30 protein-coding genes and 1 pseudogene (2 of these 31 only partly in view) are annotated in these 57671 nt (G+C 63.4%); 18 read left to right on the forward strand and 13 right to left on the reverse strand.

What is annotated here, in order from left to right; all coding sequences use genetic code 11:
• The 12 genes from BFQ00_RS21180 to BFQ00_RS21235 all read left to right on the forward strand — a co-directional run.
• A protein-coding gene (locus BFQ00_RS21180; RefSeq protein ID WP_065887452.1) for a DUF1543 domain-containing protein crosses the window boundary here: on the forward strand, positions 1-132 show its 3' end. The gene continues 363 nt to the left of window position 1, outside the view; 132 of the gene's 495 nt are visible here — the last part of the coding sequence; its start codon lies beyond the left edge, outside the window; it ends in the stop codon at positions 130-132.
• A gap of 114 nt (positions 133-246) precedes the next feature.
• Positions 247-528 (forward strand): peptidylprolyl isomerase, encoded by a 282-nt coding sequence (locus BFQ00_RS21185; RefSeq protein ID WP_065887453.1) that lies wholly within the window; start codon positions 247-249, stop codon positions 526-528.
• Between the two features lie 128 nt (positions 529-656).
• A complete protein-coding gene (locus tag BFQ00_RS21190; protein WP_065934643.1) occupies positions 657-2516 on the forward strand; it encodes an extracellular solute-binding protein in 1860 nt (619 codons plus the stop codon).
• Positions 2516-3574, forward strand: a complete 1059-nt coding sequence (locus tag BFQ00_RS21195) for a microcin C ABC transporter permease YejB (protein ID WP_065887455.1) — start codon at positions 2516-2518, stop codon at positions 3572-3574. The genes BFQ00_RS21190 and BFQ00_RS21195 overlap by 1 nt, the downstream gene beginning before the upstream one ends.
• Positions 3574-4596: an ABC transporter permease gene (locus tag BFQ00_RS21200; RefSeq protein ID WP_065934644.1), complete on the forward strand. Its 1023-nt coding sequence runs from the start codon at positions 3574-3576 to the stop codon at positions 4594-4596. Before BFQ00_RS21195 ends, BFQ00_RS21200 begins: the two co-directional genes overlap by 1 nt.
• Positions 4597-4606: 10 nt before the next feature.
• Complete coding sequence (locus tag BFQ00_RS21205) at positions 4607-6178, forward strand: ABC transporter ATP-binding protein (RefSeq protein WP_065934645.1); 1572 nt, start codon at positions 4607-4609, stop codon at positions 6176-6178.
• 108 nt (positions 6179-6286) lie between these two features.
• Positions 6287-7687 (forward strand): sigma-54 interaction domain-containing protein, encoded by a 1401-nt coding sequence (locus BFQ00_RS21210; protein WP_065934646.1) that lies wholly within the window; start codon positions 6287-6289, stop codon positions 7685-7687.
• Positions 7688-7961: 274 nt separating this feature from the next.
• Positions 7962-9353, forward strand: coding sequence for a GntP family permease (locus tag BFQ00_RS21215; protein ID WP_065934647.1), 1392 nt, complete (start codon positions 7962-7964; stop codon positions 9351-9353).
• Positions 9354-9360: 7 nt separating this feature from the next.
• Positions 9361-10134 carry a 3-hydroxybutyrate dehydrogenase gene (locus BFQ00_RS21220; RefSeq protein WP_065934648.1) on the forward strand — a complete coding sequence of 258 codons (774 nt, stop codon included), beginning with the start codon at positions 9361-9363 and terminating at the stop codon, positions 10132-10134.
• A 159-nt stretch (positions 10135-10293) separates the two neighbouring features.
• A complete protein-coding gene (locus tag BFQ00_RS21225; RefSeq protein WP_065934649.1) occupies positions 10294-12249 on the forward strand; it encodes an acetoacetate--CoA ligase in 1956 nt (651 codons plus the stop codon).
• A gap of 138 nt (positions 12250-12387) precedes the next feature.
• Positions 12388-14925 carry a PAS domain-containing protein gene (locus BFQ00_RS21230; protein WP_065934650.1) on the forward strand — a complete coding sequence of 846 codons (2538 nt, stop codon included), beginning with the start codon at positions 12388-12390 and terminating at the stop codon, positions 14923-14925.
• Positions 14926-14968: 43 nt separating this feature from the next.
• Positions 14969-15244, forward strand: coding sequence for a peptidylprolyl isomerase (locus BFQ00_RS21235; protein WP_003174397.1), 276 nt, complete (start codon positions 14969-14971; stop codon positions 15242-15244).
• Positions 15245-15365: 121 nt separating this feature from the next.
• On the opposite strand, the gene BFQ00_RS21240 is transcribed toward BFQ00_RS21235, so the two are convergent.
• The 8 genes from BFQ00_RS21240 to BFQ00_RS21275 form a co-directional block, all read right to left on the reverse strand.
• Positions 15366-16271 carry a sugar kinase gene (locus BFQ00_RS21240; protein WP_065934651.1) on the reverse strand — a complete coding sequence of 302 codons (906 nt, stop codon included), beginning with the start codon at positions 16269-16271 and terminating at the stop codon, positions 15366-15368.
• A 108-nt stretch (positions 16272-16379) separates the two neighbouring features.
• Positions 16380-17588, reverse strand: coding sequence for an amino acid deaminase (locus BFQ00_RS21245; RefSeq protein ID WP_065934652.1), 1209 nt, complete (start codon positions 17586-17588; stop codon positions 16380-16382).
• 9 nt (positions 17589-17597) lie between these two features.
• Positions 17598-18362 (reverse strand): IclR family transcriptional regulator, encoded by a 765-nt coding sequence (locus tag BFQ00_RS21250; protein WP_065934653.1) that lies wholly within the window; start codon positions 18360-18362, stop codon positions 17598-17600.
• 168 nt (positions 18363-18530) lie between these two features.
• The gene (locus BFQ00_RS21255) at positions 18531-18920 is read right to left on the reverse strand and encodes a RidA family protein (protein ID WP_010210958.1); all 390 of its coding nucleotides are present in this window, start codon (positions 18918-18920) and stop codon (positions 18531-18533) included.
• A 15-nt stretch (positions 18921-18935) separates the two neighbouring features.
• On the reverse strand, positions 18936-19718 hold the full coding sequence (locus BFQ00_RS21260; protein WP_065934654.1) for an amino acid ABC transporter ATP-binding protein: 783 nt from the start codon (positions 19716-19718) through the stop codon (positions 18936-18938).
• Positions 19715-20377, reverse strand: coding sequence for an amino acid ABC transporter permease (locus BFQ00_RS21265; protein WP_065934655.1), 663 nt, complete (start codon positions 20375-20377; stop codon positions 19715-19717). The genes BFQ00_RS21260 and BFQ00_RS21265 overlap by 4 nt, the downstream gene beginning before the upstream one ends.
• An 11-nt stretch (positions 20378-20388) precedes the next feature.
• Positions 20389-21051 carry an amino acid ABC transporter permease gene (locus BFQ00_RS21270; RefSeq protein ID WP_017737242.1) on the reverse strand — a complete coding sequence of 221 codons (663 nt, stop codon included), beginning with the start codon at positions 21049-21051 and terminating at the stop codon, positions 20389-20391.
• Positions 21052-21103: 52 nt separating this feature from the next.
• Positions 21104-21952: a transporter substrate-binding domain-containing protein gene (locus BFQ00_RS21275; protein WP_065887468.1), complete on the reverse strand. Its 849-nt coding sequence runs from the start codon at positions 21950-21952 to the stop codon at positions 21104-21106.
• A 278-nt stretch (positions 21953-22230) separates the two neighbouring features.
• On the opposite strand from BFQ00_RS21275, the gene BFQ00_RS21280 reads away from it, so the two are divergent.
• The gene (locus BFQ00_RS21280) at positions 22231-22479 is read left to right on the forward strand and encodes a hypothetical protein (protein WP_065893099.1); all 249 of its coding nucleotides are present in this window, start codon (positions 22231-22233) and stop codon (positions 22477-22479) included.
• 70 nt (positions 22480-22549) lie between these two features.
• A pseudogene (locus tag BFQ00_RS30500) lies at positions 22550-22819 on the forward strand (thioredoxin family protein); the annotation flags it as partial.
• A gap of 40 nt (positions 22820-22859) precedes the next feature.
• Here the strand turns inward: BFQ00_RS30500 and BFQ00_RS21285 are convergent.
• Positions 22860-24428 (reverse strand): TerC family protein, encoded by a 1569-nt coding sequence (locus tag BFQ00_RS21285; RefSeq protein WP_065887470.1) that lies wholly within the window; start codon positions 24426-24428, stop codon positions 22860-22862.
• A 388-nt stretch (positions 24429-24816) separates the two neighbouring features.
• Positions 24817-25644, reverse strand: a complete 828-nt coding sequence (locus BFQ00_RS21290; RefSeq protein ID WP_065934656.1) for a N(5)-hydroxyornithine transformylase PvdF — start codon at positions 25642-25644, stop codon at positions 24817-24819.
• Positions 25645-25842: 198 nt separating this feature from the next.
• Here BFQ00_RS21290 and BFQ00_RS21295 point away from each other — a divergent pair, with 198 nt between their 5' ends.
• Positions 25843-27495 carry a cyclic peptide export ABC transporter gene (locus BFQ00_RS21295; RefSeq protein WP_065887472.1) on the forward strand — a complete coding sequence of 551 codons (1653 nt, stop codon included), beginning with the start codon at positions 25843-25845 and terminating at the stop codon, positions 27493-27495.
• Between the two features lie 108 nt (positions 27496-27603).
• Complete coding sequence (locus BFQ00_RS21300) at positions 27604-30045, forward strand: TonB-dependent siderophore receptor (RefSeq protein WP_083227403.1); 2442 nt, start codon at positions 27604-27606, stop codon at positions 30043-30045.
• A 148-nt stretch (positions 30046-30193) separates the two neighbouring features.
• On the opposite strand, the gene BFQ00_RS21305 is transcribed toward BFQ00_RS21300, so the two are convergent.
• Both BFQ00_RS21305 and BFQ00_RS21310 read right to left on the reverse strand, forming a co-directional pair.
• Positions 30194-42061, reverse strand: a complete 11868-nt coding sequence (locus tag BFQ00_RS21305) for a non-ribosomal peptide synthetase (protein WP_065934658.1) — start codon at positions 42059-42061, stop codon at positions 30194-30196.
• Between the two features lie 3 nt (positions 42062-42064).
• The gene (locus tag BFQ00_RS21310) at positions 42065-56101 is read right to left on the reverse strand and encodes a non-ribosomal peptide synthase/polyketide synthase (protein WP_065934659.1); all 14037 of its coding nucleotides are present in this window, start codon (positions 56099-56101) and stop codon (positions 42065-42067) included.
• A gap of 208 nt (positions 56102-56309) precedes the next feature.
• Between BFQ00_RS21310 and BFQ00_RS21315 the strand changes: the two genes are divergently transcribed.
• Both BFQ00_RS21315 and BFQ00_RS21320 read left to right on the forward strand, forming a co-directional pair.
• The gene (locus tag BFQ00_RS21315; protein ID WP_065894295.1) at positions 56310-56561 is read left to right on the forward strand and encodes a type II toxin-antitoxin system HicA family toxin; all 252 of its coding nucleotides are present in this window, start codon (positions 56310-56312) and stop codon (positions 56559-56561) included.
• On the forward strand, positions 56558-56911 hold the full coding sequence (locus tag BFQ00_RS21320) for a type II toxin-antitoxin system HicB family antitoxin (RefSeq protein ID WP_065894293.1): 354 nt from the start codon (positions 56558-56560) through the stop codon (positions 56909-56911). The genes BFQ00_RS21315 and BFQ00_RS21320 overlap by 4 nt, the downstream gene beginning before the upstream one ends.
• Here BFQ00_RS21320 and BFQ00_RS21325 read toward each other — a convergent pair.
• Positions 56890-57671 carry the 3' portion of an MFS transporter gene (locus BFQ00_RS21325; protein ID WP_065934660.1) on the reverse strand. The gene runs 412 nt beyond the window's last position, so 782 of the gene's 1194 nt are visible here — the last part of the coding sequence; its start codon lies off the right edge, out of view; it ends in the stop codon at positions 56890-56892. The genes BFQ00_RS21320 and BFQ00_RS21325 overlap by 22 nt on opposite strands.

A 57671-nucleotide genomic window follows, 5' to 3' on the forward strand; every position in this document is an offset into this window, starting at 1 on the left:
GCCCACACCGACGCGGTCATGGATATCGACGATTGTCTGCCCATCGACCTGGTGGACGGCCGCTATATCCATCTGGTCAAGGGCCCGCACGCCCCCATCGTCCAGCAGAACGACTACATCGTTTTAGCCTGAAACCCGCAGGCCAGGCCGTTCTTCAGCCGGTCAGGCACGCCGGTGGAACTTTGCCGGGAAATAACCGCCTGAATCCGGTAGGCTCACCGTTTTTCACTTAAGGAGTTATTTTCCATGGCCAAAGCCACCGCCCGCCACATCCTCGTTTCCACTGAAGACAAGTGCAACGAACTCAAGGCCCAGATCGAAGGCGGCGCTGATTTCGCCGAAGTCGCCAAAGCCAACTCCAGCTGCCCGTCCAGCCGTCAAGGCGGTGACCTGGGTTCGTTCGGCCCAGGCCAGATGGTCAAGGAATTCGACAGCGTCGTCTTCAGCGCCCCGGTCAATACCGTACAAGGTCCGGTGAAAACCCAGTTCGGTTATCACCTGCTGGAAGTCACCAGCCGCCAGGACTGATCGGTCCGTGCTGATGCTGTAAACAACGGCCCGCCATTTGGTGGGCCGTTGTGCATGTGATGACTGACGACGCTTAAGCCGTTAACGTACCGCTCTCCCTTTATGTTCATCCGCGCTCAAGGCTGATAATGCGATTGGCTTTTCCAAAACTGTTCAGCATCACCCTGGTCCTGTTCATGACAGGCACCGCCGTGATCGCGGCGCCACAAACGTCCCTCACGGTGTACGGCGAGCCGGCCAAATATCTCGACGGCTTCAGCCATTTCGACTATGCCAACCCGGATGCGCCCAAGGGCGGGACCCTGCGCCGCTCGGCCATCGAGATCGGGCGCTTCGACCATGTGTTGCCGTATATCGACAAAGGCATCGGCGTTTCCCAGGTTGACGGCTGGCTGTACTCACCACTGGCCCAGCGCTCACTGGATGAGCCCTACACGGTCTACGGCCTGGTGGCCGAAAAAATGGAGCGCGCCGACGACGGTCTGTCGCTGCGTTTCTACCTCAACCCCAAGGCGCGTTTTGCCGATGGCACACCGATCAGCGCCGAAGACGTGCGTTACAGCTTCGATTTATTGATGACCCAAGGCAGCCTGCGTTTTCGCACGCTGTTTGCCGACGTCAAGCATGTCGAAGTCGAAGGCGAGCGCCAGGTACGTTTCGACTTTGCCAGCAATGAAAACCGCACCCTGCCCCTGGATATCGCCACCCTGCCGGTGTTTCCCGAGCATTGGTGGAAGACCCGCGACTTCGCCAATGGCGGCGGCTATGAAGCGCCCCTGGGCAGTGGCCCGTACAAGGTCAGCAAGATCGACTCCGGCAGCACCATCACCTTTACCCGCGATCCCGATTGGTGGGGCAAGGACCTGCCGGTCAGCCGTGGCCTGTACAACTTCGATCACCTGAGCCTGGAGTATTTCGGCGACACCGAAGTGGCGCGCCAGGTGCTGCGCGGCGGCGCCTACGATTTCAACCGAGAGTTTTCCGCCACCGGCTACTCCATCGGCTACAACGGCCCGGCCCTGGATGATGGCCGCCTGCAGCGTGCGCACCTGGCCAAGGAGATGCCGCAACCGGCCCAGGGCTATGTGTTCAATGTGCAAAAGCCGATGTTCAAGGACCGCCGCGTACGCCAGGCCCTGGCAATGCTATGGGATTTCGAATGGGCCAACCGGCAGATGATGCGCAACCTGTACATCCGCCAGCAGAGCTTTTTCTCCAATAGCCCGCTTGCCGCTAACCAGTTACCCAGCCGGGAAGAACTGGCGATCCTTGAACCCCTGCGCGGGCAGATTCCCGACGAAGTGTTTACCCAGGTGTTCAAGGCGCCTGTCACCGATGGCAGCGGCGTGATCCGCGACAAACAGCTGCAGGCCCTGGCCCTGCTGGAGCAGGCAGGCTGGAAGCCAGACGGCGACAGGCTGGTCAATGCCAAGGGCGAGCCGCTGGAATTTACCTTCCTCAATGCCCAGGCGGGTGTGGAACGTCTGCTGCTGCCGTACAAGCGCAACCTGGCGCAAATCGGTATTACCTTGAATATCCGCCGCATCGACTCCTCCCAATACGTCAACCGCCTGATGGCACGGGATTACGACATGATTGTCACCGGCTTTCCGGTCACGGCCTCGCCGGGCATGGAGCTGTACAACTTCTTCGGTTCCGCCGCCGCGTTCGATCCGGGCGCCAACAACTACATGGTGCTGCAGGACCCGGCCGTCGACAGCCTGGTCAAAGGCCTGGTCAAGGCCGACACCCAGGCGCAGATGCTCACCTACGCCCATGCGCTGGACCGGGTGCTGCAATGGAACTACCTGTGGATTCCCAACTACTACCCGCCCGGCACCTCTGCCGCATGGTGGAACCGCTTCGGCCGCCCGGCCATCGAGGCGAAAAACGATGAAGCCCTGGAAACCTGGTGGGAAGTCAGCCCAACGCCGCTGACAAACGAGCAGATGCGCGCCAAGCTGGAAAAACGCGGGGGCGCGCGCTGATGTTTGCCTATATCGTGCGGCGCCTGCTGCTGATCATCCCGACCCTGGTGATCATCCTGCTGGTGAATTTCGTGATCGTGCAGGCCGCGCCGGGCGGGCCGGTCGAACAAGCCATTGCCCACCTGCAAGGCATCGGCGGGGGCGGTGTCGCAGGCGCTGCCGGGGAAGGCATCAGCGGCTCGCGAGCCAGCCGCGGCCTGGACCCGAAGCTGATCAAGGACATCGAAAGGCAGTACGGCTTCGACAAGCCTGCGCCGGAACGTCTGTGGCTGATGCTCAAGAGCTACGCCCGACTGGATTTCGGCAACAGCTTCTTTCGCGGCGCAACGGTGATCGACCTGATCCTGGAAAAGATGCCCGTGACTATTTCCCTCGGCCTGTGGGCCACCTTGATTACTTACCTGGTGTCGATCCCCCTGGGGATACGCAAGGCGGTGCGCCATGGCAGCAGCTTTGATGTATGGAGCAGCACCGCCATCGTGATCGGCTATGCCATGCCGGCGTTCCTGTTCGCGATGTTCCTGATCGTGGTGTTTGCCGGCGGCACTTCGCTGAACTGGTTCCCGGTGCGCGGCCTGGTGTCGGAGAATTTCGAAGAACTGAGCACCGTGGGCAAGATCGCCGACTATTTCTGGCACCTGGTATTGCCGGTCACGGCGCTGGTGATCGGCGGGTTCGCCACCCTGACCATCCTCACCAAGAACTCGTTCCTCAACGAAATCACCCGGCAGTACGTGGTGACCGCGCGCGCCAAGGGTTTGAGCGAACGTCGCGTGCTCTACGGCCATGTGTTTCGCAACGCAATGCTGTTGGTGATTTCCGGGATTCCCCAGGCGTTCATCAGCGTGTTCTTCGCCGGCTCGCTGCTGATCGAGGTGATCTTTTCCCTCGATGGCCTGGGCCGCATGAGCTATGAGGCAGCGGTGTCGCGGGATTACCCGGTGGTGTTTGGTTCGCTGTTTATCTTTACCCTGTTCGGCCTCTTGATAAAACTCATCGGCGACCTCTGCTACACCCTGGTGGACCCGCGTATCGACTTCGCCGCGAGGAACGCCTGATGCTCAATCTGTCTCCCGTGGCGCGCCGGCGTTTCGAGCGATTCAAGAGGAACCGTCGCGGCTGGTGGTCGCTGTGGCTATTCATCGGCCTGTTCATTCTGACGCTGGGCGGCGAGTTGATCGCCAATGACAAGCCCCTGGTGCTCAGCTTCAAGAACGAGCTGTATTTCCCCGTGTTCAAGCGCTACACCGAGCAGCAGTTCGGCGGCCAATTGCCGTTCCAGGCCGACTACCGCAGTGACTACGTGCAAAAGCTGATAAAGCAGGACGGCGGCTGGATGCTGTTCCCCCCCATCCCCTTCAGCGACGACACCCCCAACTACGAATTGGCCCGTCCTGCCCCCAGCCCGCCGTCGACGGTGAACTGGCTGGGCACCGATGACCAGTCGCGGGATGTGCTGGCGCGGGTCATCTTCGGCGCGCGCGTGTCGATCCTGTTTGCCCTGGCGTTGACCGCGATCAGCGCAGCCATCGGCATCGCCGCCGGCGCGTTGCAGGGTTACTACGGCGGCTGGGTGGACTTGCTCGGCCAACGCATCCTGGAAGTGTGGTCGGGCCTGCCGGTGCTGTACCTGCTGATTATCCTGTCGGGGTTCGTCGAGCCGAATTTCTGGTGGCTGCTGGGGATCATGGCGCTGTTTTCCTGGCTGGCCCTGGTGGACGTGGTGCGCGCCGAGTTCCTGCGCGGGCGCAACCTGGAATACGTCAAGGCCGCACGCGCCCTGGGCCTGGGCGACGGCAAGATCATCGCCCGGCATATCCTGCCCAATGCCATGACCGCGACCTTGAGCTACCTGCCATTCATCCTGACCGGGGCGATTTCGACCTTGAGCGCCCTGGACTTCCTCGGCTTCGGCATGCCGGCCGGCAGTGCTTCGCTGGGGGAGTTGATCGCCCAGGGCAAGCAGAACCTGCAAGCGCCGTGGCTGGGCCTGACGGCATTTTTCACCCTGGCGCTGATCCTGTCGCTGCTGGTATTTATCGGCGAGGCGTTGCGTGATGCCTTCGACCCTCGCTCATGAGTGATCGCGTATGAACCTGATTGAAATCCGTGACCTGAGCGTGGCGTTCGGCGACCAGACCGTAGTGCGCAAGGTGAGCCTGGACGTACGCCCAGGCGAATGCCTGGCGTTGGTGGGCGAGTCGGGCTCGGGCAAATCCGTGACCGCCCATTCGATCCTGCAATTGCTGCCCGAAGCAGGCTCGCACAGCACAGGCTCGGTGAAGTACCGCGGCCAGGAGCTGATGGGCGCTTCACCTGCGGCCCTGCAAAAGCTGCGCGGCAACCGCATTGCCATGATCTTCCAGGAGCCGATGACCTCGCTGAACCCGCTGCACACGGTCGAAAAGCAGATCGGCGAGACCCTGCTGCTGCACAAGGGCCTGGGCGGCAAGGCGGCGCAGGCGCGCATTCTCGAGCTGCTCGAGCTGGTGGGCATCCAGAAACCCCGGGAACGGCTCAAGGCGTATCCCAATCAACTCTCCGGCGGCCAGCGCCAGCGGGTGATGATCGCCATGGCCCTGGCCTGCGAGCCGGAACTGCTGATTGCCGACGAACCCACCACCGCGCTGGACGTGACCGTGCAGCGCAAGATCCTGCTGTTGCTCAAGTCCCTGCAGCAACGCCTGGGCATGTCACTGCTGCTGATCAGCCATGACCTCAACCTGGTGCGCAGCATTGCCCAGCGGGTGTGCGTGATGCGCGCCGGGGAGATCGTCGAGCAGGCCGATTGCCAGACGCTGTTCACGTCGCCTCAACATCCTTACAGCCGCCTGCTGCTGGACGCCGAACCGTCCGGCGATGTGTTGTGCAGTGATGAGCGCGAGACGGTCTTGCAGGTCGATGACCTGACCGTGCAGTTTCGCCTCGGCGGCGGATTGTTTCGGCCCAGGACCTACCTGCGCGCGGTGGACGGCATCAGCCTGAGCGTGCAACGGGGCAAGACCCTGGGGATTGTCGGCGAGTCCGGCTCGGGCAAGTCCACACTCGGCCAGGCGATTCTGCGCTTGCTGGACTCCAGCGGCAGCATCCGCTTCCAGGGCCAGGCCCTTGACCCGCTCAACCATCAGCAGATGCGGCCGTGGCGCAAGCAGATGCAGGTAGTGTTCCAGGACCCCTATGGCAGCCTCAGCCCGCGCATGTCGGTGCAGCAGATCATCAGCGAAGGCCTGGAAGTGCATGCCCCGTGCAGCCTCGACGCGCGCGAAGCGCAGGTGATTCAGGTGCTCAGGGATGTGGGCCTGGACCCCGCCAGCCGCCATCGCTACCCCCATGAGTTTTCCGGCGGCCAGCGGCAACGTATCGCCATTGCGCGTGCGCTGGTGCTCAAGCCGGCGCTGATGCTGCTGGATGAACCCACCTCGGCGCTGGACCGTACGGTGCAAAAACAAGTGGTGGCCTTGCTGCGCGAACTGCAGGAGAAATACGGCCTGACTTACCTGTTCATCAGCCATGACCTGGCGGTGGTGCGTGCGATGGCCCACGATATGATCGTGGTCAAGGACGGCAAGGTGGTGGAGCGCGGTGCCAGTCATGATGTCTTTGAGTCGCCGCAACACCCCTACACCAAAGAATTGCTGGCCGCAGCCCACATCCCCCTGTAGGAGCGAGCTTGCTCGCGAAGAAATTGAATGCTCGAGATTCCTCCAGGAGCGCCGCATCATCGTTGACGACCTTCGCGAGCAAGCTCGCTCCTACAGGATCCCGTACCCATGAGTACCAGCCTCAAGGATTACCAACAGGTTCGTGGCCTGGCCATCCAGTCGCTGTTCGAGATCATCGAGCAGTCCAGCGAAGGCACGGTGATTGTCGACCGCGACGCGAATATCGTCTGGATGAACGAACGCTACGCCAGGCGTTTCGGCCTGCAGAGCGCCGAGCAGGCCATCGGCCAACCCTGCGAGCAGGTGATCTCCAATAGCCTGCTGCGCCAGGTGGTGCGCAATGACCGGCCGATCCTGCTGGATATCCAGGACACACCCAAGGGCCCGCTGGTGGTGATGCGCCTGCCGATCCACGACGAAGCCGGCGCGGTGATCGGTGCGATCGGGTTTGCGTTGTTCGATGAGCTGCGCAACCTGTCGCCGCTGATCGAGCGCTACCTGAGCCTGCAGCAGGAGCTGGCGTCCACCCGTTCGCTGTTGCGCTCGCGGCAAAGCAAATACAACTTCGCGCACTTTATCGGCACCAGCGCCGCCAGCCTTGACGTCAAGCGCCGCGCGCGGCGCAGTGCGAGCGCCGAGTCGCCGGTGCTGCTGCTGGGCGAAACCGGCACCGGCAAGGAACTGCTCGCCCAGGCCATCCACGGCGCGTCGCCTCGCGCCCATAAAGCGTTCGTCAGCATCAACAGCGCGGCGATTCCCCATGACCTGCTCGAAGCCGAGTTTTTCGGCACCGCGCCGGGTGCGTTTACCGGCGCCGACCGCAAGGGCCGGCCGGGCAAGTTCCAGATCGCCCAGGGTGGCACGCTGTTTCTGGATGAGATCGGCGATATGCCGATGCCCCTGCAAAGCAAGTTATTGCGGGTGCTGCAGGAAAAGGAATTCGAACCGGTGGGCTCCAACGAGATGTTGCACAGCGATGTGCGGGTGATTGCCGCCACCTCCATGGACCTGGAGGCGGCGATCAAACGTGGCGAATTCCGCGCAGACCTGTATTACCGCCTCAATGTCCTGCCGATCCAGGTGCCGCCGTTGCGTGAACGGCTGGAGGACATCCCCGCGCTGAGCGAGGCGATTCTGGAAGAACTGCGCAGCCGCCACGAGTTGAGCCCTGAAGCGCTGACACTGTTGGCCCGGCACGCCTGGCCGGGCAATATCCGCGAGCTGCGCAATGTGCTCGAGCGGGCGGCGTTGTTGAGTGATGACCTGGTGTTGAGCGCCGGCGAGATTCGTGCGGCGATTGGTACGTTCAGCCCGGTGGCACACGGTGCGGTGGCCATGGTTGAGGGTGAGACGTTTGCGGCGGCGCGGGCGCGGTTCGATCGACAGTTGATCGGTGAGGCCTTGCAGGCGTGCGCGGGGAATGTGGTGGAGGCCGCCAAGCGGCTGGGGCTGGGGCGGTCGACGCTGTACAAGAAAATGATCGCCCTTGGGCTAACTCAGTCTCCATAGAGAGACACTGCTCTCAATATAAAGACAGTCCAATGTGGGAGGGGGCTTGCCCCCGATAGCAGTCTGTCAGCTTGAGCATATGCACCTGATACACAGCCATCGGGGGCAAGCCCCCTCCCACAGTTGAACAGTGTTTGTCTCTATATTGAGACAGTAACTGACAAAAAACCAATAAATTACCTTGTATTTCAACACGTTAAATACTTGGCACACATCTCGCTATACCTCCCCCAAAGCCCACCCCACAACAATAACAATCCGATGGAGACACACCATGAGTGTGATCATTGCCCTGGCAGCCCTGGCGCTGCTGATGCTGGCTGCCTACCGTGGCTACAGCGTCATCCTGTTTGCCCCAATCGCTGCCCTCGGCGCGGTGCTGCTCACCGACCCGTCCGCTGTCGCCCCGGCCTTTACCGGGGTGTTCATGGAAAAGATGGTCGGCTTTATCAAGCTGTATTTCCCGGTGTTCCTGCTCGGCGCGGTATTCGGCAAGCTGATCGAGCTGTCGGGCTTTTCGCGCTCGATTGTCGCCGCCGCCATTCGTGTGCTCGGTACGCGCCAGGCGATGCTGGTGATCGTGCTGGTCTGCGCCCTGCTCACCTACGGCGGTGTGTCGCTGTTCGTGGTGGTATTCGCGGTGTACCCGTTTGCGGCGGAGATGTTCCGCCAGAGCAATATCCCCAAGCGCCTGATCCCGGCCACCATCGCCCTCGGTGCGTTTTCGTTCACCATGGACGCCCTGCCCGGCACGCCGCAGATCCAGAACATCATCCCCAGCACCTTCTTCAACACCACCGCCTGGGCGGCGCCGTGGCTGGGGCTGATCGGCACGATCTTCGTGTTCTGCGCCGGCATGCTGTACCTGGCACGCCAGCGCAACAAGGCCCAGCGCGCAGGTGAAGGCTATGGCACCGAGCTGCGCAATGAACCGGAAACCGCCGAAAACCTGACCCTGCCCAACCCCTGGGTCGCGCTGTCGCCGCTGATTCTGGTGGGAGTGATGAACCTGCTGTTCACCCACTGGATCCCGCAGTGGTACGGCAAGACCCACAGCCTCAGCCTGCCCGGCATGAGCACCCCGGTGACCACCGACATCGCCAAGCTCACGGCGATCTGGGCAGTGCAGGCCGCGTTGCTGGTGGGGATTATCGTGGTGCTGGTGTTCGGCTTCTCGGCGATCAAGAGCAAGCTGGCCGAAGGCAGTAAAAGTGCGGTCAGCGGCGCGCTGCTCGCCGCCATGAACACCGCCTCGGAATACGGCTTTGGTGCGGTGATTGCGTCGTTGCCGGGCTTTCTGGTTCTGGCGGACTGGCTCAAGGGCATTCCCAACCCGCTGGTCAACGAAGCCATTACCGTGACCTTGCTGGCGGGCATCACCGGCTCCGCGTCCGGCGGCATGAGCATCGCCCAGGCGGCCATGTCCGAGAGCTTTATTTCAGCGGCCCATGCGGCCAATATCCCCCTTGAAGTGCTGCACCGGGTCGCGGCCATGGCCAGCGGCGGCATGGACACCCTGCCCCACAACGGCGCGGTGATCACGCTGCTGGCGGTGACCGGGCTGACTCACCGCGAAGCCTACAAGGACATTTTCGGCATCACGATCATCAAGACCCTCGCGGTGTTCGTGGTGATCGGTACTTTCTACGCCACCGGCATTGTGTGAGGTTTTCATGACGACATTGAACGGCAAGACGGCACTGGTCACCGGCTCCACCAGCGGCATCGGCCTGGGCATTGCCCTGAGCCTGGCCAAAGCCGGCGCCAACCTGATCCTCAACGGCTTCGGCGACGCCAGCGCGGTGATCGCCCAGGTGCAGGCGTTTGGCGGCAAGGTCGGGCATCACCCGGCGGATGTCAGCGACCCGGCGCAGATCGCCGAGATGTTCGCCTATGCCGAGCGCGAGTTCGGCGGCGTCGACATTCTGGTCAATAACGCCGGCATCCAGCACGTGGCGGCGGTGGAAGACTTTCCGGTGGAGCGCTGGGACGCGATCATCGCCATCAACCTGTCATCGGTGTTCCACGCCACCCGCCTGAGCCTGCCGGGCATGAAGGCCAGGGGCTGGGGACGCATCGTCAACATTGCCTCGGTGCATGGCCAGGTAGGTTCGGTGGGCAAGGCGGCCTATGTGGCGGCCAAGCACGGGGTTATCGGCCTGACTAAAGTCGTCGGCCTGGAAACCGCCACCAGCAACGTCACGTGCAATGCCATCTGCCCAGGCTGGGTGCTGACCCCGCTGGTGCAGAAGCAGATTGATGATCGCGTGGCCACTGGGGTGCAGCCGCAGCAGGCGCAGCAGGATCTGCTGGCGGAGAAGCAGCCGTCGCTGGCGTTTGTGACGCCGTCGCAGTTGGGCGAGTTGGTGCTGTTTTTATGCAGCGAAGCCGGCGCCCAGGTGCGGGGTGCGGCGTGGAATATCGATGGCGGCTGGCTGGCCCAATAACCCCAGACAGTGGAGATTAATGTGGGAGGGGGCTTGCCCCCGATGGCAGTGGATCAGTATCACATGTGCCAGCTGAACCACCGCCATCGGGGGCAAGCCCCCTCCCACACTGGAACTCCATTGTTTGGAAGAACGTGCATAAGAACAAGAGATCTCGCTATGTCCGACATCCTTTGGCAACCCTCCCCCGAACGCATCGCCACCACGCGCATGGACCAGTTCCGACGTTTCATCAATGCTCGCCACGACGTGCAGCTCAGCGACTACCCCGCCCTGCACCAATGGAGCATCGACCAGCGCGCGAACTTCTGGCAGGCCATCGTGGCGTTCTTTGACGTGCACTTTCGCAGCCCACCCAGCGCCACGCTGATCGAAGGGAGCGAAATGCCCAGCGCCCAGTGGTTTCCCGGCGCGACGTTGAACTTTGCAGAGCACTTGCTGCGCCGTCGCGACGACCACCCTGCCGTGGTTGCCATCAGCGAAGACGGCCAGCGCGAACAACTGACCTACGCCGAGTTGGCCGCCCACGTAGCCGGCCTGCAAAACAGCCTGCGCGCGGCCGGGGTCGGCCTCGGTGACCGGGTGGCCGCGTGCATGCCCAACACCTGGCAAACCCTGGTCGGCATGCTCGCCACCACCAGCCTCGGGGCGATCTGGTCGTGCTCCTCGCCGGATTTCGGTACTCAGGGTGTCATCGACCGATTCGGCCAGATCGAACCCAAGGTGCTGATCACCTGCGCCGGTTATCGCTATGCCGGCAAGACCCTCGACCAGAGCGCCAAACTCAATGAAATCCTCGCGCGGCTGCCGTCCGTGGAGCAACTGATCATCGTGCCCTACGCCCGCCCGCAGGCGCAGGTCGGCGACTACCTCACCCAGGCCCGGGTCAGGCTGTGGGACGACGTTTACCAGGCCGGCGGCGAGCCTGAATTTGTCGCGGTGCCGTTCGATCATCCGCTGTATATCCTCTATTCCAGCGGCACCACCGGCGTGCCCAAGTGCATCATTCACGGCACCGGCGGCGTGTTGCTCACCCACCTCAAGGAACACGGCCTGCACGCCGACCTGTCCCGTGAGGACTGCCTGTTCTACTACACCACCTGCGGCTGGATGATGTGGAACTGGCTGGTGTCCGTGCTGGCGATTGGCGCTACGGCGGTGCTGTATGACGGCTCGCCGTTCCATCCCGGCCCCGAGCGTTTGATCGACCTGATCGATGCGGAAAACATCAGTGTGTTCGGCACCAGCCCCAAGTTCCTGGTCACCCTGGAGAAAGCCGGGTTGCAGCCACGCCTGAGTCACCACCTGAGCAGCCTCAAGGGCTTGATTTCCACCGGTTCACCGTTGTCGCCCCAGAGTTACGACTATGTGTACCGCGAGATCAAGGGCGAGCTGTGCCTGTCGTCCATGTCCGGCGGCACCGATATCGTCTCCTGCTTCGTGATCGGCAACCCGGTGCTGCCGGTGCGCCGTGGCGAAATGCAGTGCAAGAGCCTGGGGATGGCCATCGAAGTGTGGGACGACCAGGGCCGGCCGCTGCTCGGCGAAAAAGGCGAACTGGTGTGTACCCGGCACTTTCCGGCCATGCCCATCGGGCTGTGGAACGATCCACAGCAGCACAAACTGCGGGCGTCGTATTTCAGCCAGTTCCCCGGCGTGTGGGCCCAGGGCGACTATGCCGAACAGCGTCCCAATGGCAGCCTGCTGATCCACGGCCGCTCCGACGCGGTGCTCAACCCTGGCGGCGTGCGCATCGGCACCGCCGAGATTTATCGCCAGGTGGAAAAAGTCCCCCAGGTGCTGGAAAGCCTCGCCATCGGCCAGCGCTGGCAGGACGATGTGCGCGTGGTGCTGTTTGTGCGCCTTGACCACGGTGTGCAACTGGATGAGGCGCTGGAGCAGCAGATTCGCCAGGTGATCCGTGCCAATACCACGCCGCGCCATGTGCCGGCGAAGATCCTCGCGGTCACGGATATCCCGCGCACCATCAGCGGCAAGATCGTCGAACTGGCGGTGCGCAACCTCGTGCATGGTGAGCCGGTGAAAAACACCGATGCGCTGGCCAATCCCCAGGCGCTCGAGCAATTTCGCGACCGCCCTGAGCTGGCTGGATAGATGAAAGGTTTCAGCGCTGACGCGGCGTTTTTGAAAAAATCCAAAAATGCATGCTATTTTCCGAGGTAGCCACCCGTGGTTCTCTCTAGGGATAATAGGTGTTGTCTTTTTTCAAAGCGTCAAGCGCAGGGCTTTTTCATGAATGGAACATCCACCGGTAGCGAGGCCGCTGCACTGATCGAGCGGCTGGACTGGGCGCAAAGCCCCCTCGGTGAGGCCAGTGGCTGGCCGCAAAGTCTGCGCACCGCCGTGGATATCGTGGTGCATTCGCCCATGCCGATGCTGCTGCTCTGGGGCGAGCAACTCATCCAGCTCTACAACGATGGCTTCGCCCTGCTGGCCGGCAACAAGCACCCCGACGCCCTCGGCCAGCCGGTACACACTACCTGGCCGGAACTGCAGGGCTTTGCCGCGCCGATCTACGACGCGGTGCTCGGTGGCCAGGTGCGGACCTTCAGCGAGCAATGTTTCGTGCTGCAGCGCAACCAGCGCGACACTGAAATCTGGCTCGACCTGACCTACAGCCCGGTGCGCGACGAAAGCGGCCGCGTGGCCGGCATCCTGGTCACCGCCATCGAAACCAACGAGCGGCGCAGCAAAACCCTCGAATTGCAGCAGCGTTCCGAAGACAGCCTCAAGGCCCAGCACAGCACCGAGCAGCGCCTGCAACTGGCACTGGCGGCGACCGACGCGGTGGGCACCTGGGACTGGGACATCGGCGAAGATCGCTTTATCGCCGACGCGCATTTCGCTCACTTGCATGGCGTCGACCCGAATGACGCCGGCCTGTTGCCCATCAGCGCCTACCTGCTCGGCGTGCACCCCGAAGACCGTGGCACGGTCACGCGCAGCATCAAGCACTGCATCACCCACGGCACCGAATACGCCGAGGAATACCGCCTGCAGCAAGCCGACGGCCAGGTGCGCTGGGTGTTTGCCCGGGGCCGCTGCTACAAGGACCCGCACGGACGGCCGGCGCGGTTCCTTGGCGCCGCGCTCGACCTCACCGAGCGCAAGCACACCGAACAGGCGCTGCGTCAAAGCCAGACCGAGCTGCAACTGATCATCAACGCCATGCCGGTGTTGATCGGCTACGTCGACCACGAGCAGCGCTTTCGCCTGAACAACAGTGCCTACCTCGACTGGTACGGGCAAACGCCGCAAGAGCTGTACGGCAAGACCATCCGCGAAGTCATCGGCGACGACGTCTACGCCGGACGCGCCGACAAGATCGCCGCCGCGCTCAACGGCAAGGCGTGCAGTTTCATGACCGTCACGCCGCACCGCGACGGGCGCGCGCGCCATGCCTTGATGAAGTACCTGCCGCGCTTCAGCAACGACGGCTCGGTGAACGGTTTCTACATCTTTGTGATCGACGAGACCGAACGCAAGCTCACCGAAGAAGCCCTGCGCCATCTCAACGAGAACCTCGAAGAACGCGTGGCCCAGCGCACCCAGGCACTGGCCGAGGCCAACCAGCGCCTGCAGAATGAAATGTTCGAACGCGAACGGGCCGAAGACGCCTTGCGCCACGCGCAGAAAATGGAAGCGGTGGGCCAGCTCACGGGCGGTATCGCCCACGACTTCAACAATATGCTCACCGGTATCATCGGCAGCCTCGACCTGATGCAACGCTACATTGCCGACGGCCGCAGTGAGGACATCGGCCGCTTTGCCGATGCCGCCGTGACGTCCGCCCACCGCGCCGCCGCCCTTACCCACCGGCTGCTGGCATTCTCGCGGCGCCAATCGCTGGACCGGCGCCCCACCGATCCCAACCAGTTGGTGGCGTCCCTGGAGGATCTCTTTCGCCGCACCAAGGGCGCGCATATCACCCTCAACGTGCAGCTTGGCAAAGACATATGGCCGGTGAACACCGACGCCAGCCAACTGGAAAACGCCCTGCTCAACCTGGTGATCAACGCCCGCGACGCCATGCCCGACGGCGGCGAACTGCTGATCGAAACCGCCAACAGCTATCTGGACGGCACGGATATCACCACCCTGGAGCCGGTCAAGGCCGGCGACTACGTGATGCTCGGCGTGCGCGACAACGGCAGCGGCATGGCGCCGAAAATCCTGGCCAAGGCCTTCGACCCGTTCTTCACCACCAAGCCCATCGGCCAAGGCACGGGCCTGGGCTTGTCGATGATCTACGGCTTCGCCCAGCAGTCCGGGGGCCATGTAACCATCCAGAGCGAGCCGGGCCAGGGCACGTGCGTGCGCCTGTACCTGCCGCGCCTGCATGGCACCGCGCTGGAAAGCAGCCTGCCCGCCAGCCTGGGCGAAGCCCCGGTGGCCCTGGCCGGAGAAGCCGTGGTGGTGGTCGAGGACGACCCGGCGGTGCGCATGCTGGTGGTCAACGTACTCGACGAACTGGGCTATACCGCTCACCAGGCGGCGGATGCCCGGGCCGCGCTGCCGCTGCTGGAGTCGGACTTGCGCGTGGATTTGCTGGTGACCGACGTCGGCCTGCCGGGCATGAACGGCAGGCAACTGGCGGAAATCGCCCGCCAACATCGCCCGGGCCTGCGCGTGCTGTTTATGACCGGTTATGCGGAGAAAGCCGCTGAACGCCAGGGCTTCCTGGAGGACGGCATGGACATGGTCGCCAAGCCATTTTCCATGGACCTGCTGGCCACCAAAATCCGCAGCATGATCGGCGTCGAGGCCTGAGTTCAGGCATAATCGCGCGCCGTCGAAGACCTGGTAGAGATCAATGAAAGCCCAAGCCCGTCATATCCTGGTGAAGACCAGCGAAGAAGCCGAACAGCTCAAGCAGCGCATTGCCAAGGGCGAAGCGTTTGACGTGCTCGCCAAGAAATACTCCACCTGCCCGTCGGGCAAGCGTGGCGGTGATCTGGGAGAGGTGCGGCCCGGGCAGATGGTGGGGGCGATCGATGCGGTGATCTTCAAGAAGCCGGTGAAGGTGGTGCATGGGCCGATCAAGAGCAAGTTTGGCTATCATCTGGTGCAGGTGTTTTATCGGGATTGATGGGGTTGGCTTTACACCGCTATCGGGGGCAAGCCCCCTCCCACATTGGGCTGCATTCTTGCAGTTAAAACGCGGTTAACTGTGGGAGGGGGCTTGCCCCCGATCCGCCACAGGCGGCCATTCACCTCGGTATCAGCGCCCCCGGCACCTGAATCACCCGACTCGCCAGCCGATGCCCCGCCAACGCCGCCGCTTGCGGCGAGCCGCCCTTGAGCCGCCCGGCCAGGTACGCCGCACTGAACGAATCCCCCGCCGCCGTGGTGTCCACCACCTTCTCCACCTTCAATGCCGGCACGGCAAAACGCTCCCCCGCGCAACGAATCAAACATGCATCCGCCCCGCGCTTGAGCACCACCTCGGCAATCGCTGGATAGGCCGCAAACACCTGCTCGCTGTCCTCATAGCCAAACAGCGCGCGCTCGTCATCCTCGGTCAACAAGGCGATATCCACTTCGGCCGACACCTTGCGATAAGCCTCACGCGCCGCGTCCACATCGGCCCATAGCCGTGGCCGGTAGTTGTTATCGAACACCACCTTGCCGCCCCGGCGGCGGGTTTGCACCAGGGTGTCCAGCAAGCGTGCGCGCCCAACCTCACCCAGCACCGCCAGGGTGATGCCGCTGAAATACACCAGGTCATACTCCGGCAACGCCGCCAGGATCGGCTCGGCCGCAGGCGTGGTGAAGCAATCGCGCACGGCCGCTTCGTTGCGCCAGTAGAGAAACTTGCGCTCGCCATTGGCATCGGTCTGGATGCAATACAAGCCCGGCAGGCGTCCGGGCAGGCGCTGGACCATGCCCAGGCCAATGCCCTCGGCTTGCCACTGCGCGCACATTGAGTCGCTGAAGCTGTCGTCGCCCAGGGCGGTGACATAGTCGACGCTGCCGACATCCCCCAGTTCGCGGCGCAGGTACACGGCGGTGTTCAGGGTATCGCCGCCGAAGCTCTGGTGCAGGCTGCCATCGGCGCGGTGTTGCAGTTCGATCATGCATTCGCCGATGAGGGCGATGCGCGGTTTGGTGGTCATGGCTGATTTCTCGGTGGGGCTGATGGCCTCATCGGGGGCAAGCCTCCTCCCACATTTGGAATGCATTCCCTGTGGGAGGGGGCTTGCCCCCGATAGTCGCGACTCGGTCTAGAAGCAGGTACGCAGGGTCTCGATCACCCGCAGCTGCTCATCCACCAGGCAACCCACCTGCCACTTGTCGAACGTCAGGCAGGGATGGGAAGTACCCAGCGAAATGATGTCACCAATGCGCAGTTCAACCCCCGGCGCCACGGTCATGAACGCATGCTGGTCCATCACGGCGGTCACCTGGCACGCACTCACATCATCGCCCTCGGCCGGCACGATGCCAGCCTTGTAGCGCTTGAGCGGCACCGGCAGACCGGCGTCGTAGGCCACGTCGCGCTTGCCCAGGGCGATCACCGCAAAGCCGGGTTCGGGCAACGATTGCACATGGGCCCAGACTTCCAGCGCCGGGCGCAGGCCTTCGTCGAGGTCGCTGCGACGGTCCAGCACACAGCATTGCGCTTGCTTGTAGATGCCATGGTCGTGGGCCACGTAGCTGCCTGGGCGCAGCACGCTGAGGAAGCGCCCGGCGGCATTCTGTTGCTCGAAGGATTCGGCGATCAGGTCATACCAGGCCGAACCCGACGCGGTGACGATTGGCTTGGGCAAATCAAAGTAGCCGTTGTCTTGCAGGTCCACCGCCAGGCGCACCAGGCTGGCAGCGAAGTCACGGATGCCACTGATGGCGTGCTCGCCGTGGATCACGCCTTCGTAGCCTTCGATACCGGTCAGCGCCAACGCAGGTTGAGCCTTGATCGCCTTGGCCAATTCGCGCACTTCCTGCTCGCTGCGGCAGCCGCACCGGCCACCGACCACGCCGTACTCGATCATCACGTTCAGGCGCAGGCCACGGGCGGCGAAGAACAGGCCCAGGTCCGCGACGTTGTCCGGGTGATCGACCATGCAATGAAAGTCGAAATCCTGATCGGCCAGCAGGTCGGCAATCAACGCCATGTTCGGCGCGCCCACCAACTGATTGGCCATCAGCACACGGCGCACGCCACCGGCATAGGCGGCGCGGGTCTGCACGGCGTTGGCCAGGGTGATGCCCCAGGCTCCGGCAGTGATCTGACGCTGGAACAGGGCGGGCATCATGCTGGTCTTGCCGTGGGGCGCCAACTGCGCGCCGCTGTTGCTGACAAAGTCCTGCATCCAGCGAATGTTGTGCTCCAGGGCTTCGCGGTGCAGCACCAGGGCCGGCAGGCTCACGTCGCGGACCAGATGGGCGCCAATGGCGGCGGCGCCTTTTTCAACGGCATTGAAGGCAGACATGGGAAATTCCTATTCGGTGATGCGCCGGGCCAGGCTGTTGGCGCTGTCGATCAGCACCCGGCGATAGTCATGGTAGTTTTTGCTCGCATCGGCCCGGGGGGCAACGATGCACAGCGTCGCGATGCTGATGCCCTGAGAATCGCGCACCGGGGCGGCAAAGCAGTGGGTAAAGGTGTCGGCCACGCTGTCGAAGGAGAAGAACCCGTCGAGGGTGGCCTGGCGGATCTGTGCCAGGAAGGTCTCCAGGGGCAGGCGCAGGCCATCCGGCAGGATGAAATCGTCGGGGTCGATCAGGTCGATGATCTGCCGGTCGCTCAAATGCCCCAGCAACAGGCGCCCGGAAGCGGTCCAGGGGATCGGCGCGTTTTCACCGATATCCGACGAAATCCGGAAATGCCGCTGGCCTTCGCGCATCAGCGCCACGGTGTACTTGCGCCCGTTGAGCAGGCACATCTGCGCGGTTTCGTGGGTTTGACTGACGATTTCCTGCAAGGCGTGGTCGGCCTCGCGGGTCAGGTCGAAGTGGCGCAGGTGCGCCTGGCCGAGAAAATACAGCTGGCGTCCGAGGTAGACGTGACCGTCCTTGCCCACGGTTTCCAGGATGCGCCGTTCGAGCAGCGAGGCGACCAGTTCATAGACCGTGGACTTGGGGCTGCCGATGCCACTGGCGATATCATTCGGGCGCAGCGGCTGGCCGACTTCCTTGAGAAAATCGAGGATATCGAACGCACGGTCCAGGCCCTTGGCGCGGCGTTTGATGGTGTCTTCGGTCATGGCGGTTCCGGTCCGGTCTTGGGTGTGTGCTGCACAGTGATCCCCTGTGGGAGAGGGCTTGCCCCCGATTGCAGTGTGTCAGTCCATACATCTGTTACTGATACACCGCTATCGGGGGCAAGCCCCCTCCCATATTGGAGTTGCTGTGGTCTTGAGAATGGGGCCAATTTAGCCCTTTTTCTTGTAGGCCACGCAATCGATCTCCACCTTGCAATCGACCATCATGTTCGCCTGCACGCAGGCACGCGCAGGGGCGTGTTCCGGGGTGAAGTATTCGCCGAACACCTTGTTGAAACTCCAGAAGTCCCGTGGGTCTTCCAGCCACACGCCGACACGCACCACGTCTTTCAATTCGTAGCCGGCCTCTTCAAGGATCGCCACCACGTTGCGCATGGTCTGGCGGGTTTGCTCGATGATCCCGCCAGTGATGATTTCGCCGTCCACCGCAGGCACCTGGCCTGAAACGTACAACCAGCCGTCCGCTTCCACTGCGCGGGCGAAAGGACGTGGCTGGCCGCCGCCGGCTGTACTGCCGGCACCGTAACGAGTAATGCTCATAAAATAGCTCCTTGATTAAAAACGAATGTTCTTGAGAAATTCCGCCAGTCGCGGCGACTGCGGGCGTTCGAAAATATCCTTGGCGCTGCCCTGCTCTTCAATGCGCCCCTGATTCATGAAAACGATCTTGTCCGACACTTCATAGGCAAAGCGCATTTCGTGGGTGACCAGCAACATGGTCATGCCCTCCTCCGCCAGTCCCTTGATCACGCTGAGCACTTCGCCTACCAGCTCCGGGTCGAGGGCCGAGGTCACTTCGTCGAACAGCATCAGGCTAGGGTTCATGGCAATCGCCCGCGCAATCGCCACACGCTGTTGCTGGCCGCCGGACAACTGACCGGGGAAGTGATTGCGACGCTCCAGAAGTCCCACGCGGTCGAGCCATTTTTCCGCGAGCGACACCGCCTCGTACTTAGGCATTTTCTTAACTTTCAACAAGCCCAACGTCACGTTCTGCAAGGCGGTCAAATGCGGGAACAGGTTGAACTGCTGGAACGCCATGCCAGTCATCGCGCGGTGTTGGGCGATCACGCGCTCGAGATGACGCACGCGCTTGCCGGCCACGTCGCTGTAACCGATGGACTCGCCGTCCAGGGTAATCTGCCCGCCCTGGAATTCTTCCAGCAGGTTGACGCAACGCAACAGGGTGGTCTTGCCCGAGCCGCTGGAGCCGATCAGGGTCACCACGTTGCCGCGCTGCAGGCTCAGGTCGACGCCCTTGAGCACTTCCACCGCCCCGTATTGCTTGCGCAGGCCACGAATATTCAGCAGCGGTTCGGTTGTTTGAAGTTGATTCATGGCAAGGCCACCCGCTTTTCAATGTAGCGCCCGAATATTTCAATGGCGTAGTTGATGACAAAGAACATAAAGCCTGCGAACAGGTAGAACTCCAGGGTCATGAAGGTGCGTGCGATGACTTGCTGGGTGCTCAGCAGCAACTCGGCCACGCCGATGACCGAGAGCAGGGTCGAGGCCTTGACGATTTCCGTGGAGGAATTGACCCAGGTCGGCAGGATCTGCCGCAGCGCCTGGGGCAACAGCACGTAGCCCAGGGACTGGTAGAACGTCAGGCCAATCGCCTTGCCCGCTTCCAGTTGCCCACGGGGAATGGCTTGCAGCGCACCGCGCACGATTTCCGCGACGTGGGAGCCACAGAACAGCGTGAGCCCGACGGCGCCGGCCTGGAACGCGCTGATCTGCCAGCCGAGCGCCGGCAGCATGTAGAAACACGCCAACACCAGCACAAACACCGGTGTGCCGCGAATCAGGTCGACATACAGACGAAACGGCGCACGCATCCAGAACTTGCCGTAAGTGAGCACCATCCCGGCGCAGATACCGATCAGGGTGCCGAAAAAAATTGCCAGCGCCGAGCAGTAGATGCTGGTCTGAAACCCTGCCCACAGCGTCTCCCGGGCAATCCACACTTCATGCAGCCAACTGGGGGATTCGTACATGGAAACCCTCCTTAACGACGGATCGCCAGACGCTGTTCCAGGTAACGGAGCAGCATGGCAATGAGGTAACAGGCAGCCACGTAGAGCGCGGTCGTGACCAGCCAGGTTTCAATCACCCGGTAGCTTTCGACGTTGATCTTGCGGGCGTAATAGGTCAGCTCCGGCACCGCAATCGCAGCGGCCAGGGAGGTGTCCTTGAACAGCGAGATAAAGTTGTTCGACAGCGCCGGCAGCACATTGCGCAGCATCACCGGCACGGTGATATAGGCGCGGATACGCCACTCACCCAGGCCAATCGCCAAGCCGGCTTCGCGCAGGCCCTTGGGAATGTTCAACAGCCCGGCGCGGAATACCTCGGTCAAATAGGCCCCGGCATACAGCGACAGGGTAATGATGAACGACGGAATTTTATCCAGGCGAATCCCCAGCGACGGCAGGGCGAAGTAGATCAACAGGATCAACACCAGGATCGGCGTGTTGCGCACCACCGTCACGTACACCGAAGCGAAGATGCGCAACGCGCGGTGCCTGGAGAGCATGGCAAACGCCATCAGCAGGCCGATCACGCAGCCGATCGCGATCGACAGCAGGGCCAACTGCAGACCCAGGCCGAGGCCCGCCAGCAAGGTGTCGAAATCACGCCATACGGCGGCAAAGTTCAACTGATAGTTCATGGTCGGCACTACCTGAATGGGGCGCCATCAAGCGCGCCCCGATTGTTGCGGATCACTTGAATTCCACGGGAAAACCAATCGCCGGCTCCGGCAGGTCAACGCCGAACCATTGCTTGAACGAGGCCTTGTAGGTGGGGAATTCGACGCCGGTCATGGCTTCATGCAGCGCGGTATTGACGAAGTTCAGCCAGTCCTGGTCGCCACGCTTGACCGCACACGCGTAGGTCTGCGGGCTCCAGGCGTAGGTCGGGCTGCGATAGCGGCCAGGATTTTGCACCATCAGGTATTTGACCGAGGACTGGTCGGTGGCGGCGGCATCGGCGCGACCGGAGTTCACGGCCTGGTACATCAGGTCGACGCTGTCGTACTGGTCGACCTTGGCCTTGGGCAGCGCCTGGTGCACCAATTCCTCGGCATACACGTTCTGCAGCACGGCCACGGTGACGCCATCGCCCGCCGCCTGCAGGTCTTCGATTTCCTTGTACTTGCTGGTGTTCGGCAGCAGCAGGCCGACGCCCTCGCGGTAGTACGGCAGGGTGAAGGCCACTTGCTGCGCACGGCTGGCGGTGACGGTGATGAACTGGCAACTCATGTCGACCTTGTCGGTCAGCAGGTTGGGAATCCGCGCGTCGGACGACTGCACCACGAACTCGACCTTGCTCGGGTCATTGAACAGGCCCTTGGCGACGATGCGGCCAATGTCGATATCGAAACCCTGCAACTTGCCATCCGCTCCCTGGAAGTGCCACGGCGCATTGGTACTGCCTGTACCCACGATCAGATGCCCACGCTTGAGCACATTGTCGAGTTTGCTGTCCGCCGCCTGCGCGAGGCTGGCAACGCACGCCGAGGCGGCGAAGAGAAAAACACACGCTTTGAACACGGAAGGTCGGTGATGCATGACAAGCACTCCAGGAGATGTGTATTCCGCTATACCGGAACTTGGTATGTAACAACGGAATAGACAGCAGGAAGTGTGCCATAGGCTTTCAGGGAAACATACGCACGAGGGAAATTGTTTATGGATCAGCAGGATAGCGATTGAAGAACGCAGCGGCGTTGCGCCATCACCCCATCAGGCTGCTACCGGTTGCCCCACAACGGTGTTACTGCGCACCAACTGTGCACCGTTGAGCTAACCTGTAGAACGAGCAAGCCCCTACATGGAGGAACCCCCGGATGAAATTGAGCCTTGGCCTGTTAATGCTGTGCTATCTGGTGGCCGGCAACGCGCTGGCGAGCAACGACCGCCGCGACTGCAAGGAACAACTGCGCAAACTCAAGGAAGCCTTCGACACCAACTACACCAGCCAGAATCACCATGCCTACCGTGAGGCCAAGGCGTCCCGTGACAATGAGGAATACCGCAAGTGCGCCAGCCAGGCGCGCAAGGCCCGGGAGCGGCTGGAGCGTCAGCCGGACCTGTGAAGGTTGACAGTAGACGCCGATAAACCATCGGCCTAGCGTTGGCAAAAAACGCTGGCCGAGGGACGTCACCATGGGTATCGCCAAGGACGCAATTGCAACCAACGAGCAGTATCAGTCGATCGTCAGGTCCGCTCCAATCGTATTCATACTGTTTGTTTCAGAGACCTGCCCTGGATGCGGCCCTGCAGCCGAGCGCTTTGAAGCGGTTGCACGGCATTACAAAACAGTGAAATGCCTGGTGGTCGATATCGCAAAAACCCCCAGGTTGCCAGGCGTGAGAGCGACACCCACCCTTGTCCCTCACGTCAATGGCGAGATCAGGGAATTCATCGAAGGGTTTGGCCCCCAGGCAACCCAGGAGCAAACCCTTGATGGCCTATTCAGGCGCTATGCCCTGAAAGAGGCTCAAGGAACACCTGCGTCACCCGGCGCTCACGCACCGCAGCCACCGTCAACCGCCAACCTTCATGTTCCAGGTGATCGCCCACCACGGGCAGGCGATCGAGCAGGCTCATGACCAACCCGGCCAGGGTCTGGTAATCCTCGGTAGCGGCCGCCTTGAAACCGGTGCGCCGACGGACCTGATCGAGATTCAACGCGCCATCGGCACGAAACCCCGCGCCATCCTCGACGATCTCCCGCCCTTCGATCTCGCTGGCATCGGGCAATTCACCGGCGATGGATTCAAGGATATCGGTCATGCTCAACACGCCCATGAAGTCACCGAACTCGTTGATCACGAAAGCAATATGCGTGGATTCCTGGCGCATTTGCTCCAAGGCATTGAGGATCGAAAAGCTCTCCAGCAGATTGATCGCCCGGCGCGCCAGGTCTTCCAGGTTCGGCTCGTTGCCGGCCAGGTATTCCTTGAGCAGTTCCTTTTTGTGCACGAAACCCAGGGGCTCATCCACCGCGCCGTTACGGATCAACGGCAACCGCGAGTAGGACGAGTGCATCAGTTTCAGGCGGATGCTCTCGGGATCGTCCGCCAGGTCGATACAGTCGACCTTGGCCCGTGGCGTCATCAATGTGCGGATCGGTCGCTCAGCCAGTTGCAGCACACCACTGATCATCACGCGTTCGCGTCGATCGAACAGCGGGCCTTGCGCAGCATCCGACGCGTCCAGCAGGTCGGCCACCTCTTCACCGACTTCCTCCACCGCCAGGCCGCGACCGCCGAGCAGGCGCATCACCGCGTGGGCGGTCCGCTCACGCACCGGCAATACACCTTGCGCCGACTTTTTGCGCCGCGAACGGGCGATCTGGTTGAACACTTCAATCAGAATCGAGAAGCCGATCGCCGCGTACAGGTAGCCTTTGGGGATGTGGAAGCCCAGGCCTTCGGCGGTCAGCGCAAAGCCGATCATCATCAGAAAGCCCAGGCACAGCATGATCACCGTCGGGTGGGCGTTGACGAAGCGGGTCAGCGGCTTGCTCGCGACGATCATCAGACCGATGGACACGATCACCGCGATCATCATCACCGCCAGCTCATCGACCATGCCCACGGCGGTAATCACCGCATCCAGGGAGAACACCGCGTCGAGCACCACGATCTGCGCCACGATCGGCCAGAACATCGCATAGGCCACGTTGCCCTTATGCTGGGCCACATGCCCTTCCAGGCGTTCATGCAGTTCCATGGTGGCCTTGAACAACAGGAACACACCGCCAAACAGCATGATCAGGTCACGCCCGGAGAAACTCTTGTCGAACACCTCGAACAGCGGCTGGGTCAGCGTCACCAGCCAGGAAATACTCGCCAGCAGGCCCAGGCGCATCAGCAAGGCCAGGGACAAACCGATCAGCCGCGCGCGGTCGCGCTGTTCAGGCGGCAATTTGTCCGCGAGGATCGCGATAAACACCAGGTTGTCGATGCCCAGTACCAGTTCCAGCACAATCAAGGTCGCAAGGCCGAGCCAGGCCGTTGGATCCGCTAACCATTCCATCTATGGGTTCTCTGTATTCAAGTGGTTCAGAATGCCGGACACGGCAAAACGCGGTCATTGGACCGGGACAAGGTTAGTCGACGAAATACGGGGTGTACGAGCGGGAACAACGACAGCGGGTGTCTTGGGGAAAGGCGACCGGGGGCTCCGAGAGGGTGTTCATGCAAGTCCTGAAATAACCAAAGGACTTGAATCCTACATCCCAAATACAAATTTCCTACAACGCAAAACTATTACAAAACCTGTATTCCTGACTTATATAAAACCACTGTGGGAGGGGGCTTGCCCCCGATGAGGGACTGTCAGTGAATGCTTCTGCAACTGACCCTCCGCCATCGGGGGCAAGCCCCCTCCCACATTTGAACGCCATGCGTCAGGAGGATTGTATTCAGCCTTGCTTAGCCAACAGTTCCAGGCCTTCATGCAGCGCCGGGAACAGACTGTTGTTGAAGTTGTTCCAGCGCAGTTCGAGGATGGTGTCTTCGGGCGAAATCTCGGTCTTCAAGACGTCGTGGAACACTTCGCCGGAATCAATGCCGTTATCCACATAGTGAAATGACGCGCCGGTGAGGTACAGCGGCGCCGAGGGCGTGGTGGCCCTGGTCGCCCAGTCCACCACGGTCTGCCCACGCGCGCCATACAAGGCGTTCCAGGTGGCATAGGCGCCACGGCGTTCGTAAGGCGATTCGATGCGGGTGATACCCGGATGGATGTTCATGATGCGCCGCGCAAACGGCGCGCCTGGCCGTACCAGTTCATCGAGGATCACCAGCAAGCCATCGAGCACCACAATGTCGGCTTTCAACTCGACCAGCACGTCATGCAGGCGCCGTTCGAAATCCTGTTTGCCGGCGATATGCCCGGCGCTGCCCCGGGGCAGGCGGCGATAGGTCGACGGTACGCTCAGCAACAGGTCGTTGACCAACTTGCCCTGTACGCGCAGGTCGGCCGGGTACAACCACTGGCCGCCAGGCTTGTAGGCGAAACCATAATCGGCGACCAGCGCCTGATCCCGTGGATTTTGCTCATCGTCGTCGTACACCACCCCGACCAGGTTGTAGGCATCGCCCAGCGCGGTGTCGTTGAGCGAGCCCACCAGAAACTCCAGCACCGACTTCATGTAGCGCTCGTGGTCCTTGTAGGCCACCGGCTGCCCGGCCTTGTCGGCGGCGGCATTTCTCAGGGACCAGACATACACCAGGTTCTTTTTCGTCATTGTTTCGCTCTCGCAGAAGGAATACGTACGGCGTGAATACCCGTGCGCCTACCCAACAAGAACGAACCAGCCCTCGCGCAATTTATCCAGCGCCGCCACCGCCCGGCACACCGAGCTAAATAGTCGCGCCGACACTTCGTTTGTCATGGGTAAGGGTCTGTGTGCCCAGCCCCTCTTTTCACTCTCCGGGATGTATTTATGACCGACCCCAAACGCGGCGCCTTCAAAGGCATGCTCGCCCTGCTCCGGCCCTTTCGCATCATTGTGACGGTCTCCGTCGCCCTCGGCATGGTGGGCGGCCTGGCCATTACGTTGCTGCTGGCGACCATCAATAACGCGCTGCACTCAGCGGCCGGCATGACCCAGGGCGTGGTTCTGACCTTTGCGGCACTGTGCGTGGTGGCGCTGTTCAGTTCGATCATTTCCGATATCGGCACCAACTACGTCGGGCAACGGATCATCGCCGCCCTGCGCAAGGACCTGGGCGAGAAAGTATTATCGGCGCCCATCGGCCAGATCGAACGCTATCGCTCCCATCGCCTGATCCCGGTGCTGACCCACGACGTCGACACCATCAGCGACTTTTCCTTCGCGTTCACGCCGCTGGCCATCGCGGCCACAGTCACCCTCGGCTGCCTGGGCTACCTGGCCTACCTGTCGGTGCCGATGTTCCTGATGATGGTGGTGGCGATCATTATCGGCAGCACCGTGCAGTTCATTGCCGGCGGCAAAGGCATCCAGGGCTTCGACCTGGCGCGCAGCCATGAAGACGAACTGCAGCGTTACTACAACGCCATTGCGTCCGGTGCCAAGGAACTGCGCATGCACCGGCCACGGCGGTTTCGCATGAACACCCACCGCATCCAGGAAACCGCCGACCGCATCAGCGACATCCAGGTGCGCTCGGTCAATATCTACATCCTCGCCAAGACGTTTGGCTCGATGCTGTTCTTCGTGGTCATCGGCCTGGCCCTGGCGATGCAGGCGTACAACCCCAACCCGGACCCGACGGTGATCACCGGCTTCGTGCTGGTGCTGCTGTACATGAAAGGCCCGTTGGAACACCTGCTGGGTTACATGCCCGTGGTCGGCAAGGCCAAGATCGCGTTTGGCCGCATCAGTGAACTGTCGGAGCGTTTTTCGTCGCCGGAACCGCACCTGTTGATGGATGACAGCGAAGCACCGACACCGGTGGTCAACAGCCTCGAACTGCGCAACGTGAGTTACAGCCCGCCGGCGGTCGAGGGCAGCGAGCCGTTCCACCTGGGGCCGATCAACCTGAGTATCCAGCAAGGCGATATCGTGTTTATCGTCGGCGAAAACGGCAGCGGCAAGACCACCCTGATCAAACTGCTGCTGGGTCTGTACCCGCCCCAGGCCGGCGAGATTCGCCTGAACGGCGAAGCGGTCACCGACCCTGAGCGCGACGACTATCGCCAGCTGTTCACCACGGTGTTTTCCGACTACTACCTGTTCGACGACCTGGTCCAGGGCAGCGCCGCCCAGTCCCTGGACAGCGCCACCAAATACCTGGAACGCCTGGAAATCGCGCACAAGGTCAGCGTCAAGGACGGCGTGTTCAGCACCACCGACCTCTCCACCGGCCAGCGCAAGCGCCTGGCCTTGGTCAACGCCTGGCTGGAAGAGCGCCCGGTGCTGGTGTTCGACGAATGGGCCGCCGACCAGGACCCGGCCTTCCGCCGGATCTTCTACACCGAGCTGCTGCCGGACCTCAAGCGCCTGGGCAAGACCATCATCGTGATCAGCCACGACGACCGTTATTTCGACATCGCCGACCAACTGGTACGCCTGCGCGCCGGCCAGGTGGTGCACGAAATGGAACCGGCGTGAATTTTATTTTCCGGTTTTTCCAGGTAGGAACGTCTCACTAGTGCTAATGAGAATTAACCTCAATAGATACGATAACTGCCCACTTAAAACCTAGAAGAGAAAGCATCCATGCCAGCACGACTCGGTCTCAGCCCCCTGAGCACAGCGTTATCCATGCGCAGGGCCCTGAACATGAACCTTCTTCCGAGTGCCCTGGCACTGGCGGTGGCGCTGCCGATGGCGGGCTATGTTCAGGCCCAGGAGATCGAGTTGAACATTCCTGCACAGCCGCTGGGGAGCGCGCTGCAGGAATTTGGCCGCCAGACCAACGTGCAAGTGCTGTACAGCCCTGGCGACGTGCAGGGTAAGAACAGCCGGGCGATCAAGGGCAAGATGCAGCCGCAGCAGGCCGTCGATGCGTTGCTGGCAGGCAGCCAGACCACTTACAGCCTCAACGGCGATACCTTGACCGTGGCCGCCGCCAGCACGGCGGGCGGGCTGGAACTGAGCCCGACCGAGGTCACCGCCAACTACCTGGGCAACGTCACCGAAGGCTCGAACTCCTACACCCCGGGCACCATCGCCACCGCCACGCGCCTGACCCTGACACCCCGGCAAACCCCGCAGTCGATCACGGTGGTCACGCGCCAGCACATCGAGGACTTCGGCCTCAACAGCATGGATGACGTGATGCGCCACACCCCCGGCATCACGGTGTCGGCCTATGACAGCGACCGTACCAACTATTATTCCCGGGGTTTCTCGGTCAACAGCTTCCAGTACGACGGCATTCCTTCCACCGTGCGCAACGTCGGTTACTCGGCGGGCAATACCTTGAGCGACATGGCGATCTACGACCGCGTCGAAGTGCTCAAGGGCGCTACCGGCCTGCTCAATGGCGCCGGCTCCCTGGGGGCGACGATCAACCTGATCCGCAAGAAGCCGACAGCGGACTTCAAGGGGCATGTGCAATTGGGCGCCGGTTCCTGGGACAACTACCGCAGTGAAGTGGATGTCAGCGGGCCCCTGACCGACAGCGGCAATGTCCGTGGGCGTGCGGTCGCCGCGTACCAGGACAAGAAGTCGTTCATGGACCACTACTCGCGCAGGACCGAAACCTACTACGGCATTACCGAATTCGACCTGTCTCCCGACACCCTGCTGACCGTGGGCTTCGACTACCAGGACAACGTTCCGCAGGGTTCGAGCTGGTCCGGCTCCTTCCCGCTGGTCAATTCCAACGGCAGCATCAACAAGATGCCGCGCTCCTACAACAACGGCACCACCTGGAGCTCCTGGGAGCAGAACACCCGAACCGCGTTCGCCATGCTCGAGCATGACATGGGCAGCGGCTGGGTGACCAAGTTCCAGCTCGACCACAAGATCAACGGCTACCACGCCGACCTCGGTTCGATTCAGTTCGTCCAGCCGGCAGCCGATGGCACTGCCGAAGTCAACGGGCAGAAGTACACCGGCGAAACCAAAAGCACCTCCGCCGACCTCTACGCCACCGGGCCTTTCAGCCTGTTCGGGCGCGAACATGAACTGGTAGTGGGCGGCTCGATCGGCACCTCGCGCTGGCAGGGCAAGGGTTACTGGTCGCCGGAATGGCCGGGCGGTAACAAAGTCGATTTCTATAACTGGAACGGCCACCTCGCCAAGCCTATCTACGGCCCGGCCCAGCAGCACATCGATGACACCATCCGTCAGACGGGTTACTACGTGACCACACGCTTGAACGTGATGGATGACCTGAACGTGATCCTCGGCGGGCGCGTGGCCAACTACCACGTCACCGGCAACAACCCTTCCTACAAGGAAACCGGGCGGTTCATTCCTTATGCCGGGGTGATCTACGACCTCAACGACAACTTCTCGGCGTACGCCAGCTACACCGATATTTTCCAGCCTCAGGAAAGTACCTATAAGGACCGCGACGAAAAACTGCTGGAACCGGACGAAGGACAAAACTACGAGATCGGCCTCAAGGGCGAGTTCTTCGAGGGCCGCCTGAACACCAGCATCGCTTACTTCGAAGTGCATGAGACCAACCGTGCGATCTCCGACGATGCGTACAACAACCAGACGCCAACCCCGCAGAACTATGCATTCAAAGGTTCCAAGGCCGTAACCAAAGGCTACGAAGCGGAAATTTCCGGTGAGTTGAGCCCGGGCTGGCAAGTGCAAGGTGGCTACACCCACAAGATCGCGCGCGATGACGATGACAAGAAGATCTCCACGTTCGAGCCCGAGCATCAGGTCAACCTGAACACCACCTACAAGCTCAAGGGTGACCTGGACAAGTTCACCATCGGCGGCGGCGTGCGCTGGCAGACCAAGGGCTGGAACGAGATCTGGAACGGGCCACTGGAAACCAATCAGGACATCACCCAGGAATCCTACTGGCTGGTGGACTTGATGACCCGCTACCAGGTCACCAAGAACCTGTCGGCGACGGTCAACTTCAACAACATCTTCGACAAGTCCTACTACACCAACGTGGGTTTCTATAACTCCGCCGCCTACGGCGAGCCGCGTAACGTGATGGTCAGCACCCGCTGGGACTTCTGACCGCACGGCGACAAGCTCCCCAATCGGCGGAGTAATGGGGATCAAAATGTGGGAGGGGGCTTGCCCCCGATGGCAGTGTGTCAGTCAATACATCTGTTGACTGTGACACCGCAATCGGGGGCAAGCCCCCTCCCACATTGGATACGGGTTACCCCATCGCCTGCGCCAAGCTGCGGATGAACGCGGCACTGTCGACAATGCCGTCGTGGTCCGTCTCGATCATCACCGAACGCTCGATGCGTCCCTGGCTGATCACTGTCGCCATCTGCTGTTCAATCAATTCCCTGAAGCGCCCTGCCCGACTCATGGACGCCCACCAGCAACTGACTGGCGCCTTGATCGGCTTGAAGTCGGCCGCGACCATGCGTTCGCTCAACGCGCGGTCGACGTCCCAGGCAATCTGCGCTTCGTTGCCGTGCAGCAATTGCTCCTTGATGGCAGTAAAGGTTTCGCCCAAGGCCTGCTCAGCCCAGCTCACGAACCCTTGCCACTGTCCCACTTCATCCTCGGCATCGCGCTGGCATTGCTCCCAGGCACGCTGTATCGCCTCGGCGAATTCAGGGAACATCACGCCCAATAACGCGGCGCGGCGCTCGTTGGCCGACACCTCACGATCGTCCCCGAGGTCCACTGCGTCCCAGTAGGGTTTGACCCACTGCGGCGGCGCGGCGTCGACCCACCCCACAAACTCCACCTCACGCCCCGCCTGTTCCAGGCCGTGCGCCACTTCCATCGCCAGGTTGCCGCCCAACGACCAACCTGCCAGGCGGAACGCCCCGTGGGGCTGGGCCATCAGCAATTGTGCGGTGTAATCCTCGACCATCACTTGCCAGTGCGGCACCGCAGCGCCCTCCTCGGCCAATGCTCGGCACATCACCCCGAATACCGGGCGCTGCTCGCGCAGTGCCAGGGCAATCGCGGTGTAGCAATGCACCGAGCCAAAGCTTGGATGGAACAGGAACAACGGCGTGCCTTCGGTCTGCTGGTTGAGCCTGACGATCAACGACGTTCGGTGATCGCCCTGCAAGCAGCTGACCTGCCCTGCCACAGTCGGATTGAGCATCAACTGGCTGACCGACAAATTCACACCGCTGACCTTGCGGATGCGCTCCTTGAGCATCAGTACCCGCAACGAATGGCCACCCAGTTCAAAGAAATTGTCGTGCAGCCCCACGCGTTCCACGTCCAGCACGTCGCGCCAGATCGCCGCGACCTGCTGCTCTATTTCGCTGCAGGGTGCCTGGTACTGCCCGGTGCCGTGGGCCTCTGGCTTGGGTAATGCCTTGCGATCCAGCTTGCCGTTCGGACTCAGCGGCATCTGCGCCAATACCACCCATTGCGCCGGCACCATGTAGTCCGGCAGCTGCGCGGCCAGATGGGCAACCAACGCGACTTTCCAATCGTCCTGCGGCTGTTGCAGCACCAGGTAACCCACCAGGTGGGTGCCGTCGACCGCGAGCACAGCCGCTTCACGGATGCTGCTGTGTTCCAGCAGGCGCGATTCGATCTCACCCAGCTCGATGCGCAGCCCGCGCAGTTTGACCTGATGGTCGATGCGCCCGGCGTATTCAATCACGCCATCGTCGCGATAACGTGCCAGGTCGCCGGTGCGATAAAGGCGCGCGCCGCTGCCGAACGGATCGGTGACAAAACGCTCGGCGGTCAGCGCGGGACGACGGTGATAACCCCGCGCCAGCCCGACCCCACCCAGATACAACTCACCCAACACACCGACCGGCGCCGGCTCCAGGTTGGCGTCCAGCACATAGCACGAAAGGTTGGCGATCGGCCGGCCGATCGGCACGGCGTCGCGGCCCTCTTCGACGCAGGTCCAATGGGTCACGTCGATTGCCGCTTCGGTGGGGCCATACAAGTTGTACAACCCGGCGCCGGGCAGCTTGGCGAAGACCTGCTGCTGGGCGTCGGCGGGCAGGGCTTCGCCACTGCAGACAATGCGTTGCAGGCTGTGGCACGAGGCCACCTCTGCGTCTTGCAGGAAGGCTTGCAGCATGGACGGCACGAAATGCAGCGTGGTGATTTGGTGCGCGTTGATCAGGCTGACCAGCCGCGCCGGGTCACGATGGTCGCCCGGCGCGGCCACCACCAGGCGTGCGCCGGTCATCAATGGCCAGAAGAACTCCCACACCGACACGTCAAAGCTGAACGGTGTTTTCTGCAGCACGCTGTCACGGGCCTCGAGGCCATACGCCTGCTGCATCCAGCACAGCCGGTTGGTCAGCGCACGATGGCGGTTGCCGGCGCCCTTGGGCTGGCCGGTGGAGCCGGAGGTGTAGATCACATAGGCGAGGTTTTCGCCGTGCACGGCGACTTTCGGGTTGTGGGCGCCGAAGGCGTCCGGCGAGGCGTCGCCGCTTTCCAGTACCAGGCTTTCCAGTACCAGGCTTTCCAGCACCAGGCATTGCACGCCGGCTGGCACCGGCAGTTGCGCCTGCAGGTGGGCCTGGGTCAACAACAATTGCACAGCGCTGTCCTGCAGCATGTAAGCCAGTCGCTCACGCGGGTATTCCGGGTCCAGCGGCACGTAGGCACCGCCCGCCTTGAGCACCGCCAACAGGCCCACGACCATTTCGATCGAGCGCTCCAGCGCCAGCCCCACCAGTACGTCCGGGCCGACGCCGGCAGCGATCAGGCGATGGGCCAGGCGGTTGGCCCGGGCGTTCAATTCGGCGTAGCTCAAGGTGTGCCCGGCAAACAGCAGCGCCGGGGCCTGCGGCGTGCGCTGCACCTGCGCCTCGATCAACTGATGCACCGCTTGATCCAAAGGATATTCCACCGCAGTGGCGTTCCATGTCTGCACCAGCGTCGCGCGCTCGGCGGCGGCCAGGGTTGGCAATGCACCCAGGCATTGGGAAGCATCGTCTGCCAATGCCATGAGTAATTGCTGGAAGTGCTCGGCCAGGCGCTGGATGTGCGCTGCGCTGAAGGCCTTGCGGTCGTAGTTGAACTCCACGCCCAGGCTGTCGCCTATCGCCAGCAGGACCGTCAGTGGGTAGTGGGTCTGCTCCAGGCTTTGCACCGCGCCAAAGCGCAGCCCCGACGGCGCGCCCTGCTCCAGGGCCTCGGACACCGGGTAGTTTTCGAAGACGAGGATACTGTCGAACAGCGCTTCGCCGCCCAGCCCGGCCCAGCGCTGGATCTCGAACAACGGTGTGTGTTCCTGCTCACGCAAGCTCAGGTTCTGCTGCTGGACCTGCTGCAGCCACTGACTGACCGACATCTGTGCATCCGGCGTCGCCACCACCGGCAAGGTGTTGATGAACAGGCCGACCTGCTGTTCAATCCCGCGCAATTGCGCCGGACGCCCTGCCACCGTAGCGCCGAACGCCACGGTGGCGTGCCCGGTGTGGTGCTGCAGCAGCAACAGCCAGGCGCTTTGCACCAAGGTGTTGAGGGTGACTTTGTTGCGCTGGACGAACGCTTTGAGACGCTCGGTCTGCGGCGCGTCAAGACTCAGGCGATGCTCACCGTTAATCGCCAGGGCCGTGTCGTCCTGCACCTGTGCGCCACGCGCCAGGCGCGTGGGCTCCTGCAAGTTGATCAACTGGTCTTTCCAGAACGCCTGGCTGAGTGCCTTGTCCTGGGCATGCAGCCAGGCAATGTAATCGCAATAACGCCCGGTCGGCGCCGGCAATGGTTCACCTGCATAGTGTTGCAGGACTTCGCCAAACAACTGCGAACCGCTCCAGCCGTCCATCAGGATATGGTGATTGGTGTAGATCAAGTGATAGCTCGACCCACCGGTGCGCACCACCGTCAGGCTCAACAGCGGCGCCTGTTCCAGCACAAAGCCCTGGGCCCGCGCCGACTCGGCCAGGCTGTCGAGGGATAAGGCAGCATCGTCGCGCGCCTGCCAGTCCAGCTCGACAAACGGCAGGCGAACCTGCTTGTAGACCACCTGCAAGGGCTGGTCCAGCTCGGCCTGCCAGACAAAACCGCTGCGCAGGATCTCATGACGCTCGACCGCCGCCTGCCACGCCTGGTGGAAGCGTGGTACATCCAGGCCGTGCACGTCGATGCGCATCTGGTTGATGTAGTCACCCGAGCCTTCGCCGTACAGCGACTGGAACAGCATGCCCTGCTGCATCGGTGACAGCGGGTACAGGTCTTCGACCTCGGCGGCGTTCAGCGCCAGGTCATCGAGCTGCTGCTGGGTCAGGTTCGCCAGGGGGAAGTCGGAGGGCGTCACGCCCCGGTTGGCCGGCTCGCAGCAGTGGTCGATCAGGGCCTTGAGTTCCCGTGCGTATTCATCGGCCAGTTGCTGGACAGTCGCTGGCGCGAACATCGCCTGGCTGAAACTCCAATTGAGCCTCAACTCGCCGCCATACACCTGGCCGTTGATTTCCAGCCAGTTACCCAGTGGCGCCTCCGGGCTTTGCTCGGCACCGCTGGCGTCGCCGGAAGGCGTAAACAGCCCTGGCTGCTCGGCGCTGTCGAAGCTGGCGTCGAACTGCCCCAGGTAGTTGAACGTGATGCGCGGGCGTGGCAACGCGGCCAAGGCCTGGCGGGCCTCGGCATCGCCCAGGTAACGCAGGGCGCCAAAGCCCAGGCCCTTGTCGGGGACGGCGCGCAGTTGTTCCTTGATCTGTTTGAGGGAGCTGGCCAGGGTGGTGGCCGGCAGCAATTTCAACGGGTAAAGGCTGGTGAACCATCCGACGGTGCGGGTCAGGTCGATCTCGTCGAACAGGTCTTCGCGGCCGTGGCCTTCGAGCCTGATCAACATCGACTCATCACCGGTCCAGCGCGTGATCACACGGGCCAGGGCGGTCAACAACAGGTCGTTGATCTGGGTGCGATAGCCACTCGGCGCGTCCTGCAGCAAGCGACGGGTGTAGACCGGGTCCAGCTGCGTACTCACACTCAGCGCCAGGTGGTTGCTCAGGCTGGCCTGCGGGTCGGCGCCCGGCAAGCCGGACGGACTCCCGTGCAGTTGCGCCTGCCACCAGACCAGTTCGTGTTGCAGTGCCTCACTGCGCGCATACGTTTGCAGGCGTTCAGCCCAGGCGCGGGTGGCGCTGGTCTTGGCCGGCAGTTGCACGGCGGCGCCCTGGGCAAGTTGCTGATAGGTGCTTTGCAAATCTTCGAGCAGGATGCGCCAGGACACGCCGTCAACCACCAGGTGATGGATGACCAGCAACAATCGCTGGGACCCGTCGGCCAGTTGCGCCAGCACCGCACGCAACAAGGGCCCCGCCTCCAGGTCGAGGCTGCGCTGGGCTTCTTCGCCCAGGGCGTCAAGTTCCTCGACTGTATTCAAGGTGGTCTGCCACAGCACCTGGTCGGCCTGGTGCAGGTGCGGCCCACGGTACGCCGCACTCCAGCCCGCCGGCCCCTGCACAAATGTGCTGCGCAAGGCATCGTGGTGCACGATCAGCGCCTCAAGCGCGGCCACCAGCAGCGGCACCTGCAAGGGCTGGTGCGGTTGCAGCACCACCGATTGGTTCCAGTGGTGACGCTGGGGGATGTCATCGGCAAAAAACGCCTGCTGCACCGGCAACAGCAGCAGCTCGCCGCTCAGTGCCGACTGATCCAGCAGCACTGCGCCCTCGCCTTCCCGGGCGACTGCCGCCAGGCTCTGCACGGTCTGGTGCTGGAACAGGTCCTTGGGCGAAAAGCGCACGCCGACCTGACGCGCCCGGCTGACCACCTGGATCGACATGATCGAGTCGCCGCCCAGCTCAAAGAAGTTGTCATGCAAGCCCACTTGCGGCAGGCGCAGCACGTCGCACCAGATCGCGGCGATCTTGCGCTCCAGTTCGCTCTGGGGCGCTACATACACCTGCTGCATCAGGCTTACATCCGGCAGCGGCAGGCCCTTGCGGTCGAGCTTGCCGTTGGGGGTCAGCGGCATGCGTTCGAGGAACATCAGGTGGGTAGGCACCATGTAGTCCGGCAAACGGGTTTTCAGGGCGCGACGCAGGGTTTCGCGGCCGTTGGCCTGGGCGACGGCATCGTCGAGCAGGGCCGGGTCAAGCGGCACCACGTAGGCCACCAACTGCTTGCCGGTCGGGCCTTCCTGGGCCACCACCACGGTTTCACCGACGCTGTCCTGTTCGCGCAGGCGCGCTTCGATTTCACCCAGTTCGATACGAAAGCCACGGATTTTCACCTGATGATCGACACGCCCCAGGTAATCCACCACACCGTCCGGACGCCCACGGGTCAGATCGCCGCTGCGATACACGCGGCTGCCGGGCTTGCCGAACGGGTCCGGCACAAAGCGTTCGGCGGTCAACGCCGGGCGCTCCAGGTAACCCCGGGCCACGCCCTCGCCGCCCAGGTACAACTCGCCGGCCACGCCGATGGGTTGCAGGTTGAGCTGCGCGTCCAGCACGTAGCCGCTGCGGTTGCCGAGCAAAGTGCCAATGGGCGCGTAGACGGCGCCGCACGGGTCGCCCTTGCGCGCCTTCCACAGCAGCGGTGTGACCACGGTTTCCGTCGGGCCGTAGCCGTTGAACAGGTAGGTCGGTTTCAGCGCGCGCCAGGCCAGGTCGTAGCTGGCCTGGGCCACCGCATCACCGCCGAAGCAGTACACGCGCACCGCTGGAGGGTTGCCGTCGCGCTCGGCGTGTTCGGCCAGTTGTTGCAGGTACACCGGCGGGAACACGGCCATGGTCACGTTGTGCCGGTGCATCTGCTCATAGGTGCATTCCGGCAGCCACAGGCTGTCGTCACGGATCAGCACGCTGGCGCCATTGATCAACGGGTGCATCCAGCCCTCGTGGGAACCGTCGAAGGCGAACGACATGAAGTGCAACTCGCAATCGGCCGGACGGGTTTCATAGCGCTCGCCGGTGGCGATGATGTGCGCCACCAGTGGCCCGTGGGACACCGCCACGCCCTTGGGCATGCCGGTGGAGCCGGAGGTGTAGATCACGTAGGCGAGGTTGTCGCCGTCCAGGGCTACGTTCGGCGCCGTGTAGTTGTCATCGGACCAGTCCTGCAGCTGATCCACTGCCAGGGCTTGCAGGCCTTGCGGAATCGGCAGGCGCTGTTGCACGCTCGAGTGGGTCAGCAGCAACCGCGAGCGGCTGTCCTGCATCATGTACAGCAGGCGATCACGCGGGTATTCGATATCCAGCGGCACGTACACGCCACCGGCCTTCAGCACCGCGAGGAACGCCACCATGATCTCGGCACTGCGCGGCATGGCAATCGCCACGCGCACTTCCGGGCCGACGCCACGGGCGATCAGCGCGTGGGCCAGGCGGTTGGCCTGGCGATCCAGCTCGCCGTAAGTGAGCTGCTCGTCGGCGAACTTCACCGCCACCGCATCCGGGGTTTCCCGGGCACGGTCGGCCACCAGTTCATGCACCAGACGCTGGGCCGAGAAACCGGAGGCGCTGCGGTCCCACAGTTGCAGGATGTGTTGCTGCTCGGCGGCGTCCAGCAGGTTCAACTGGCCCAGCGGTTGCCTAGGGTTGGCGACCATGCCCTGCAGCAGGTTCTGCCAGTGGCGCGTCATGCGTTGCACGGTGCCGGCTTCGAACAGGTCCTGGGCATAACCCAGGGTGGCCCAGATGCCTTCGGTGGACTCCTGAATGTCCAGGTCGAGGTCGAAATGCGCGGTCTTGCTTTGCCATTCCAGCCCCTGGACCAGCAGGTGCGGCAGGTGCTGCTGGACCTGGGCCTGGCCGACGTCGGTCTGGTGGTTGAACATCACCTGGAACAGCGGATTGTGGCTCAGGCTGCGTTCCGGTTGCAGGGCTTCCACCAACTGTTCGAACGGCAGGTCCTGATGGGCCTGGGCCTCAAGCGCGCGCTGCCTGGTTTGTTGCAGCAACTGCTCGACGCTCATCTGGCCATGCAGGTCCGCCTTGAGGACCTGGGTATTGACGAAGAAGCCGATCAGCCGCTCGGTTTCGCTGCGGTTGCGGTTGGCGATGGGCACGCCGACGCGGATTTCTTCCTGGCCGCTGTAGCGGTGCAGCAGGGTCTGGAACGACGCCAGCAGCAACATGAACAGGGTCACGCCCTGTTGCCGGGCCAAGGCCTTGAGCTGTTGGCTCAGCTCGGGGTCCAGTTCGAAGGCCAGGCGTGCGCCGCGATGGCTTTGCACGGCGGGACGCGGGTGGTCGAACGGCAACTCCAGCACACTTTGCTCGCCGCCGAGCATTTCGCGCCAGTACGCCAGCTGACGGTCCTTCTCGCCCGCCTCCATCCAATTGCGCTGCCACACGGCATAGTCGGCATATTGGATCGGCAACGCCGGCAGCTGCACGTCCTCGCCCTGGCTGTAGCCCGCATAGAGCTGCACCAGTTCTTCGACCATCACCTGCATCGACCAGCCATCGGAGACGATGTGGTGCTGCACCAGCACCAGCACATGCTCATCAGCAGCCACGCGCAGCAGCGACACACGCAGCAACGGGCCGTGTTCCAGGTCGAACGGCTGCGCGATCTGCGCCTCGACCTGCGCCTGGAGTTCAGCCTCGTCGACATCGGCGTGAGCGATCTGCAGCGACGCCGATGGCGCGATCACTTGCACTGCACGCTCATGCTCCTGGCGTAGGCAGGTGCGCAGGCTTTCATGCCGGGCCAGCAACGTATCGAAACTGCGCTGCAACGCGCCCAGGTCCAGTTGCCCTTTCAGGCGCAACGCACTGGGGATGTGGTAGGCGGCGCTGTGCGGCTCCAATTGCCAGAGAAACCACTGACGCTCCTGGGCATACGACAGCGGCAAGGCGTGCTCGCGCCCGACCGGCAGCAACGGCGGTGCGCTGGGCGCCAGGTTGTCCTGGGCCTGCAGTGCCGCGACAAATGCGTCCAGCCGTGGGTGTTCGAACAAGGCCTTGAGCGGCACCTCGCGCTGCAGCGTCTGGCGAATGCGCGACACCACTTGCATCGCCAGCAGCGAATGCCCGCCCAGTTCAAAGAAGTGCTGGTTCAAACCGACGTTGTCGGCACCGAGAATATCGGCCCAGATCGCAGCGATCTGCTGTTGCAACGCGGTGACCGGCGCCTGCCAGTTCTGGAGCGCCGTGCTGGCGTCCGGTTTGGGCAGTGCCTGGCGGTCCAGCTTGCCGTTGGGGTTGAGCGGCATGCGCTCGAGGAAGATCAGGTGCGCCGGCACCATGTAGTCCGGCAGCTGTTCGCGCAGGGTGTTCATCAAGCGTTCGGCTTCACTCGACGGTTGCGCGGGCACCAGGTAGGCCAGCAGTTGGTTGTCGACAGCCAGCACCAGCGCTTCGCGCACGCTGTCCTGGGCCAGCAGCACGGTTTCGATCTCGCCCAGTTCGATGCGGAAGCCGCGCACTTTCACTTGATGGTCGACCCGCCCGACATACTCCACCACCCCGTCGTCGCGATAACGCGCCAGGTCGCCGCTGCGATAAAGCCGCTCGCCGCAGGCACTGAACGGGTTGGCGACAAAACGCTCGGCGGTCAGGCTCGGGCGCCGCAGATAAGCGCTGGCCAGGCCGCTGGCGCTGGCGATGTAGAGTTCGCCCACGGCGCCGACAGGCAGCAGGTTCAGGTCGCGATCCAACACATACAGCCCACGCCCGGGTAGCGCGCGGCCGATGGGGCTGGCGGTGACGCCGCCGATTACGTCGGGGTCGGTGCAGTCCAGCACGCTGGAGACCACGGTGGCCTCGGTCGGCCCGTAGGTATTGAGCAGCCGCACATGGCCCAGGCCCGCCCGTTGCCACAACAACGGGCCGTCGAGGGGCATGGCTTCGCCGCCGATATGCATCTGGCGCAACGCCCCGTAAGGCCGCGCCCCCGCGGCCAGGCAATCCTGCAAGAACAGTTTCCAGTAGGCGGTCGGCAAGTCGGCCAGGGTGATGCCCTGCTCGATGATCTGCCGATACAACTCGGCACCGTCCCACAGTTGCGGGCCACGCAGCACCACCGTGGCACCGAGGGTCAGGGCCGGGTACAACTGCTCGACGAAGCCGTCAAAATTCAGGGTAGCGAACTGCAATACCCGGTCTTGCGCGACCAGTTGCGAATAGTCGGCGGCGATGCCGGCGAACTCGCTCAATGCGCCATGGCTGATGGCCACGCCCTTGGGTTTGCCGGTGGAACCCGAGGTGTAGATCACGTAGGCCAGGCTGTGCGGTTCGAAAACAGCCGGTGGATTGTGTTCATCACACAGCGCCAACTGCGCCTGGACCAGGTCGATTTCCACAGCCACCGCGTGCGCCGGCAATGGCAGGCGATCACGCAGGTGCGACTGGGTCAGCACCAGGCGCACATCGCTGTCCTCGAGCATGTGCACCAGACGCTCGCGGGGGTACTCAGGGTCCAGCGGCACATAGGCCGCGCCGGTCTTGAGCACCGCCAGCAAGCTGACCACCATGGAAAAGGAGCGCTCCACGGCGATCCCGACCAAGGCTTGGGGGCCGATGCCCTGGGCGATCAAGTAGTGCGCCAGGCGGTTGGCCTGGCGGTTCAGTTCGCCATAGCTGAGGGCCTGGTCGTCCAGGGCCAGGGCCTGGCGTTCAGGCTGCGCGGCGGCCTGGTCTTCGAACAGCAGGTGTACGCCTTGCAATTGACGGGCACAGGACGGAGCGTTCCAGTCCTGAAGCATGCGTTGCTGCTCGGTAGCATCCAGCAGCGAAAGCTCGGCCAGACGCCTGCGCGGATCGCTGACGACCGTCTGCAGCAGCTGCTGCCAGTGCTGCGCCAGGCGCTCGATGGTCGCTGCGTCGAACAAATCGGTGGCGTAATTCAACGCCGCCCACAGCCCTTCGGCCGACTCATGGGTATCCAGGCTCAGGTCGAAATGCGTGGTCTGGCTGTCCCAGTCCAGCTCCACCACGCGCAGGCCAGGCAGTTGCCGGCCGTCGCGCCCGCCCTGGGCGTCGGTCTGATGGTTGAACATCACCTGGAACAACGGGTTGTGGCTCAGGCTGCGCTCAGGCGAGAGCGCCATCACCAATTGCTCGAACGGCAGGTCCTGGTGGGCCTGGGCTTCCAGGGCGCGGCGCCTGGTCTGTTGCAGCAACTCGACAAAGCTCATCTGCCCGTCCAGGTCAGCCTTGAGCACTTGGGTGTTGACGAAAAACCCGATCAGCCCCTCGGTTTCGACGCGGTTGCGGTTGGCAATCGGCACGCCGACGCGGATATCCGACTGTCCGCTGTAGCGGTACAACAAGGTCTGGAAGGACGCGAGCAGCAGCATGAATGGGGTGACGCCTTCTTGCTGCGCCAGGCGCTTGAGACCGGCGACCAGTTCGGGCTGTAGATGCAGCTCCAGGCTCGCGCCGCGATGGCTCTGCTGCGCCGGGCGCGGACGGTCCAGCGGCAGTTCCAGTACCGGCTGTTCACCGCCCAGCAGCGCCTGCCAATAAGCCAGTTGCCGCGCGCGCTCTCCCGCTTCCATCCAGCCGCGCTGCCACAGGGCGTAGTCGGCATACTGAATCGGCAGCTGCGGCAGTTGCAGGTCCTGGCCCAGGCTGTAGGCGGCATACAACTGCACCAGCTCCTGCACCATCACCTGCATTGACCAGCCGTCGGAAACGATGTGGTGCTGCACCATTACCAGCACATGGTCATCTTCAGCCAGTTGCAGCAAGGTCACTCGCAGCAGCGGAGCCTGGTGCAGATCGAACGGCCGCGCCACCTCCGCTTCCACCCGTGCCATCAACTGCGCTTCGTCGATCTGCGCGTGTTGAATCTCGACCCGGGCCTGGGGCAGCACAGCCTGCCACAGGTGCTCGCCCTCCTCGACCAGTTGGGTGCGCAGGCTCTCGTGTCGGGCCAGCAGGCTGTCGAAGCTGCGCTGCAGTGCCGCCAGGTCCAAGCGACCGTGCAGGCGCAAGGCGCCGGGGATGTGGTAAGTGGCGCTGCCGGGGTCCAACTGCCAGAGAAACCACTGGCGCTCCTGGGCATAGGACAGCGGCAGGCGTTGGCCGTCCTCACGGATTGCAGCAATCGGCAGTTGAGCGAAACTCATGCCCCGGCTTTGCAGACGCTGATAAAACTGCTGGCGCTGTTCCAGAGGCAAGCGAAGAAAGCGCGACACCAGGTCGATGTTAGGGTTGGAAAGCATGGTTCAAATCGCCTCTAGTTCGCTCAAAAAGTCACGAAGATCATCAAAATCTTCCACGCTGCCGGCGCGGAAAGTGGCTGCGGCCTGCACGTAGGCGCGCAGTGATTCGGTCTGGAACAGTTCCATCAGCGGGACGTCCAGGCCCAGCTCGGCCTGCACCCGCGAGGTGATCTGGATGGCCAGCAGGGAATGCCCGCCCACTTCGAAGAAGTTGTCGTTCAGGCCCACTTGCGCCAGGTGCAGCACGTCGGCCCAGATCGCGGCGATCTGCTGCTCCAGTTCGGTGTGCGGCGCCACGTACTGTTGCTGCATCTGGCTGGCGTCCGGCAACGGCAGGCCCTTGCGGTCGAGCTTGCCGTTGGGGGTCAGCGGCATCTGTGCGAGGAACACGAAGTGCGCCGGCACCATGTAGTCCGGCAGGCCGCTTTTCAGGGCGCGACGCAAGCTGTCGCGGAATTCGGTCTGGTCGGCCAGGGTCGCATCGGCCGGCACCACGTAGGCCACCAACTGCTTGCCGGTCGGACCGTCCTGGGCCACCACCACGGTTTCGCCGACGCTGTCCTGTTCGCGCAGGCGCGCTTCGATTTCACCCAGTTCGATACGGAAACCGCGGATCTTGACCTGATGGTCGACGCGACCCAGGTAATCCACCACGCCATCGGGACGCCCACGGGTCAGGTCGCCGCTGCGATACACGCGGCTGCCGGGCTTGCCGAACGGGTCCGGCACGAAACGTTCGGCGGTCAACGCCGGACGCTCCAGGTAACCCCGGGCCACGCCCTCGCCGCCCAGGTACAACTCGCCGGCCACGCCGATGGGTTGCAGGTTGAGCTGCGCATCCAGCACGTAGCCGCTGCGGTTGCCGAGCAAAGTGCCGATGGGCGCGTAGACGGCGCCGCACGGGTCGCCCTTGCGCGCCTTCCACAGCAGCGGTGTGACCACGGTTTCCGTCGGGCCGTAGCCGTTGAACAGGTAGGTCGGTTTCAGCGCGCGCCAGGCCAGGTCGTAGCTGGCCTGGGCCACGGCGTCACCGCCGAAGCAGTACACCCGAACGGCTGGAGGATTGCCGTCGCGCTCGGCGTGTTCGGCCAACTGTTGCAGGTACACCGGTGGGAACACCGCCATCGTCACGTTGTGCCGGTGCATCTGTTCATAGGTGTATTCCGGCAACCACAGGCTGTCGTCGCGGATCAGCACGCTGGCGCCATTGATCAACGGGTGCATCCAGCCTTCATGGGCGCCGTCGAAGGCGAAGGACATGAAGTGCAGTTCGCAATCGGCCGGGCGGGTTTCATAGCGCTCGCCGGTGGCGATGATATGCGCCACCAGTGGCCCGTGGGACACCGCCACGCCCTTGGGCATGCCGGTGGAACCGGAGGTGTAGATCACGTAGGCAAGGTTGTCGCCGTCCAGCGCCACATTCGGCGCGCGGTCACTGCAGTGCGCCCATTGCTCGCTGCAGTCAATTGCCAGGGTCTCCAGACCATCGGGAACCGGCAGTTGCGCCAGGGCGCAGGTATGGCTGAGCAGCAGTTGCGCCCGGCTGTCCTGCATCATGTACAGCAGGCGATCACGCGGGTATTCGATATCCAGCGGCACGTACACACCGCCGGCCTTCAACACCGCGAGGAACGCCACCATGATCTCGGCACTGCGCGGCATGGCAATCGCCACGCGCACTTCCGGGCCGACGCCACGGGCGATCAGCGCATGAGCCAGGCGGTTGGCCTGGGTGTCGAGTTCTGCGTAACTGAGGGTGTGCGCATCGAACTTCACCGCGACAGCATCCGGGGTCTCTCGCGCACGGTCGGCGACCAGGTCATGCACCAGCCGCTGGGACGGGTAGCCGGCATCGGTGCGGTTCCACAGTTGCAGGATGTGCTGCTGCTCGTGCTGATCCAGCACGCGCAACTGGCCGATGGCTTGAGTCTGATCGGCCACCATCGCCTGCAACAGGTTCTGCCAATGCCCGGCCATGCGCGCGATGGTGGCGGGTGCAAACAGGTCGGTGGCATAGCTCAGGGAGGCATGCAGCGCCGTCGGGTTTTCTTCCACGTCCAGCGCCAGGTCGAACTGGGCCACGCCGTCATCCCAACCCAGGACCTCGATGTGCAGGTCGGTCAGCTGCTGCAACTGACGCTCGGCGGACGTTACACGGTGGTTGAACAGCACCTGGAACAACGGGCTCAGGCTGAGGCTGCGCTCCGGATGCAGCGCTTGCACCAGTTGCTCGAACGGCAGGTCCTGATGGGCCTGAGCGTCCAGGGAGCGCTGGCGCACCTGGCGCAGCAGCTGCTCGACGCTCATCTGCCCGTGAAGGTCGGCCTTGAGCACTTGGGTGTTGACGAAGAAGCCAATCAGACCCTCGGTCTCCAGGCGGTTGCGGTTGGCAACCGGTACGCCGACGCGCACGTCTTCCTGGCCGCTGTAGCGATGCAACAGCGCCTGGTAGGACGCCAACAACACCATCGGCAAGGTGACGCCGACATTGCGCGCCAGGGTGCGCAGGCCTTCCAGCAGTCCTGGCGCCAGGTCGATGCCCAGGCGCGCACCGCGATGGCTTGGCAGCGCCGGGCGCGGAAAGTCGAACGGCAGCTCCAGCACCGGTTGCTCGCCGCCCAACTGCTCATGCCAATAGGCCAGTTGACGCGCTTGCTCGCCGGCCTCCATCCAGTTGCGTTGCCATACGGCATAGTCGGCGTACTGGATCGGCAGCGCTGGCAGATCCGCGGTCTGACCCTGGCTGAACGCGGCGTACAGCTGCACCAGCTCTTCGACCATCAGTTGCATCGACCAGCCATCGGAGACGATGTGGTGTTGCACCAGCACCAGCACGTGGTCGTCCTCGGCCAGGCGCAACAACGTGACCCGCAACAGCGGCCCGCGCAGTAAATCGAAGGGCCGTGCGACCTCGGCGGCGACGGTGGCCTTGAGGTCGGCATACTCGCGGGCGCCCCGGTCGATAGCGATCCGGCCGACCGCTTCGATGACCTGCACCGCACCCGTGGCCTCCTGGCGCAGATGAGTGCGCAGGCTTTCATGGCGGGCCAGCAAGGTGTCGAAACTGCGTTGCAACGCGGCTTCGTTCAATGGGCCGTGCAAACGCAAGGCACTGGGGATGTGGTACGCCGCGCTCTGCGGGTCCAGTTGCCAGAGGAACCATTGACGCTCCTGGGCATAGGACAACGGCAAGGGTTGCGTGCGGTCGGCCTTGAGCAGCGCCGGTGCGGTGCTGCCCTCCTCGCCGAGGGCGCGCACGAAATCACCCAGCAGGGGCTGCTCGAACAGGGTCTTGAGTGCGACTTCCAGCGCCAGCGCCTGACGCACCCGCGACACCACCCGCGTGGCCAGCAGGGAATGCCCGCCCAGCTCGAAGAAGTGATCGTCGAGACCGACCTGCGGCACCTCCAGCACCTCGGCCCAGATCGCCGCAACCTGTTGTTCGCGCGCGGTGACGGGCGCCAGATGGCCCTTGTGCCACTGACCGGCATCGGCCTTGGGCAAGGCCTTGCGGTCGAGCTTGCCGTTGGGGGTCAGCGGCAGGCGCTCGAGCAGCAACACGTGCGCCGGCACCATGTAGTCCGGCAGCCGCTCGCGCAGCGCGGTTTTGCAGGCCTGTGAATCCACCGCCGTGGTGGTCACCAGGTAGGCGATCAAGCGGTCGTTGTCCGCCAGCACCACGGCTTCCCGCACGCCTGGGTACTCCCGCAGGCAGGCTTCGATTTCACCCAGCTCGATACGGAAGCCGCGCACCTTGACCTGATGGTCGACGCGGCCGATGTACTCGACCACGCCGTCCTCACGGTAACGCGCCAGATCGCCGGTGCGGTACAGGCGTGCGCCTGGCGGGCCGAACGGGTCCGGCACAAAACGCTCGGCGGTGAGTGCCGGCCGCGCGTGATAACCCCGCGCCAGGCCGACTCCGCCAATCAGCAGCTCGCCGGCCGCGCCCTGCGGGCAGGGGACAAGCCCGGCATTGAGGATAAACAGCGAGGTATTGGCGATAGGCCGCCCAACATACGGCTGCGCCTCGTGCAAGCGATGGGCTGCCGACCAGATGGTGGTTTCCGTCGGCCCGTAGAGGTTCCATACCGGGCCTTGCAGATCGAGCAGGCGCTGCGCCAGGTCAGCCGGCAGCGCTTCGCCGCCGCACAGGCACTGGATGCCGCGCAGCAGGTGCGCACGCGGGCTGTCGAGCAGCATGCGCCAGGTCGACGGCGTGGCCTGCAGCACGTTGGCTGCCTGGTTGTGAGCCAGGTCGAGGATGGCTTCCGGGTCAAGGGCCATGGCCTGCTCGCTCAACAACACCGTCGCGCCGACACTCAGCGGCACGAAGAGCTCCAGGGCGAAGATGTCGAATGAGAACGTGGTCAACGACAACAGGCGCGCATCGCCGTCAATGGACAAGGTATCGGCCATGCCGCAGGTAAAGCTGCACAACGCCTGGTGCCGCACCATCACGCCTTTGGGCGTGCCGGTGGAGCCGGAGGTGTAGATGACGTAGGCCAGGTGTTGCGGCGTGACGTTCACCTGCGGAGTGTGCGCGTCACCGTCGCAGTCGTCGGTCAGCAGCACCTGCAGGTCCTGGGGCTGTACGAGACGACCGCGCAAATGCGCCTGGGTCAGCAGCACCCGGGCATCGCTGTCTTCGAGCATGAACGCCAGGCGCTCTGCCGGGAACTGCGGGTCGAGCGGCACGTAGGCGCCACCGGCCTTGAGGGTTGCCAGCAGGCCGACCACCATGTCCAGGGAGCGCTCCACATGCACCGCCACCAGCATGTCGGGGCCGACGCCCGCCGCGATCAACCGGTGCGCCAGACGATTGGCCCGGCGGTTGAGTTCGGCGTAGCTCAGGCTGTCGCCATTGAGGCGCAGTGCGATGGCATCCGGCCGGGCGAGCGCTTGCGCCTCGAACACCTGGTGCACGCATTGCTCGTGCGGGTAGTCGGCGGGCGTGTGGTTCCAGTCTTCAATCATTTGCTGGCGCTGAGGCGCACTGAGCATCGCCAGTTCGTCGAGCGCCTGTGATTCATCGCGCACCACGGCGCGCAGCAGGTTATGCCAGTGCCCGGCCAGGCGTTCCAGGGTCGCCGGCTCGAACAGGTCGGTGGCGTACGTCAGCGACGCCCACAGGCCATCGGCAGACTCTTCGGTCTCCAGGTTCAGGTCGAACTGGGTGGTGTGAACGGCCCAGTCCAGCGGCTGCAATGCCAGGCCCGGCACGTGCACGGTGCCGGCGCGCAAGCTGTCCTGGTGGTTGAACATCACCTGGAACAGCGGGTTATGGCTCAGGCTGCGCTCGGGCTGCAAGGCTTCCACCAGCTGCTCGAACGGCAGGTCCTGATGCGCCTGGGCCTCGAGGGCGCGCTGCTTGACCTGGGCCAGCAACTGCGCAAAGGGCATTTGCCCATGCAGCTCGGCCTGCATGACCTGGGTATTGACGAAGAAACCCACCAGCCTTTCGGTTTCCAGGCGCGTGCGGTTGGCGATCGGCACGCCGACACGGATCTCGGACTGACCGCTGTAGCGATGCAGCACGGTCTGGAACGAGGCCAGCAACAACATGAACAAGGTCACGTCCTGACGCTGGGCCAACGCCTTGAGTTCGGCCACCAGCGTGCTGTCCAGATGGATCTTCTGGCGCGCGCCGCGATGGCTTTGCACCGCCGGGCGCGGATGGTCCAGAGGCAGCTCCAGCAGCGGGTGTTCACTGCCCAGGCGCGCGCACCAGTAATCGAGCTGGCGCTGTTGTTCCCCGGCCGCCATCCAGTCACGCTGCCATTGGGCATAGTCGGCGTACTGGACCGGCAACGCCGGCAATGGGCTGTCGCCCTGGTAGAGCGCCACCAGCTCATCGACCATCACCTGCATCGACCAACCGTCGGAAATGATGTGATGCTGAGTGATCACCAGCACATGGTGCTGCGCCGCGACTTCCAGCAATTTGACGTGCATCAGCGGGCCACTGCGTAGATCGAACGGGCGCTGGATTTCCTCGGCCACCGCCTGTTCGATCGCCGCCACCTCGACGCGCTGACGCTCGATGGTCACTGCCAGGGCGGGATGGATGACTTGCAGGGTCTGCTCGCCCTGCTCGACAAAGGTGGTGCGCAGCGGCTCATGGCGGTGTACCAGGGCCTGGAACGCCTGCTCCAGGGCGGCGATGTCCAGCTGACCGCGCAGGTGCAGGGCGGTGGGAACGTGATAGGCCGCGCTGGCGGGGTCCAGTTGCCAGAGAAACCATTGGCGTTCCTGGGCGAAGGACAACGCCAGCGGATGGTCGCGCTCCAGCGCCACCAACGGCTGCGCCGTGCTCACCTGCAGCGCTGCACAGGCGTCGGCAAACGCGTGCAGCGTCGGCTGTTCGAACAGCGCGCGCAATGGCACTTCCAGGTTGAGCGCATGCCGTACCCGGGAGATGACCTGGGTGGCCAGCAACGAGTGGCCGCCGCGCTCGAAGAAGTGATCCTCCAGCCCGACCTGCTCAACCTGCAACACCGCCTGCCAGATCGCTGCCAGTTGGACTTGCAGCGGGCTGTGGGGCGCCACGTAGGCTTGTGTGTGCTGGTTCAGGTCCGGCGCCGGCAATGCGCGACGGTCAAGCTTGCCGTTGTTATTCAACGGCAAGGCATCGAGCACCACCCACTGCCCGGGCACCATGTAGTCCGGCAGCGACTGACGCAAACGGGCCGCCAGTGCCTGTGTGTCCAAGGCGATGCCCGCAGCGGGCACCACGTACGCCACCAACTGCGTGCCGGTGGCGCTCGGCAGCGCCAATACTGCCGCTTCACGCACCTGCGGCAAGGCTTGCAGGCCGGCTTCGATTTCGCCCATTTCGATACGCAAGCCGCGAATCTTCACCTGATGGTCGATACGCCCGACGTACTCCAGCGCACCCGCCTCGTTGTAACGGGCCAGGTCGCCACTGCGATACAGCCGGGCGCCGGGGACTGCGGAAAACGGGTCCGGCAGGAAGCGCTCGGCGGTCAGCGCCGGGCGGTCGAAATAGCGCTGGGCCAGACCGGCTTCGGCGCCGATGCACAACTCGCCCACGCCATCGGTCGCCAGCAATTGGAAACCGCTGTCGAGTACGTAGAGCGAGCGCCCTTCAATCGCGCGCCCGATCGGCACACCGAACGCGTCGCTGGCGTCATCCAGTTGGCACGCGTGTACGCTGGACACCACCGTCGCCTCGGTCGGCCCATACGTGTTGACCAGCCGCACACCGCCCAACCCGGCGGCATGCCAGGCGCGCAAGCCTTCCACGGACATCGCCTCACCGCCCACATGCACCTGGCGCAGTCGGCCAAGGGAGCGCTGGTGCATGGCACATTCCTTGGCCAGCAGGTACCAGTACGCGGCGGGCAAGTCGGCCAGGGTCACGCCCTGTTCAACGATCTCGCGCGCCAGTTGCCCGGCGTCCCACAGGTCATCGCCACGCATGATCAGCGCCGCGCCCACGCACAGCGGCGGGTAGCACTGCTCGACAAAGCCGTCGAAGCTGAAGGTCGCGAACTGCAGCACGCGGTCCTCTGCACTCAGTTGGCTGTACAGCACGGCGCTGTCGCAGAACTGGCCGAGGGCCGCATGGTCAATGGCCACGCCTTTGGGCTGGCCGGTGGAGCCGGAGGTGTAGATCACATACGCCAGGTCCGCCGCCGCCGCGTGATTGGGCGGATTGGTTGCCGGGCAGTCGGCCAGCTCATCGCCCGTGGCGCTGAAATCGAAACGGGTCAGCCCGGTCGGCAACGGCACATCGGTCAGCAAGCCGGTTTCGCTGAGCAGCAGGTCCAGGCGACTGTCCGCGAGCATGTAGGCCAGGCGCTCGGCCGGGTATTTCGGGTCCAGCGGCACGTACGCCGCGCCGCTCTTGAGCACCGCCAGCAGGCTGACGATCAGTTGCGGACCGCGCCGCGACGCCAGGCCCACTCGCTGGCCGGGGCCGACGCCCAGTGCCAGCAGGCGATGGGCCAGGCGGTTGGCCCGTGCGTTGAGTTGGGCGTAGCTCAAGCGTTCGCTGCCCGCCTGCACCGCCAGTGCGTCCGGCGTAGCCTGGGCCTGGGCCGCGATGCGCTCATGGGCGTGTTGATGACCTCGGGCGGTCGCCGGCAACTGGCTGAGGGCAAGCACGTCGCGCTGCGCGGTGGCGTCGAGCAGGCGCAGATTGCCCAGGGGGACGTGAGCGTCGGCCAGCAGTTGCGCCAGCAGATGGTGCAGGTTGTCGCCCAGCCGCGTGACCTGAGACTGGCTGAATTGCGCGCGGTCGTAGCTGAATTCCAGGCGCAGGTTGGTACCCAGTTCAATGCCCAGAGTCAGCGGGTAATGGGTGCGCTCATGGTTTTGCATCGGCCCGAAGGTCAGGCCGGCCGGCGCGCCTTGTTTCAGGACTTCGGCCACCGGGAAGTTTTCAAACACCAGCAGCGTATCGAACAGCGCGGCGCCTTGCTGGCCGGCCCAGCCCTGGATGTCGTAGAGCGGCACATGCTCGTGATCGCGCAGGCTGAGGTTCTGCGCCTGCAACTGGCTGAGCCAACTGGCGGCGGATTGCGCCGGCGAGGCAGCGCTGATGATCGGCAAGGTATTGATGAACAGGCCCAACTGCTGCTCGATCCCGGGCAACGGCGCGGAACGTCCGGCCACTGTGGCGCCGAAGGCCACGCACGCCTGCCCGGTGTAGCGTTGCAGCAGCAGGCTCCAGGCGCCCTGCAACAGGGTGTTGAGGGTCACTTTATGCTGGCGGGCAAACTCACCGAGGCGCTGGGTGAAGTCACTGTCCAACACGACGTGATGCTCTGCAGTCCCCGCACCGTCAACCGGCGTGCGCAGCGCCTGGGCCAACCGGGTCGGCGCCGGCAATGGCGCCAGCTCGGCTTTCCAGAATGCTTCGCCGTTGCCTTGCCGTTGCAGCCAGCCCAGGTAATCGCGAAATTGCCCAAGCGGTGCGGGCACGGCCTGGCCTGCATAATGAGCAAGCACTTCGCCGAGCAACTGGGCGTTGCTCCAGCCATCCATCAGGATGTGGTGGCTGGTGAAAATCAGCTGCCAGGTCGTGCCCGCGCCACGCACCAGCACCAGGCGAAACAGCGGCGCGGCATTGAGTTCGAAGCCGCGTTCACGCTCGGCGTTGGCCAGCGCATCGAAATCGGCGCGGGGGTCTTCAATCACTTGCAGTTGCAGGTCGACCTGGCGGCGAATCACTTGATGCGCGCTGTCCAGGCCCAGCCAATGGAAGCTGCTGCGCAGGATGTCGTGACGGTCCAGCGCGGCCTGCCAGGCGCGCCCGAACGCAAGCAGGTCGAGGCCGTCGATGTCCAGGCGCAGCTGGTTGATATAGGCCTGGGCCTCGGGTTCCAACAGCGTGTGGAACAGCATGCCCTGCTGCATCGGCGACAAGGGGTAAAGGTCTGCGATGGCCGGCCCGGCCACCGGCAATGCATCCAGTTGCGCCTGGGTGACGCGTGCCAGGGGGAAATCCGATGGCGTGACCTGCCCGGCCGGCGTGGCGCAGCAATGCTCGATCAGGGCCTTGAGTTCAGCGGCGTATTCGTCTGCCAGGCGCTGGATGGTCGAGGGTTCGAACATCTCGCGACTGAAGCCCCACTGCAAGGCCAACTCACCGCCATACACCTGCCCTTCCACCGTCAGCCAGTTGGCCAGCGGCGCCTCGGGGTCTTGAGCCTGGCCACTGCCCTCGCCGGCCGGTACGAACAGCGCCGACTCATCGAACTGGCGGTCGAACTGGCCCAGATAGTTGAAGGTGATGCGTGGCGCGGCCAGCCCGGCCAGGGATTCGCGCACTTGCGGCGCGCCGAGGTAGCGCAGCAGGCCATAGCCCAGGCCCTTGTCGGGGACGGCGCGCAGTTGCGCCTTGACCGCCTTGATTGCACCGGACAGCTCGCCATCGGCTTGCAGGCGCACTGGAAACAGGCTGGTGAACCAGCCGACGGTGCGGGTCAGGTCGATGCCATCGAACAGGTCTTCGCGACCATGTCCTTCCAGCTGGATCAGCGCGGCGGGCTGACCGCTCCAACGGCTGACGACCCGTGCCAGGGCGGTGAGCAACAGGTCATTGACCTGGGTGCGATAGGCCGCCGGCGCCTCTTGCAGCAATTGGCGCGTGTGCTCGGCATCGAGGCGCGTTTCAAGCTTGGCGCCCAGGCGATTTTGCAGGCCACCCTCGGGGTGATCGCAGGGCAACTCGGCATCGATGGATTGCGCCTGCCAGTACGGCAGTTGGTGATCGAGGGCCTGCGCGTGGTCTTGCAGGCGCTGCGCCCAGTGCTGGTAGGCGCTGGTCTTTGCCGGCAATGTCTGTTCGCGATAAGCCTGTTGCAGGTCTTCCAGCAGGATGCGCCAGGACACGCCGTCCACCACCAAATGGTGCACCACCAACAGCAAGCGCTGGGTACCGTCGGCCATGTCGACCAGGGCGGCGCGCAGCAGCGGGCCGTGCTCCAGGTCCAGGCTGCGCTGGGCCTCATCGCACAGCGCGGCGAATTCGGCGTCGCTGCCGGCACGGGCCTGCCACAACACCGATGCGCCGACCTGCGCGGCGTGATGCTGTTGCCAACCCTCGGCCTGCGCCACGAAGCGCAGACGCAGGGCATCGTGATGCCGGATCAATTGCATCACCGCCGCATCGAGTCGAGAGAACTCCAGGGTTTCACGCGGCGTCAGCAGCAATGACTGGTTCCAGTGCTGACGCGCCGGGATGGCCTGGGCGAAAAAGCCCTGCTGCACCGGTGTCAGGATGACCTCACCGCTGACCGGGCCTTGATCGATCACATTGAGCTCATCGAAGCTCGCCACCAGCGCCAGGCTGCGCACGCTCTGGTATTGGAACAGGTCGCGCGGGCTGAGGCGGATACCGGCCTGACGGGCACGGCTGACCACCTGGATGGAAATGATCGAATCGCCGCCCAGCTCGAAAAAATTATCGTCCAGGCCTACGGCCTCGATGCCTAGCACACTGCTCCAGATCGCGGCCAAGGCTTGTTGCAGGGCGTTTTCAGGCGCGGCGAAAGCCTGCTGCGGCGCAGCATCCGGCAGTGGCAGCGCCTTGCGATCGAGCTTGCCGTTGGCGGTCACCGGCAGCCTGGCCAGGGTGATGAAATGGGTCGGCACCATGTATTCCGGCAGGCTGCCGAGCAGCCAGGCCTTGAGGTCGCCGACGGCCTCGCTTTCAAGGACCACATAAGCCACCAACTGCTTGCCGCCGTGTACCAGGACCACTGCTTCGCGCACCTGCGGGTGCTGCATCAGGCGCGTTTCGATCTCGCCCAGTTCGATGCGCAAGCCGCGCAGCTTGACCTGGTGGTCGAGGCGGCCGAGGTATTCGATCACCCCATCGGCGCGCTGACGCACCCGGTCGCCGGTACGGTACAGGCGCTCACCGGCCACGAAGGGGCTCGGCACAAAGCGCTCGGCGGTCAGCGCCGGGCGCCGGTGGTAGCTGCGCGCCAGACCGGTGCCGCCCAGGTACAGCTCACCCGCAACACCGGCCGGTACCGGGTTGAGCTGGGCATCGAGCACGTAGGTGCCGAGGTTGGCGATCGGCCGGCCAATCGGCACGCTGTCGGCGCCTTCGTCGATGCAGGTCCAGTGGGTCACGTCGATCGCGGCTTCGGTCGGGCCGTAGAGGTTGTACAAGGCCGCATTCGCCAGCCTGGCGAATACCTGGCGCTGCGCGTCCAACGGCAAGGCTTCGCCGCTGCAGACAATGCGCTTGAGGCTGGCGCAGGCGCCTACGCCTGGCTCATGGATGAACGCCTGCAACATGGACGGCACGAAATGCAGGGTGGTGATGGCGTGCCGCTCGATGGTCTCGATCAAGCGGGCCGGTTCACGGTGCTCCCCCGGTGCGGCGACCACCAGACGCGCGCCGGTCATCAGTGGCCAGAAAAACTCCCACACCGAAACGTCGAAGCTGAACGGCGTTTTCTGCAGCACCGCGTCGCTGGCATCGAGTGCGTAGGCCTGCTGCATCCAGCACAGGCGGTTGACCAGCGCACGATGGCTGTTACCGGCGCCCTTGGGCTTGCCGGTGGAGCCGGAGGTGTAGATCACATAGGCCAGGTTCAGCCCCTGGAGGATGACGTTAGGGGACTCGCTGCTGTAGGCGTCGAGCCAGTTGGTCAGCTGGTCCAGGGCTATCACCTGGATGCCTGCGGTCGGCAGTCGCGCCAACAGGTTTTGCTGGCTGAGCAGCAGCGTGATGCCGCTGTCGTCGATCATGTAGGCCAGGCGCTCCTCGGGGTATTCCGGGTCCAGCGGGACGTAGGCGCCGCCTGCCTTGAGGATGGCCAACAGGCCCACGACCATGTCGATGGAACGCTCGACACAGATCCCCACCAGCACGTCCGGGCCGACGCCTCGCTCGCGCAATGCATGGGCTAACCGGTTGGCGCGCGCGTCAAGCTGGGCATAGGTCAGGGTGACCTCACCGAATACCAGCGCTGGCGCATCCGGCGTGCGTTGGGCCTGGTCTTCAATCAGGTGGTGGATCGCGCGTTCGGTCGGATACGGCACGGCGGTGTGGTTCCAGGCCTTGACCAGCACCTGCTGCTCGTCAGCGCCCAGCATCGGCAACTCGCCGATGCGCTGTTCAGCGTCCGCCACCATCGCCTGCAACAGGCTGATCCAATGGCGGGCCATGCGCTGGATGGAAGGCGCGTCGAACAGGTCGTTGGCGTATGTCAGCGCGGCATGCAGGGTGCCTGATTTTTCATAGGTGTCGAGGGTTAGGTCGAACTGCGTGGTGCGGCCTTGCCACTCCACCAGGGCCAGTTCCAGACCGGAGGCGGTGCTGACGGAGGCGATGTCCGCCACCACCGGCTGATGGTTGTACATCACCTGGAACAGCGGCGTATGACTCAGGCTACGCTCGACTTTCAAGGCTTCCACCAGGCGTTCGAACGGCAATTCCTGATGCGCCTGGGCACCCAGGGCGTGTTCCTTGATGCCTTGCAGCAGTTCGGCGACGCGGGTTTGTCCGGTCAGTTCGGTGCGCAGCACCTGGGTATTGACGAAGAAACCGATCAGCCCTTCGACTTCAGTGCGAGTGCGGTTGGCGATGGGCACGCCGACGCGTATATCACCCTGGCCCGTGTAGCGATGCAGCAGCACATTGAACGCGCCGAGCAGCAGCATGAACAAGGTGACGTTGTGCGTTTGCGCGCACGTGCGCAATTGCGCGGCCAGCGCCGGGTCGATCTCGAAGGTGTGGCGCGTGCCCTGGTAGCTGGGCATGGCCGGGCGTGGACGGTCGGTCGGCAGCTCCAGCACCGGGTGTTCATCGCCCAGGCGCGCCTGCCAGTATTGCAGCTGGCGCGCCTGCTCGCCGGCTTCCAGCCAGCGACGCTGCCAGAGGGCGTAGTCGCTGTACTGAATCGCCAGCGCCGGCAATTGCGGCGCCTCGTTGCGCTCGTGAGCGTCATAGAAACGGATGAATTCGTCGATCAACACATTCATCGACCAACCGTCGGAGACGATGTGGTGCAAGGTCAGCAGCAACACGTGCTCGTGTGCATCGAGCTTGAGCAGTTGCACGCGCAGCAGCGGGCCGTGTTCCAGGTCGAACGGCAACAGCGACTGACGCGTTGCCGCCGCGTTGACGGCCTGCTCACGGTCAGCGGGGGCCAGGTTACTGAGGTCCAGGTGCTCGACTACCCCTGACGGTTCGATTGGAACCTGGACCAGCCGCTCGTCCGCCTGGCGCTGAAACACCGTGCGCAAGGTTTCGTGGCGCGCCACCAGGCTGGCGAACGCCTGGTCCAGGGCGTCCAGGCTCAGCGCACCCTTCAAGCGTACGGCGCCGGGCAGGTTATAGGCGCCGCTGGCCGGGTCCAACTGCCACAGAAACCACATGCGCTGCTGCGCGTAGGACAGCGCCTGGCGGTCCTCTGCCTCCACCCTCGCCGGAATCGGAAACCGGGAAAAATCCACGCCTTCTTTCTGCAGGGCCTGCAGGAACACTTGGCGCTTTTCCAGGGGCAACCCGATAAACCGGCGAGCAAGTTTCAAGGAGTCTTCAGCATTCATTTGTTGGAGTCCGGAGCAATAGGCAGGAAGCACAAAGGCACGTCGTCCCTATAAAACGAACCGGAGAGGGAAAAATTAGCGAGCAATGGGGGCTGCAAGCGAGGTGTCATCAAGGGTTACATCAATTCCGGGAAAGACACACCAAGTCGAGCTAGCATTGACTCACACCACTTTTTGCAACTACATTTAGTTACACGCAGGGAACGCCGTGTCCAAAAATGAAAAGCTGCTCGCCAAACTGCTCGATGAGCACGTGGCATTCACCTGGTCTGAACTCGTAACGCTGTTACGCCGACTGGGCTACACACAGATTGAAGGGGCTGGAAGCCGGGTCAAATTCGACATCGGCGACCCCAGTGCACTGATTACCCTGCACAAGCCTCACCCCGGCAACGAACTGAAACACTACATTCGGCGCCAAATCATCGAACAATTGAAATCAGGAGAACTGATTCAGTGAACAACCAGCTGAAACACAAAGGCTACATCGGCTCCATCGAAGCCAGCCTCGAAGACAACTGCCTGTTCGGCAAAATCCTGTTCATCAAGGCGTTGGTGAGCTACGAAGGCAAAACCGTCGCCGAGCTGGACGCGGCCTTCAGAGAGGCGGTAGACGATTACCTCGCCACCTGCCAGGCCCTCGGGCAAACGCCGGAAAAGCCTTGCAAGGGCTCCTTCAACGTACGCGTGGGCCATGATCTGCATTTGGCGGCAGCGCTGGCGGCGACCCGCAAGAAAGTGACGTTGAACGATCTGACACGCCAGGCGCTGAATGAGTTTTTACAACATCATTGCCCGGCGATTGGCTGACTGCCCAACCGCCGATACCCCAGCACGGCCGAACCCAACACCACCAACCCCGCCGCCAGCGCCACCCAGAACCCGCTGGCGGCGCCGGAGTGGTCAATCATCCAGCCCGAGCCGGCGGCGCCAATCGCCACACCGATGCTCAGGCCGGTGATCAGCCAGGTCATGCCTTCGGTGAGGCGGCTCGGTGGGACCACTTGCTCCACCAGCGCCATGGACACGATCAGGGTCGGGGCGAAGAACAGGCCGGAGATAAAGATCGCCACGGCCAGGCCCGGAATATCGGTCACCCACAGCAACGGCAAGGTGGTCAACGCCGTGGCCACGCCGCAGAACAGAAACTGCCGGGGCAACGAGGCCTTGAGCTTGAGCGTGCCGAAAGCCAGGCCGGCCAGGCAGGAGCCGATGGCGTAGACCGACAGCACGATACTCGCCGCGGCGGGTTGACCCTGATGCTGGGCAAAGGCGACGCTGACCACATCCACCACCCCGACGATCACGCCCATGGCCAGCAACAGGGTCATCAGGATCAGCACCGAAGGCGAGGAGATCAGCCAGCGTCCATGGTGGTCGTGGCGTGGGTGCACCGGCGGCTCGGTCTCGCGTTGCAGCACGAACGTGGTCACGCCCACCGCCAGCAGCAGCGCCGCCACCAAAGGCCCGGCCTCGGCAAACAGCACCACGCTCAGACCGACCGAAATGGGCGGGCCGATGATAAAGCACACCTCATCGAGCACCGATTCCAGGGCGAACGCAGTTTGCA

This window comes from Pseudomonas sp. 28 E 9 (assembly GCF_900004785.1).
Lineage (GTDB): Bacteria > Pseudomonadota > Gammaproteobacteria > Pseudomonadales > Pseudomonadaceae > Aquipseudomonas > Aquipseudomonas orientalis_A.

Excerpts from the sequence above, each read along its gene's own strand:
- BFQ00_RS21255 (WP_010210958.1), bottom strand. The coding sequence starts at position 18,920 with ATGAGCATTACTCGTTACGGTGCCGGCAGTACAGCCGGCGGCGGCCAG.
- BFQ00_RS21275 (WP_065887468.1), bottom strand. The coding sequence starts at position 21,952 with ATGCATCACCGACCTTCCGTGTTCAAAGCGTGTGTTTTTCTCTTCGCC.
- BFQ00_RS21310 (WP_065934659.1), bottom strand. The coding sequence starts at position 56,101 with ATGAATGCTGAAGACTCCTTGAAACTTGCTCGCCGGTTTATCGGGTTG.
- BFQ00_RS21295 (WP_065887472.1), top strand. The coding sequence starts at position 25,843 with ATGACCGACCCCAAACGCGGCGCCTTCAAAGGCATGCTCGCCCTGCTC.
- BFQ00_RS21200 (WP_065934644.1), top strand. The coding sequence starts at position 3,574 with ATGCTCAATCTGTCTCCCGTGGCGCGCCGGCGTTTCGAGCGATTCAAG.
- BFQ00_RS21225 (WP_065934649.1), top strand. The coding sequence starts at position 10,294 with ATGTCCGACATCCTTTGGCAACCCTCCCCCGAACGCATCGCCACCACG.
- BFQ00_RS21240 (WP_065934651.1), bottom strand. The coding sequence starts at position 16,271 with ATGACCACCAAACCGCGCATCGCCCTCATCGGCGAATGCATGATCGAA.
- BFQ00_RS21190 (WP_065934643.1), top strand. The coding sequence starts at position 657 with ATGCGATTGGCTTTTCCAAAACTGTTCAGCATCACCCTGGTCCTGTTC.
- BFQ00_RS21205 (WP_065934645.1), top strand. The coding sequence starts at position 4,607 with ATGAACCTGATTGAAATCCGTGACCTGAGCGTGGCGTTCGGCGACCAG.
- BFQ00_RS21250 (WP_065934653.1), bottom strand. The coding sequence starts at position 18,362 with ATGACCGAAGACACCATCAAACGCCGCGCCAAGGGCCTGGACCGTGCG.
- BFQ00_RS21260 (WP_065934654.1), bottom strand. The coding sequence starts at position 19,718 with ATGAATCAACTTCAAACAACCGAACCGCTGCTGAATATTCGTGGCCTG.
- BFQ00_RS21230 (WP_065934650.1), top strand. The coding sequence starts at position 12,388 with ATGAATGGAACATCCACCGGTAGCGAGGCCGCTGCACTGATCGAGCGG.
- BFQ00_RS21245 (WP_065934652.1), bottom strand. The coding sequence starts at position 17,588 with ATGTCTGCCTTCAATGCCGTTGAAAAAGGCGCCGCCGCCATTGGCGCC.
- BFQ00_RS21280 (WP_065893099.1), top strand. The coding sequence starts at position 22,231 with ATGAAATTGAGCCTTGGCCTGTTAATGCTGTGCTATCTGGTGGCCGGC.
- BFQ00_RS21270 (WP_017737242.1), bottom strand. The coding sequence starts at position 21,051 with ATGAACTATCAGTTGAACTTTGCCGCCGTATGGCGTGATTTCGACACC.
- BFQ00_RS21265 (WP_065934655.1), bottom strand. The coding sequence starts at position 20,377 with ATGTACGAATCCCCCAGTTGGCTGCATGAAGTGTGGATTGCCCGGGAG.
- BFQ00_RS21300 (WP_083227403.1), top strand. The coding sequence starts at position 27,604 with ATGCCAGCACGACTCGGTCTCAGCCCCCTGAGCACAGCGTTATCCATG.
- BFQ00_RS21210 (WP_065934646.1), top strand. The coding sequence starts at position 6,287 with ATGAGTACCAGCCTCAAGGATTACCAACAGGTTCGTGGCCTGGCCATC.
- BFQ00_RS21305 (WP_065934658.1), bottom strand. The coding sequence starts at position 42,061 with ATGCTTTCCAACCCTAACATCGACCTGGTGTCGCGCTTTCTTCGCTTG.
- BFQ00_RS21215 (WP_065934647.1), top strand. The coding sequence starts at position 7,962 with ATGAGTGTGATCATTGCCCTGGCAGCCCTGGCGCTGCTGATGCTGGCT.
- BFQ00_RS21195 (WP_065887455.1), top strand. The coding sequence starts at position 2,516 with ATGTTTGCCTATATCGTGCGGCGCCTGCTGCTGATCATCCCGACCCTG.
- BFQ00_RS21220 (WP_065934648.1), top strand. The coding sequence starts at position 9,361 with ATGACGACATTGAACGGCAAGACGGCACTGGTCACCGGCTCCACCAGC.
- BFQ00_RS21185 (WP_065887453.1), top strand. The coding sequence starts at position 247 with ATGGCCAAAGCCACCGCCCGCCACATCCTCGTTTCCACTGAAGACAAG.
- BFQ00_RS21290 (WP_065934656.1), bottom strand. The coding sequence starts at position 25,644 with ATGACGAAAAAGAACCTGGTGTATGTCTGGTCCCTGAGAAATGCCGCC.
- BFQ00_RS21285 (WP_065887470.1), bottom strand. The coding sequence starts at position 24,428 with ATGGAATGGTTAGCGGATCCAACGGCCTGGCTCGGCCTTGCGACCTTG.
- BFQ00_RS21235 (WP_003174397.1), top strand. The coding sequence starts at position 14,969 with ATGAAAGCCCAAGCCCGTCATATCCTGGTGAAGACCAGCGAAGAAGCC.